Source organism: Lysinibacillus sphaericus (genome assembly GCF_001629735.1).
GTDB classification, from domain to species: domain Bacteria; phylum Bacillota; class Bacilli; order Bacillales_A; family Planococcaceae; genus Lysinibacillus; species Lysinibacillus pinottii.
This window is the reverse complement of sequence record NZ_CP015224.1, coordinates 4609903-4667573: the sequence shown is the minus strand read 5'-3', so window position 1 is coordinate 4667573 and position 57671 is coordinate 4609903. Positions and strand designations below refer to the sequence as shown.

The window sequence follows — 57671 nt, the reverse complement described above, 5'->3', positions numbered from 1 at the left end:
CGGTTCATTGCTAATAAATCTTGGAATTGAGGTCTTATCGTTGAAGGAGCTTGAGTTTCTTCCTCTTGATTTACAGGCTGATCTTCAATAGTGCTTAATGTAGCTTGATATATATCCTGCACTTCCTTCAGCGATTTTGATGTCTCATAGTACGTATATAGATACTTTGCAAGGGAAAATGCAGAAAATAAAAATATTGCTACATATAGAAATGTGACAAACTTTGACGCCTTCTTTTTCATCCCATCACCATTCATATCCCCATTGGCATCATATAATAGCCAAGTTGTTGATCTTCATTAAATACCGCGTTAACCCCATATACCTCTTTAATAACATCTTTCGTAATTACATCACGTGGGGTACCTTCTGCAAATATTTTACCATCCTTCATTAAAATAATATGGTTACTATAGCGAATAGCTTGATTAATATCGTGTAGCACCATGATAATCGTTAAGCCGTGCTGCTCGTTTAATGTTTTGACAAGCTCTAATAATTCTAGCTGATAATAAATATCCAAATATGTTGTCGGCTCGTCCAAGCATAGTATTTCTGATTGTTGTGCCAAAGCCATAGCAATCCAGACACGTTGCCGCTCCCCACCTGATAACGCCTCTAAATTTGTTGAACTCTTTTGTTGTAAATTTGTACAAGCCAGTGCCCATTCAATGGCTTTTTCATCTCCCTCATTGTCCTTTTTCAGCAATGTTTGGTGGGGAAGACGACCAAAACCGACTAATTTTTCAATTGTTAAATCTTTCGGTATATCGTTTTGCTGATATACTATGGCTAGTTTTTTAGCAAATTCCTTAGGCTTATAATCTAGTAAGTCTTTATTTTCTAACAGGACATTTCCTGATTTAGGTGAATGCAGACGAGAGATGACACTTAATAAAGTTGATTTCCCACAGCCGTTCGGACCAATTATTGTTGTAATTTTGCCTTTTGTAATTGATGTGGAAACACCCTTTAAATGATTACGTGTATTATCATGCGATACAATAATGTCTTGTATATTCATGCTTGTCACTCTTTTCGTAATAAGAATATTAGGAAGGGTCCACCGATAATGGCCATAATGGTGGACGCCGGGATTTCAAGTGGTGCAACAATTGTACGTCCAATTGTATCTGCTAATAAAATTAGTAATGCTCCTGCCAATGCTGTAAACGGAATAAGCACAGCATGATCATGGCCAACTAATCTGCGAGCAATATGAGGTACTAAAAGACCCACAAATGAAATAACTCCTGCAACAACAACTGAAACAGCTGCTAGTAAGACAGCCACTGCTGCAATTAATAACCGTGCTCGCACAACTTGAAATCCTAAGCTTTTAACAGTTTTGTCTTGTAATACGAGTAAATTACACCAACTATATAAAGCAAGAGAACCTATTAATCCGATTGAACCATATGTCACAATTGTTGAAACATCTTTCCATGTTCGCATGGTTAGATTAGAACCAATAACACTGGATGCGGACATATTTAAGGAGCCGCCTAAGCTAATCATAGCCTCGGTTAAGCCTGTAAACATAGCGTTAATCGCTATCCCTACTAAAATCAATTTGAGCGGGCTTAAGCCAGATTTCCAAGATAATGCAAAGACAAGCGTACAGGCTAAGGCTCCACCCATAAATGCTAACACGGGTGTCATAAAAAATAATGTGGGGAAAAAGGCAACAATAAACAATTGGACAAATGCTGCACCCGAAGATATTCCGATAATCCCTGCATCTGCCAATGGGTTACGCATCACCGATTGTAAAAGCACCCCAGAAACTGAAAGGGCGGCACCTGCAAATAATGCCACAATGATACGTGGGAAGCGTAAATCACGAATAGCCTCCATTTGACTATTCCCCTCATTAAATAATGCCCCTATAAACTCAAAAAAGCCCATTTTAATGCTACCTGTTGATGCTGAATAAATCACTGTCACCAGTAATAAAAAAATTACAAGTAAAAAACTGACGATTCTTTTTGTCATATCGGACTTCCTTTTTCTTTTTTTATTCCATATAGGATAAGAAAAACGCTCTATGACGAGTAAAAATACTGATCATACGAGCGACATTCGAGTTACTATTTACGATAGAAAATTTCCATCAGCTGTCCTAAAGCCTGTGGTACCTGCAAGGAGGATGTCGTCCCGAATAATTCTTCCTCTAAATCATAGACTTTACCGTTTTTCACTGCATCGAAATGTTTCCAAATATCATTAGTTTTAAATTCTTCATCAAACATTTCCACAACCTCATCGGGCATGCCATGTGATAAGCGCAAAATAATATCCGGATTGCTATTATGAAGATATTCCGTATTAGAAGATAGATATTCTGCATCTTGCCCTTCCATTACATTGATACCCCCTGCTCGTTTGACAAGATCCCCGGCATAGGAATTTTCTGTTGCTACTAGATAACTCCCTGGTATACCTAGTAAAATTAATACGCGAGGACCTTCTTTATTCGCAGCTACGCTTTGGACTGCCTCGATATTCTTCTGTAGATCTTTTACTAATGCATCGGCTTGAGCTTCACGATCATAGCGTTTTCCTAGAGATGTTATCTCCTTTAGCATGGCATCAACGCTTTGGAAATTAAGAAAATCAACAGGAATATTAAGTTGTTTAAATTTATCCTGTAAATCGTATTCTAAAGTGGAAACGGATAATACTTCTGTTGGATTTAATGACTTAACAATTTCCATATCTGGCTCCATCGCATTACCGATTGTTGGCAGACCATCAAAACGCTTTGCTAATTGCTTTTCTGTTTCAGGTACAGCGATTGCATCAAGCTCCAGCTTATCAAGGATATCCGCTACCACTACAGTCCCAGCAATAATACGTTGCTCACTATCTTCTGTTACCTGTTCTTTATCAGTAACTGTCTCTTTTTTTTCTGTTTGATCGCTGCTACTACATGCAGCAAGAATTAGTGATAGTAATGTCAGCAACAGTACCTTCATTTTCCAATCTTTTTTCATTGTGTCATCCCCCACTTATTTCTGCTCAGTCAGCTAAATTTTTGGTTTTCCTAATACGCTTAATCAGTAACCATCCTGATACCAGACAAATAACGATTAGCCCAATAATTTTTACGAAGTTTAACGGCTCCATTTGCTGATCTGCAGTCGATTTTTTTACTACTTTTGTTTCCGTAGTTTCCTCATTTGTTTTGCTGTCCTCTAATGCTTCTTCTAAAGCTTCATCAGTTGGTTCATCAAGTGTACGATCAAATGTTAATTTTTCTTCCTTTGGTCTAAGCAAGGGTGTTTGAATAGCTGGTAATGTCTGTGTGGCATTGCTAGAAACATTCTCTTTACTTATTTGTATTGGTGGCTTTTGTACCTGCTCCTGTTGCTCCGTTTCCACCGACTTGTCACGTACGACTTGCGTAGTAGGTTTTTCGTTCGTGGGTTTTTGTAAAAGCAATGAAACCTGCTTTTGATTGAATACTAGCTGAACATAATATTGATGATGATAAGAAATGTCAGGAATATCAATCTTTACCCACATTCTTAACGGCTGTGTTAAGTCCTCAACCTCAAATTCCACCATGCGTACATTATCTAAAAGAGAAACTTGCTTTGGTTCAATCTGATTTCCCTTATCATCTATCTGTAGACCTGTCACCCAAGCTGATTGTAAAATAGTCATTTGCGCATAGTATCTACCACCCTTTTCAATAACCTTTGCGATTGGCTTCACATAGTTATTCAAAATAGAAGGTTCATTTTTACCATCCGCTAATAATACATAGTCCACTGCCCATTCTTGGCCTTTTGTTTCTTCTACAACTAAGTTTTCAGCTTCATCCGTTTTGTTTTTTTCCTGAGGAACATTCGGAGTAAGTCCCGCTATCTCTATTCGCAGCTCTTGAGTGAACGAAAAATAAGATTCTTCAGCTGCAAGCTCCACATTGCCCTTTATAACAATCGGGTCTTGTAATGCCAAAACATCAAACTGAACTAAATTTTCTATATCTTGAGTCAAAGAAATTTCATTGCCAAGCTGTTCGATATGTATGTCGCGTACAGAATATGATTGTTCAAGTGCCAAAGTTAATTGATACTGACCATCCTTTACGGTGAGAGTTGCTTTATGTTTAAAAAGATTTCCTTCAAACCCTTCAATAGGAGAAAAACTTAGTTCAACTTGATAACTACCATCTATTATGCCAAGGTTCTCAGCTTTTGCTTGCATAAGAATGGATGGAGGGAAAACAAGCAATAAAACTGCCAAAACAGCCGAAATACAAATGTGCTTTTTTATGATTGTCATTGCATGGTCTCCTCCCATTTTAAACACATAGGAACTTCCTTCCCCATAAAATATGAGAAAGGAAGTTGCTGTAAAAATCCTTATTATTTATTCATGTATTGCAATGAGCCATTTAAAATTTTCGCCATATGTGAACGTTTTAATGGACTGTTGGCATCAATAACTGTTTTGCCATCAGCAGTTGGAGAACCAGTCATTACTTTACCTGCATATAGAAGTGCAAAGGCTTTTTTTGCTTCTTCGTCTTTCACTTTTGCTCCATCAGCATAGTAAGAAAGACCTGTGTCACCAAAGCTCATTTCTTTTCCTGCTACATGTGTTATTGTGCGATAGATCATGACAGCTGCTTGTTGACGAGTAAGTGTATCATTTGGATTGAAGTTTGTCGCTTTTTTAACAATGCCTGCTTCAGCTAATGCATTAATAGCTTGAACAGCTTCCGCACTAAGCTTACCTGTATCTTTAAATCCAGCATCTTTTGTAGAAGATACGTTCAATGAACGTGCCACCATTAAAGCAAATTGAGAACGTGTAATGTTGTCATTTGGTCTAAAATTGTCTTGTGCCTTCACAATTCCTAAGCTGTAAAGTGATAGGATGGCATCTTTATTCGCATCTTTACTAATGTCCTTAAATGGATTGATAACTGGTTTCACTGCACCTTCCACAGCAAAGCTAAATTGTACTGTATGATTCGAATCATACTTCACACCTTGGGCTGGTTCATTTACAACGATGTGTAATTGAGCACTTACCAGTTTCTTCAAATCTTTAACTTCAAATGAATATGTGCGTGAATTTGTTGCATCGTCTTGTTTCACTAAAGTTGCTTCTTTCCCCTCTACAGTGAAACCTTTTACATATTGACCTTGAGGGAATGTCATTGTCACAACATTTTTACCGTCTTTTACAGTAACTCCTACTTTTGGTGCGATATATTGTTTCATCATCGACTCTTCTGTTGTACCATCTTTGTAAACAGTGACAGCAACTTCATTCACTTTCACTTCTTCTTTTACTTCTTTCACTGCTTTTAGATCAAAATCATACCATTTATCCATATTTGCGGAAGGAACAACTACATGGATTTTTGCTGATTTAACTTCATCAACAACCACAGGGAAACTGTATGTAATAGTACCGTCGTTATTTTTTACTTCTTTAGCATCTAAAAATGTATCGCCTTGTTTTGTTTGTAGACCTGCAATCATTGGTGCAGATTTAGCAGTGATTGTTAATTGAGCTTCAAATTTACCGTCTTTTTCAACGATTGTTCCTTGTGGTACTAAATGAGAACTAATTGCAGGCTGTGCTTCTGTTGTACCTGTTTTAAAAATTTGGAAATTAATAACTGAATCCGTTTTAGCAGCTTTCGTTGTTTCTGCCTTCACTTCTGTATTTGTTGTTACTAATTCTGCCGCAGATGCAAAGGAAGGAACTGTAAGAGATGCTGCTAACAATGAAGCTAGTACTATTTTAGTTGCACGTGATTGACGTTTTTTAGCCATTTTATTGACCCTCCGTTTTTGTTTGTAGTTTTTTTCTATAAAGTAAAAATGCTGACCCCACTAACGCAACGATTAATAGATAAGGTGTTGCATCATCTGTTTGTGGATTGGGCACTTGACTTCCAGTTGTAGTTGCTGAAGAAGTAGGTTGAGATTTACTGGATTCTGTCTGTTGAGTAGAAGCAGTCGCTGTATTTGCAATTGATGTGGCATCAAATACAAGTGATACACTGTATTCATGATGATAATTGATATCATCAATATCAATTTTCATCGCTGTTACTACAGGTTTTGTTAGGTCTTTAACAGTGAATTGTACCGTTCGTGTATCTGTTGCTTGATCTTCACTCACTACAGTTGCTCCACCTGGTGGTTGAAATTTCGTAATCCATGCACTGTTTTTTAATGTAATTTGTACTACAGCAGTGCCATTCTTCACCGTCACTTTAGCCGGTTTTACAAAATAATCATTAGCAATGGATGCGGAATTACTTTCAGGTTTATTGACCTGATATTTTATCGAATGAGTGCCATCAGCCAGCTGAGCAGATGCTTGCGTTAACCCGAAGTTAACGAAAAAAATACTAACAAGCATGATCAACATGAGCATTTTCTTCATGTGTTGCACGCCTCCCTTAGTCATAATAAAACATCCTAATTGATAGATTCACTTCCATGTAAACGAAAATAATTCTCAATTACGATTCTACTCCCAAGAATAATCGTTACTGCCAGTCAATGTCAACTATTAATCCAAATTCGTCCTCAATATGTCAAATTTTCCTCCTAATAAAAAGAATATCACCAAAATTTGGTGATACTCTCGCTCATCATTTTATTTAGCAAACATCTCTAAAATACCAATCAATAATAATAACCATCCTGAAATAGCTGTTGAATGCCTGCCAATAAACGTTTTGGCGAGCAACGCCCCACATTGACTGCCTACCCCCACCGTAACAAAAGAAAAGACACCGATGGAAATTACTGTCCATATTGCAGAGATGCCATTTGCTCCAATGGCAATGCCCCCTGCCAAGCAATTAGCTGACAATACAAAACCGAGTGCCATTGCCTCTCGAGTTGAGATCACTAAATTTTTATCTTCATCAAAAAGCTCAGGGTTCCCTGCTATCCGCTGTTTAGAAAAGTTATTGGACATCAAGGTCCATATGCCTATAACGCATAATAGTAAACTTCCTAATAAATTGGCAGTATGCGGTGAAATGTATTCAACAACAGTGCTGCCAGCTGTTACAGCGACATATGTGACAATCATTGACATGCCAGCGATCACTGCATTCGATAAAATAGGGATTTTAACTTGCTTGACACCATAAGCAAGCCCAATCCCCAAATTGTCTAGATTTGCAGCAATCCCTATTAGAATAATAGTAATCCAGTGCATACTAAGCCTCCTCAAAACCCAGTCTCCATTTTCACCTATCATATGTAATCGAGTTAAAAATCTATGGGCTTCTTAGTCCCTTATTCAGCACCTTTTCCATGATTCATTCTTCATTTTATTGCATGAGTTACAGGAAACCTCTATTTGACAAAAGTAACAACTTGTATATAAAATTAAGTTGTTACTTATTGATATTTATTAATTTTCACTAAGAGGTAAGGAATTATTGAAAGGGGAATATGATGAGATATTCAAAAGTATGGAAGATAGGATTTGTTTTTTCATGCCTACTACTATTAGCTGCATGTGGTTCTGCAGATGCTGGTACGAAAGATAAAAAAGAAATTAACTTGGCGTATGTTGAATGGGATACAGAGGTTGCTTCTACTCATGTGGTAGGACAAGTATTAGAAAATTTAGGATATGATGTAACACTAACACCATTAGACAATGGCATCATGTGGGAGGCACTTGCGAACGGTGAGGTTGACGGTATGGTATCTGCCTGGTTACCGCAAACACATGCTCCTCAAGTAGAGAAATACAAAGATAAAATTGAGAATTTAGGCGAAAACCTTACTGGTGCTAAAATTGGCTTAGTCGTTCCAAGTTATATGGATGTTAATTCAATTGAAGACTTAACAACTCAAGCCAATAAAACAATTACAGGCATTGAACCAGGGGCTAATATGATGGCTACAACCGAAAATGCCTATAAGGAATATCCCAATTTAGAAGGTTGGAATGTTTTAACCTCTTCAGCCGGTGCCATGACCGCAGCCCTTAGTCAAGCCATTTCAAACCATGATGAAATCATTATTACAGGTTGGTCACCCCACTGGATCTTTAATGCCTACGATTTAAAATATTTAGAAGACCCTAAAGGTTTATATGGTACAGAAGAATATATTGGTACATTCGCTCGTAAAGGATTAAAAGAAGATGCATCTGAGGCGTATGATGTCCTAGATCGTTTCTATTGGACTGCCGAAGATATTGAAAGTGTGATGTTTGATATTATGGAAGGTATGAGTGCTACGGAAGCAGCCAAGAAATGGATTAACGACAATCAAGATAAAGTAGCTGACTGGACAAAAGACGGGAAGTCATCATAAATGAAAAAATCCATTTACTAATCACTAGTAAATGGATTTTCTAATTATAATGGACTACTTACAACTGTAATCCTCCTTTTAGAAGTGATCACCTTGAAACTAGTTTTAAATTGTGACCCCTGTGCTGTCGATCAAGTGCAAGTTCATTCCACCAATAACTAACACTCCTTTACAATCAATACTAAATGGGGAAAAGTTGATGGGAACGAAGGGGAACTTCTGCGGAAAACACAACTAAAACTTTTTAAAGTTTGTCTACGGTATTGAAACATTAGGCTATTCTACTATCTTTACTCTTTTTTGAACAGGGGGCCCTAATGAATAAGAATTAACCATTCTTATTCACCATCTTCATGGCTATGAATTTATTTACACTTCTTAACTTTTTTCACCCTAACATTTATTATTACTAGTAATGGTAGAAAATTTTAAAGCACGTTTGATTATATATTTTTACGAATTTTTCCCGTATGACTTTTCAGTTAAATGTTTTACTATATATCGAAAGAAAAGGAGTCTTTCATGAACTTAAATCTCAAAGCATTGTTTCCTTCCTATCGTTATTATCGTTCCAAGCCAACTCAACTATCAAATGACTGTCATATTTTTTACCATCACGAAACTAAGGAATGGTTCTCTATCTCAAAGCATGAGGTTTCACACCGGGACTACGAATGGCTGACGGTTTTTTATACTGAAGTTACTTCGTCACTATTTCAAGCCTCGGATATATGGTATGAATTTATTTACTCAAATGGTGACATGCCATCCAAATTAACCTTTAAGAAAGCACGTGTTATTCAAATAACTTTTATAAACGAAAACCCTCCTTTAGAAGCATTAAAAGAAGCGCTATACAATTTTTTTCAGGAAGATACGATATTCATTCAAGTTGCTACTAATCACTTTTTACTTATTGAACCTGAAAACTGTTCCATAAATGAGAGGGAAGATTTACTTGCCCTTATTCGTACGATTGAAGTAGATTTTTATGTCCGCATCCATTTATATGTAGGAGAATTTTATGTAATTGATCAAAATTTTCCAGTTAAATTCCAAAGAGAAGCACAATGGTTCAAAGAATGCTTACATTTAAGAACTGCTGAACCTTATTATTCATTTCAAACAATATTCCCTATTTTATTAACAGAACAATTGCCCACTTCTATTCTTAAATTTATTGAAGAGCAGATTATTCTACCTTTAAAGTCAGACAAGGAATTATTGGAAACAATTAAAACTTTTTGTGAATGTGGTTTCAATATTTCGTCGACATCCAAAAAATTACATATACATCGTAATACGCTTACCTATCGATTATTAAAGTTTCAAGAAATCACCAATATTACTATCAAAAATTTAGATGGTGTTATTCTTGTTTACTTTGCTAGTTATCTTTGGTCCTTTTTACAAAATGCACAAAATTAATTAACTGAAAATTATGCACATTAAACATTGGTTTTCTTCCTTACTTTATTTACACTGAATAAAAGAACAAAGGGGATTAAATATGGAGAAAATTGTACTTAATCATATTTATAAAATATACGATGGTGGTGTAACGGCTGTATCTGATTTTAATTTAACAGTTCAGGATCGAGAGTTTATTGTACTTGTTGGTCCTTCAGGTTGTGGAAAGTCAACAACATTACGTATGATAGCAGGGTTAGAGGAAATTTCGGAAGGCGATTTTTTAATTGATAACAGGAAAATGAATGATGTGCCATCTAAGGAACGTGATATAGCGATGGTGTTTCAAAACTATGCACTCTATCCACATATGACAGTATATGACAACATGGCATTTGGCTTAAAGCTTCGAAAATTTTCAAAACAAGAAATTAAAGAACGTGTTCACAACGCAGCAGCCATACTCGATTTAGAAAAGTATTTAGATCGTAAGCCTAAAGCTCTATCGGGTGGTCAGAGACAACGAGTTGCCCTTGGTCGAGCAATCGTCCGAGATGCAAATATTTTCTTAATGGACGAGCCATTGTCCAATTTAGATGCAAAGCTACGCGTGCAAATGCGTGCAGAAATTACTAAGCTTCATCGACGATTAAAAACAACGACAATTTACGTAACACATGACCAAACTGAAGCAATGACAATGGCAACACGCCTTGTTGTCATGAAGGATGGTATTGTTCAACAAATTGGTACGCCTGAAGAAGTATACAGATTACCTGAAAATAAATTTGTTGGTGGTTTTATAGGCTCACCATCAATGAACTTTTTTAAAGGGGTTTTCTATGAGGAAGGGATTCAATTAGGACCTATTACATTAACCATTCCAGCAGAAAAATCCAAATTATTATTAGAGCAAGGATACTTACAAAAAGAATTGATTCTTGGCATTCGTCCTGAACATATATATGAAAAATCTTCTGTCATTTCTGAGCCATTCTTCTCAGCTATTGAAGCAAATGTTGATGTATCCGAATTAACAGGTGCTGAGCTTATGCTACATGCACAGTTAAATGGACAGCCTTATATTGCACGTGTAAACTCTGATACCAAAATTACTCAGGGCCAATTAGCACACCTACTTTTTGATATGTCACGAGCTCATTTCTTTGACTTAGAAACAGAGCAACGCATTCGTTAGAATAATAGACAAGTATAAGCCTCATTGAAAAGGAAACAGACTACAACAAGTCTGTTTCTCTTTTTACAGTTTAATGTGCAATCAACCTCACTAATTTCAGATTAACCGTTCTATTTGACAGTTAGTTATTCTCCTCTACCATTCATGACATTTACGTACTAAAAACATACAAATGTAAAAGACCCAATTTCTCTATATAGGGGATAGAAAGAAGTTGGGTCTTTTTATGAAATTTTTATCGATGTAATTTCCCATTTTCCTAATCGCACCACTGTTTTTTATTACTTCATTGCTGCACCATACAGACCTGCCTCAGCTTTCCGAATACTACTCTCTATAATTTGCTCTTTCCCTTCAAAAGGCGTACGTAACAAACGTTGCTGAATGACCTCTTTAATCTGCTCGATGATTTTCGGCTGATGATTAAAAAAACCTCCGCCTAATACGATGCAGTGTGGATCAAGCATTAAAATCATTTGGTGTAACTGTTTTTCCATGCAATCAATAATTTGCTGCAACACCTTCTCCATGATAGGGTCACCCTTGTAATAGAGCTCCATCATATCTTTTAATCGAATAGCTGAATTTCCTAGTAATACTCTTCCCAGCTTTTCTATAGCTGGCCCAGCGACACTTTCCTCTAACGTTTCACCAGCATGACCGACAATATTAAACCCTATTTCACCAGCTAATCCTGTTCCTCGTAAAAATTCACCATTAACGATGGTACAACAAGATATCCCTGTACTTAATGTTACATATACCATCGTTTCCTTCTGAAATCCTCTAGCATTATACTCTCCCCAGGCTGCCATATGCACATCGTTATCCATCATAATCTGTGCATGGGGAAAAAATTCAACTAAGCGTTCACAAATCGGAAAGTTACGCCACGGTATATTATTTTGATAGATGGCTAGACCTTTTTGAACATCAACAATACCAGGTAAACCAATGCTTACCTTAGAGATATCTTTAAAAGAGAGCTTCTTCTCCATACAGAGCAACTCAAAGCTGTTGATTAAACAATGGAATAAAGCGTCTCTAGTTGAAATATCACTTGGTACCTCTCTTTTAATTAAGAGCTGCTGGTGTTGGTTGAATAAAGCTGTGGCTAACTTTGTCCCACCAACATCGGCTACTAAAATATGACTCATCTTTTCATCACCAGTTTTCCACACAGGATTCACTTAAATTCAAAATTATCAGAAAGTAAAAGATAGAAATATATCTATTACCTATGGAAGAGTCTACTATTATGAAAGTTTGACGACTTGTGTTAAATTACGTGGTTTATCGGGATTACGCCCTTTAAATATGGCATGCTGATAAGCTAAAAGTTGGAAGTAAGGAACCGCTTCAACAAGGCGATTTACATCATCTACTTCTGCAGATAGCTTAAAAATTAAATCTGCTTCTAATTCTTCAGAAGCTATACCGATAATAACAACGAAGCCTCCAAGCTTTTGAATATCCTTCACTAATGCCTGATCATATTCCTTCGTTTCATTTTGTGTAAATATAATAACAACCGTTTCCTGATCGACAATAGAAATTGGACCATGTCGGAATTCTAAATTTGAGTAACTTTCACATTCCGTTTGGGTCATTTCCTTCAGCTTTAATGTTGCTTCTTTAGCCAACCCATTAAAAACACCTGACCCTAAAAAAATAAAGCGCTTTATGGAAGCATCTTCAGTCACCTGCGTTAACTGCTGTCCATTGCCTAATGCTGAATGCACAAGAGCGGGGATTTTCTCTAATTGTTCCAGCATATCCGCTCTTCCACTAATTTTCGTAGCATATAATTGCAAGGCATATAGCATATTAGAAAATGATTGTGTCATGACCACGCTTTTTTCTGATATATGATTTAAAGCAATCAATTCATCTGTTAATTTTGCCATAGGTGTGTCACCATTACATGTTACTGCCATAGTACGTATATTTTTCGCATCCTTCAAATGCTCTAAGGACATAATGATTTCCGAAGTTGTCCCCGATCGTGAAATTCCAATAATAAGATACTTTTTATTCTTTAATATAAAAGTGTCTGTGTGTAAAAATAACTCAGATGCTGGTACCGCAATGGCAAATTCTCCCGTAACGGCTTGATAATATCGCGCTGCTGCAATGGCTAAATAATAGGATGTTCCACATCCAGTGAAAAGCACTACATCTACAGCTTTTTCATTGAAAGTAATTAATTGAACAGTGTCCTTTGTTCTTTCTAACTTTTGTCCTTGTGCCATAATCTCATTGTATGTGTACATAACCAAATCCCTACTTCTCTTATATTTTAGTTATTTGTATCTCATCGATAAGCTTTTCCACATTTTTTCTTTGGACTTTTGCAATTTCATTATGTGCTGCATTCGCTGAGCCACAGGCAACAGCCCATTTGTATGCCTCTGTATGGTCTGCACCATGTGAGAGCTTATAAATAAGTCCTCCTAAAAAGGCATCACCACTTCCTACTGTATTGACCACATTTATCGATGGTGCATTCACTTTGTAAACCCCTGACGGATGAACAAATAGAGCGCCTTGCTCGCCCAATGAAAAACATACATGCTCAATGCCCATTTTTTGTAATTTTACACCAGTATGAACTAAGTCTTCCTGAGTCAAAGCAGACCTACCGATTAATTGAGCAATTTCATCCTTATTAGGCTTAATGATGAAAGGTATTGCCGTAATACCCTTTTTCAAAGCATCGCCACTTGTATCAAGTGCGACTCTAATACCTTTTTCCTTTAATAATTTGATAATCGTTGCATATGCCGTTTTCTGTATACCTTGGGGTAGGCTTCCTGACAATACAAAATAGGTAGCATGTTCCGCTTGTGTTTCAATCCAGCTTAACATTTTTATCCACTCTTGTTCATGAATTGTAGGTCCTACCTCTAACAACTCGCTCATTTCCTTCGTTTGCTGATTAATAATCGTTAAACAAATCCGGCTTTCCTCCACTATTTGTACGAAATCAGTTTGGAGATTTTCCTCCTGTAAAAGCTCGGCTATTTTACTACCATTTAATCCACCAACGAAACCGCCAATACTCACTTCACCACCAAGTGATGCAATAACACGAGCTACGTTAACCCCTTTTCCACCACCTTGTTGTGACTTCTGTAACACACGATTTGTCTGACCAATCATTAAAGAGTCCAGCTCATATACTTGGTCAATGGCTGCGTTTAAGGTTAAAGTAGTAATCATTTTTGTAACATCACAATCTTTTGCTCTACTAATTTAATTAAAGATTCCCGTGCTGGAAGGAAATACTTTCTTGGATCATTTTCTGTTGGATAATCCTTAAAATAAGCTCTTAATTCTTCAGCAAATAAGTCTTTAAGCTCCGTAGAAAAATTTACTTTCGCAATTCCATATTTCAAAGATTTACGCACATCCTCTTCTGGCACCCCCGAGGCTCCATGCATAACTAATGGAATATTAGTAGAACAATGGATTTCCTGTAAAAGCTCAAATAACAATTTTGGCTTTTCCCGGTACTTACCATGTGCCGTACCGAAAGCGGGGGCAAACGAATGGATTCCCGTAACCTTCACAAAATGCTCAGCTTGCTTAGGGTCAGTAAAGAATGCATTCTCTTCCTTTACGCTTACACTATCCTCGACACCACCAATTGTTCCAAGCTCTGCCTCAACTGGCACATTTACCGCACTTGCAGCTTCAACTACTTTTTTTACTAATAAAATATTTTCCTCATAAGGTAAGGAAGATCCATCAATCATCACAGAGGTGTAGCCTGCCCGTAAACATTCCATCACAATATGATAAGATTCGCCATGATCCAAATGTAATGCCACCGGTACTTTTGCCTGTTCCGCTGCTGTTTTTGCTAGCGCAATTAGATAAGGCATCTCTACATATTTATAAGTACTTGAAGTTGTTTGCAAAATTACAGGTGCACCCACTTTTTCTGCCCCAGCTATTACAGCTTTAATCACTTCTAAATTATGTGCTCCAAAAGCACCGATTGCATAATTATTTTTATAAGCATCTTCCAACATATCTTTAGTTGTCACTAATGGCATAATAGAATTCCTCCCTCAATGGGTTGTTGGTATAATCTATAACAAAAATAAATGAAGCAAACTATTAAATTTTAATTTAATTCCGTATAAAAACGGCAACGATCTCCTCTAACAATCGAAATACAGAACTCCACTGGTTTCCCTGAAGTGTCAAACGCAGTCCGCTCCAGTAATAAAGCTGGTTTTCCAGCCTCTGTTTTCAATAAAGGTGCTTCATCTTTCTTAATAAGGACAGGTTCAAAGGCTTCTCTCGCCCTTACAACAATAATGTTAAAACGTTCGGCTAATAAACTGTATAAGGACGAAGACGTTACTTCTCGTAATATTTCAATATCCTTAATTAGGCTTAATGGTAAAAAAGATGATTCCAAAATAATCGGCTCATTATCTGCAAATCGTAAACGCTTCATTTCTACAACTTGTTCGTTTTCCTCTAATGCTAAATTAGTTCTAACCTTCATTGATGGATATACCTTCTGTATTTCTAATACTTCATCTTTTTGATTAAATCCCTTTTCTTGAATCATGCGACTAAAGCTATAAAACCCTCCAAGAGATTGTTCAAGTCTAGGCTTGCAAACAAAGGTCCCTTTCCCTTGAATCCGATATAATTTCTCTTCCTTTACTAATTCCTCTATTGCCTTTTTTACTGTATTTCGACTAACACGGAACATCTCCATCAATTGATTTTCCGAGTCAATTTTATCTCCTGGTTTCCATTCACCTGATTGAATTTTCCCAAATAAAATTTGTTTCAGTTGATGATATAATGGGATTACACTAGATTGATCTAATAAATGCATCTTTTTTCCTTCCTTCTCTAGGTTTTGTAATCAATATACCATCTATATAATAGGATGCCTATTGATATATCAATCCTTTTCAAAGGCAAGAATCCCTAAGCAAAAAGTTTTCTCTACTTCCCCTTCCTCATTCAACCAAACAATATCTGCGTCTTTTCCTAGTGCAATAGACCCTTTACGATTGTCCATGCCTAAATGCTCTGCTTGATTTAAGGAAACAACACGTAATTGCTCAGCAAGTGAAAGTGTAAGCCATTCTTCTATGTTCTTTCTTGCCGCATTCATATTCAATACACTTCCTGCTAAGGAACCTGTTTTACGTTGAATACATTGATTATTCATTACTTCTACTTCATTACCACCTAAATGATACATACCATCTGGCATCCCCTTTGCACGCATACCATCTGTAATGACGAGCAAACGATTCAAGCCTGTCAGTTTATAAACCATTGGTAGTAAATCTTTATGAACATGTATATTATCTGGAATTATTTCCACATACACATCTTCTGATAAAAGTACTGCTCCAACAACACCTGGATCACGATGATGCAGTCCACTCATGCCATTAAATAGGTGTGTTGCATGATTAATACCAGCTTTTAATGCATGTTGTGCTGTATCATAGTCAGCATTAGAGTGACCAATAGATGCAATAACCCCTTTACTAGTTAATTCGTGTAGTAATTCAAAACTGCTGTCTTCCTCTGGCGCAAATGTGACAATACGAATCGAATGATGAGACTTATTATACAGGTCATTAAATTGTTGCACATTTGGTTTTAAAATATATGCTTCGGATTGTGCCCCTTTTTTTAATTGACTAATAAATGGACCTTCTAAATGAATTCCTAACATCTCAGGTACTGCTGTCGGTTGGTTTTTATAATAATAGGCAAGTGCCTCAACAGCAGCTTCAATCTCCGTCATAGAGCCTGTCATCGTTGTGGCTAAAAAAGCAGTTATTCCCTCACTGGCTAAATACTTTGCAATTCTCGAATAACAAATATAGTCCGCATCCATAAAATCATGGCCTACAGCACCATGTATATGGATATCGATCATTCCAGGGATAATATAGCCTCTTTGCTGACAGTCAATTACATTCTCTATTAAAGCGAGGGTAGGGCAATTAGCCATATGATCAATTACTGTAATTTTCCCTTCCGACATTACTAGGAATCCGTTATTGATAATTTGATTTTCCATCACGATATTCGCATTAATAATCCATATTTTATTCATGAGGTTATCCCTCTCTCAACAGAGTAATGTGGTAGATTAGTATGTTTCTCTACTTCGCTCTCATTCTTAAATATATGGGATGACATCCACGTTAAAAATAATGCAGCTAAACTAACACCGAAAAACGGTATTAAGCCAGGCAACCAGCTATACACTTTATAAAGAATTACAAGCCCTACAATATTGCTAATCATTTGTAATGGATACGCAATACTAAATATGATTGAAGCAGCAAAGTAGCGTAGTGTTGGCAAATTATAATGGGAGAATAGTTGAAATATATTTACGACAATCATACCGAAAAGTATACAAATAGAAATAAACGCTGTTAGTAACAGTAGACCTTGTAAGCCATGAAACGTTAAAATGATTTGAAAATTAATCGTTAAAAAGTAGCCAACACACAGTAGAATCATACCTATTTTATTGGATGGAATAAATTCAGCTTTATATGTATTCCAATAGATTTTGACTAATCGTTTTAAATCATCTTCTCCTTGTAGCCTTTTACGTAAAGTAGTAAACATGGCAACAGTCGCTGGGGCTACTCCAAATAACAACAATCCTAATAAAGCTAAGCCTGTCCATAGTAACTGTAACACCGCTAACAATGTGATCCACTCTACAAACCAGTATAGTTTACCTTTCCACCCTTCCAATTCCATGTCCATTACCTCCCTACGATAACGCATTCCTAAATATTTTCTTTTTATACACTCCCTACATCCATCATTGAAGGTCGAACAAGAGAGTGTCACATAAGCCCAGTTATGCAAGATAAACTTATAGCCTATGTGACCTTTTCTTGTTAAGTTTGAGGGAGAATCTGAACCTCCTTATTTAGAACGGTCATATGCCCCTTGTGCCACTTCCATATAGTCCTGCAAGCCCATCTTCTCTATTGTTTTCTTATAGTCATTCCATTTATCGAAGCTTTCTTTTCCTGTAATAAAGCTTGCTGTCATTTCATTTACATAGGTTTGTATGTCTGTTAAAACAGCGGACACTCGATCATTTTCTTCCACAGTGTAATTTAACCCTGGAATAATTTCATCATCTTTCAAAGCATATGGCATAACTTGCTTAGCATTGTTAAGAGAATTTTCCTTAGCCTCTGCACCTTGGAAATACTTTTGCGTAACAATCCCAGGGTAATAACCACCTGGCCATGTTAGATAATCACTTATTGCTTGGTCTAAGTTTTTGCCATCTGGATTATTCGTAATACTGTCGATATATTGAATAGTTCCATCCTCATTTTCTTCGTAAGTGACACCTTCAAAGCCCATAAAGAACATTTTAGCCCCTTCATCACCATATAAATGATCAATCCAACGAACCATTGCTTCAGGATTTTTCGCTTTATCTGTTACGACAAACATTCCTAGATTCCCAAGACCATTAGTCATTGCAGTATATTGTCGATCCCCATTAGGTCCTTCTAAAACTTGGGCACCCGTATAACCATCTAGTTTAAATAACTCTTTAGGGTCTACTTCACTAAGCATACCAAACGTTCCTTTTGCTGCTTCTGCCGCAAATTTCTGTGGCTCAGTCGTAAACACATCCTTATTAATTAAACCTTCTTTATAAAGCTTATTTAAATATTCAAGTAATTGTTTATATTCGTCAGTCGTTGGCACGAATCGGAATTCCTCAGTTCCTTCTTTAAAATCTAAATTCAGATTCATCGTTCCTTGCTTATTCAAGCCAAACGATCCTCTTAAGTAAGAAATAATTTGTTCAATACCATAACCAGTTCCCCAGCCTTGTTCATCTTGTAAACCATTACCATTTGGATCATTCTCTTTAAAAGCTTTTAATACTTTGTATAAATCTTTTGTTGTTTCTGGTGATTGTAAGCCTAGGTTATCAAGCCATGTTTGGTTAATCCATGGCGCTCCAACACGAAGTGATGAAAATTTTGGATCGTAAATTGTTGGAAAGCCATAGATATTTCCATCTGCCATTGTCACACCTTGCTTGACAGATGGGTATTCTTCTAATAGCTTTTTAAAATTTGGTGCATATTGATCGATGTATTCATTCAACGGTAAGAATACACCTTGTTGACCGTACTTGATTAAATCTGTTTTGGAAAATGCTGATGCAAAAAATATTTCCTGATAGTTTCCTGAAGCTAAAAGTAAGTTCTTTTTGTCTGCTAATACTTCTGTCTGAACCGTTGTCCAATTCATATGGATGTTAGACATTTTCTCGTATTCTTCCCATAACATTAGATGATTCCAATCCTGTGATGCAAAAAACTTTGCTGCAAAACCATCGACTTCAATTTTCTCCTTTGCAATCGGCATACCCGTCACATTCAAATTATCGATATTATCACTTTTTACTCCACCAGCTTCTTTATTATCCGAACATGCTCCTAATAAACTTGCAGCTAACATCAGGCTTGTTACAAAACCATAAACATGCTTTTTTTTCATTTTCACTTAAAATCGCCCCTGTTCTTTAACCTTTTAATGAACCAATCATGACACCTTTTACAAAATATCTTTGTAAGAATGGATAAAGCATTAACATTGGTAGGTTAGCAACGATTAAAACTGCGTATTTTAACCCTTCAACGCTAAGTTTTTGAGCTAAAAAGCTTTCTGACGTCGCTTTAATCATATCGTCAGCTTGTCCTTGAATTAATATTTGCCTCAGAATAAGTTGTAATGGAAACTTATCTTGGTCTTGCAAGTAAATCAATGCCTGGAAATAAGAGTTCCAATGTCCTACAGCGTAAAATAAAACCATGACTGCCATAACAGGTAATGATAATGGAAGTACGATACTCCATAAAATACGGAAGTTCCCTGCACCATCAATCATGGCCGATTCCTCTAATTCATATGGAATGGATTGAAAAAATGTCCGCATAATAATGATGTTCCATACAGCTACTGCATTCGGAATAATCATGACCCAAAATGTATTTATCATGCCCAAATCACGGATTAATAGATAGGTAGGAATTAATCCCCCACTGAAAAACATGGTGAATACCATAAATGCCATAATAAAGCCCTTTCCTTTCAAATGTCTACGAGAGAGAGGGTAGGCTGCACAAATGGTCATCACGATATTAAGTAACGTTCCAAAGAATGTGTATTTCAACGTGTTAATAAATCCATTAATAATATCTGGATTTTGGAATACTTTTTCGTAAGCCTCCACTGTAAATTCCTTTGGCCATAGCCATAGATCCCCTGAAATGACATACTCAGGATTACTAAGAGAAGCACTCAAAACAAAAATAAGTGGATACAAAACAACAACTGCTACAATGGCTAAAAAAATATAATTAAAGATAGTAAACGCACGATCGCCCTTTGATTCTTTCATGTCAATCTCTCCTTTACCATAAACTTGTATCACTCACTTTTTTAGCTATTCTATTAACCATAATAAGGAGGATAAAATTAATGATAGAGTTGAATAAACCAACTGCTGCCGAAAAGCTATATTGTGCCTCTAAAATTCCGCTACGATAAACAAAAGTGGATATAACATCTGATGCCGACATATTTAAATCATTTTGCATTAAAAATACTTTTTCAAATCCAATGGCCATGACAGATCCTACATTTAAGATAAATAAAATGATAATCGTCGGCAAAATCGCAGGAATATTGATATGAATAATCCTTTGAAATTTTGATGCTCCGTCTATCATTGCTGCCTCATGCTGTGCTGGATCTACGGCAGCCAAAGCTGCAATATAGATGATGGAACTCCATCCCATCGTTTGCCAAACATCAGACAGTACATATATGGATTTAAACCATGTAGGTTCTGAAATAAAATCTACGGGTGTACCCCCAAACAACATAATCATTTGGTTAATCATCCCATCCGATTTTAAGAATAGTAATAGCATCCCAACAACTACTACTGTGGATAAAAAATGTGGGGCATAAATGACTGTCTGTACAAATTTTTTAAAACGAAGACTCTTCACTTCATTTAGTAGCAAGGCGATAATGATGGGTATTGGAAAAGAAATAAGTAGCGTAAATACGCCAATCCCAATTGTGTTTCTGATTAAACGCCAAAAATAGTAGCTATCAAAAAAGCGTTCAAAATGCTTTAATCCTACCCACGGACTCCCCATAATTCCCTTAGTAGCAATAAAATCTTTAAAGGCAATTTGCAAACCATATAGTGGGTAATAATGGAAAACTAGAAAGTAAAGGATAACAGGGGCTAGTAATAAATAGAGCTCCCAATTTTTTTTGATAGATTTTTTCCACTCAACCAGGTGATTTTTCTTTACCTTTGATTGCTTTTTGAAAAAACGTTTTGTTTTAAATGGCTTTTCCTCAACAGTTGTTTTATCTAAAAGCGTCATGACTACACCCCCTATTTATCAATGTTGCAGAATGGTAGATTCCTTCTGAATCTCAATAACCTTACCTCCGCTACGAATGGATTCTGTAGCCGCGCAACCCACTGCTACACTCATTCGTCCGGCAAATGGCGTTGTTAAAGGTTTCTTATCGTAGAGGATGAGTTCTACAAAATCTTGGGCAATTTTTGGATCAGCACCACCATGGCTTCCTTCCTCAGGCTTCATTTCGTAAACAACATTACTTAGTTCCTCCCAAGAATTTGATTTTCGTGTTTTTAAATAAATTTTATTATTGATATCATCATTTTCAATACGCCCCTTCGTACCAATAAATGTATAATTCCGCGAATAATCTGGTGTGAAGTGACATTGTAAATAAGAAGCCTTTATGCCACCTTCTAATTCCATCATGACCATATTATTATCCTCCACATCAATTTCTTCACGGAACGCACATTCTGTAAATGTATGGGCAACATATTCTGGACAAGTTTTTTTCTGATCGCAGGTAGGACATGTTAATGTATTTGGCTGATTTCCACCATAATAATCTAAGCTACCAAACGCAGATACTTTCTGCGTATATTTCCCTGAAATCCAATGAATGACATCTAAATCATGTGAGCCTTTTTGAAGTAGTAAAGAGGTTGTATTTTTTGAATTACCATGCCAATCGTGGTAGTAGAAATAACCACCGAATCCAACAAAATGTCGCACCCATATTGCCTTTAGTTCTCCAATGGCACCTGAATCAATTAGGCCTTTCATCGTTTGATACATACTCATATAGCGCATATTAAAGCCCACCATGAGATGCTTTCCTGATTTTTCCCATGCATCTAATATTCGATCGCAACCTTCTACCGTTATGGCTAATGGTTTTTCCGCATACACATGCTTACCCGCTTTTAAACAAGTAATAATATGTTCCTCATGTAAATAATCTGGCGATAAAACCGCAATTGCATCGATGTCATCTCTTGTTAATAACTCTTTATAGTCCTTTGTTAAAAATAAAGGTGTATCAAATTTCTCCTGAAATTTTTCTAAACGTTCTTGAGAAATATCGGCTAACGCTACTATTTCTGATTCCCCGGTAGGCTTATGCCAGTATTGTGCCAAGCCCCCTCTTAAACCAGCTCCAATAACACCTATTCTTATTTTTTTCATTTTTTTCCCCCTCGTTTCATCCTTATGGCCCTGTATTCATAAACGTAAATAACCTCAATTATCCATAACAACACAACTACACGTCAACACGTTGTAGGTACAAGTTAATATATAATGAATATTCAAAAAATTTAACTGGGATAAATATATAATTCCTATACTTAGTATGTCAATACTTAAATGATGGTTGCTTGTATGCATCAAATGCTATTCACATGAGTTGACTCATCCTAAAATTTAGAAAATATAACGCTTCCTTAAAAGCTCAATCTACTACTCTTTTCATTTAAATTTTTTTCGGATATACCAAGTTCTTCAACAGTACGCTAGCTATTTTAGACTCAATCACCCATGTTGATCAAAAAAAATATCTGAGCACAGGGGTTACCTGACTCAGATATTTTATAGGAGCAGAAATACTTGATTTTATTGCTTAGCTGGAATAAACCCAGCGGCTTCTGCTTCTTCTTCAGTGCAGAACATCTCCTCAGCTACTGTATTATCATAGTCCCGTTGCCCTGGCATATGATAAATTTTGTTACCTTTGGAATTAATATTTCCTTTGATTTCGCACCTGTCCTTCTTGTTATTGGTATTCGATTTATCCTCAGCTATGTTAGACTGGTTTCCTTCTTTTATGGCAGCATCGTATACATCTTTATCGTATCCACGATTTGTTACATAGTCTTCAACTGACCATATCCCAATAGCTGATTGTTGTGCAATTTTTTGAATCGATTTAAACCAATCTACATGCTTAGTATTTGGATTATATATATATGCTACACGTGCTAATCCATTTTTTAACAACTGCTCCTGAACACTTATACCTTCTTTGGTATAAATATAGGCAAGTAGTCTTTTATATTTATCACGATAAGAAACGTCAAACTCTAAATAGACTGTATCTTGACCAGCTAATAGTTGTTTAGTAAATTCTTTAGCTTCTGGTCCGTATGGTTGCTCTCCTAGTGTCTCATGATTAGTTTCCGGGGTATCAACAAGTAAAAAACGAACTTTTTCAGAGCTTCCATTATATTTTATTCGTATTGTGTCGCCGTCAATGACACTTTCTAGTTCATATTCTTCAAACTGACTTACATCGTGTTTCTCTGCATTTTCTATCGTTGAAGATATTAGATCTTCTATATCGTCAGTCTTAATGATATTCGTACTAGTTTCTTCTGTGCATGCATTCAAAACCAATGTAGAAATGAATAAAGCAAAAATAATTTTCTTCAAATTTACACGCTACTTTCTAATTAATATCCCCTATTAAAATTAAAAAATCTCCTCCGTTAACTAATTTTCCTATAAATAGCTTCCTTCCTACCTTTTATAATACTCCTGTATTGAAATTAAAAGCCTTCAGTCATTGTAACAACTGAAGACTTTTATACATATATTTATTTAAATATTAAATATAAAACAACAGCCAAAATAATTGTTCCACTAGTTATTAGCGTTTTAATATCTGATTGTTTCACTTTTATCTCCCTCAGCTATTTATTTACACTAATAATAACATGTCCTAGCCCTTTTTATATAGATTCAAAATTATTCTAAATCAAAAAGATTATGTACAGTCACTACATAATCCCCTTGTAACAAATATATATTTTTCTATAATTCTTTGAATGTATTAAAGAATTTCCATTATATGCAACTACATTTTATTTATGCAAATAAATATGTACATGTAATGTAGATATTCCATCCTATGCTTTAATATAGTTTAATTAAAGGTTGTTCATTTCAGTAGAAACCTGCTACCTGTCTCTATTGTCCTATAATATGACAGCCATCATGTTGAAACGGCTACCCAATGATTTGGAGAAACCTCTACCAGCTGGCTATTTTCTACCTCGTAGTGAACTTTCACGTCGTCTGTATTTTCAGCATCACTATATTTCTGCTTTTCAATCGCTGGATCGGGAATTGGAATGGATTGTAATAGTGCACGTGTATAGGGATGCTGTGGGTTTGCATATAGCTCTTCACTTTCAGCCAATTCTACAATTTTCCCCGCATACATAACTGCTACCCGATCACTAATATGCTTCACCATCGATAAATCATGTGCAATAAATAAATACGTCAACCCAAGCTTTTGTTGTAATTCCTTTAGTAAATCCACAATTTGTTTTTGAATGGATACGTCTAGGGCCGATAATGGTTCATCACAAACTATAAAATTGGGCTCGACCGCTAATGCTCTCGCAATCCCAATCCGTTGTCGTTGACCTCCAGAAAATTCATGTGGATAGCGCATAGCATGTTCTTTCTTCAAACCAACAAGCTCAAGCAGTTCCTCCACTCGTCCTAGTCTTTCATCATGTGACTTCACTAGGCCATGAATATCAAGAGCTTCCCCAATAATATCTAAGATTTTTTTTCGAGGATTTAACGATGAATAGGGGTCTTGAAAAATAATTTGCATATGGCGACGCATCGCCTTCAATTGCTTTTTCGTTAGTCTCGTGACAGGAATCCCCTGGTATAAAACTTCTCCATTAGTAGGTTGATGAAGCTGTAGAATAGTTCGGCCTGTGGTAGATTTACCTGATCCTGATTCGCCTACTAAGCCTAAAGTTTCCCCTGGAAGTATATGAAACGATAAATCATTGACAGCTCTTAATGTTTGGCCTTTGCCTAATGAAAATTCCTTTGACAGATGTGTGACTTCTATCAAAGGTTTATTTGGGTCAATACCTGGTTGGATATTGGAAATTTCTTTTGGCTGCTTTTTTTCATGTAGTTTTGGTAGCGCATTCAATAATTTTTGGGTATATGGATGTTGCGCATTCGCAAAAATCTCTTCCGTCGTCCCTTGTTCAACAATTTCTCCTTCTTTCATGACAATGAGACGATCACACATACCAGCAACGACGCCTAAATCATGTGTAATTAAAATAATAGATGTGCCCATTTTCTTTTGCATATCTCGCATCAATTTCAAAATTTGGGCTTGAATGGTTACATCCAATGCAGTCGTTGGCTCATCCGCAATCAGCAGTGATGGATTACATGCAAGTGCCATAGCTATCATTACACGTTGTCGCATACCACCTGAAAATTCATGTGGATATTGTCGATAACGCTCTTCTGCATCACGAATGCCAACAAGTTTTAATAATTCAATGGTTTTTGTGTAGGCTTCGGTCTTTGACATAGATTGATGCTTGATTAAACTTTCAGCCACTTGATCTCCTATTCTTATAGTAGGGTTTGTAGATGTCATAGGATCCTGAAAAATCATGCTAATATCTTTTCCACGAATTGTTTCCATTTGTTTTTCCGCTAATTCCGTTAACTCCTGACCTTTAAATATAATATTACCCGATTTTAAAAATGAAGGTGGAGATGGTAATAAGCGCATAATGGAACGTGCTGTTACACTTTTTCCGCTCCCAGATTCACCTACAATTCCGAGTGTTTCACCTTTATTTAGATGGAAGTTTACATCTTTTACAGCTTCAAACTCTGTCTCCCCAGTGATAAAGGAAACGCGAAGATTATTGATTTCTAAAAGCTTTTCGCTCATTCGACCCATCCTTTTTGAAATTTGTGATTGACTTACTTTCAACTATAATCCATACTTTACAATACTGATAGGAATTATACAATATAGTGTTGAATATTTTATTAACGCTTGGAGGAAATGCATGGTTACTTCAAAAAATCATTTAAAACCTAAGGAATTTATGTTCTTTTCTATGGTTTATCAAAAACTAATGCACCAAAAGCCTTACAATATACTACTTTTCCTTTTAAGTATTTTGGTTCATCCATTTACATACTTTATCTATCGGAATAAGAAACATTCAAATACTTATGATCAGGCTTTTGAATTGCGTAGTCAATATTACTTAGAAAATGGTTTATTTGCACATTGGCAGCAATCATTTGAACAGCAAGAAATAGCAAAAGCTTCATTTTTTCAAGAGGCTGCGTCATCATCGCAAATACAGCAAACTGCTAATGAATTAGCCAAACAAAGGCTTCAACAGCTAGTGGACCAAGATTTACAAAATGAAGGTATACAACCATTAACTTATGATCAATTTTTTAATCAGCAACTGAAAAACAAATATTTTGTAGCTCTTACCTTTCTACCAGCTGTTTTATTTTATGTCGTGCTAATCTTATGTGCGAACCCGTTTTTGCAATTTATCATTGAAAGAATTTTACAAAGCTTCATTGTCATTGTTGGAGTGGCAACGTTAGTGTTTACAATTTTGTATCTATCACCTTTCGATCCAGCCAGAAACTTGCTCGGTGTTGAAGCGACAGCAGAGCAAATCGCCAACTTTAATCGCATTCATGGTTTGGATCAACCTTATTTATCTCAATTATGGCATTCACTATCTGGCCTATTTACTTTTGACTTAGGCACATCCTTTGCAGGTAAAGAAGATATTACGCACAGCATTACAAATAAATTTCCTGTCACACTTGAAATAGCCGTATTATCACTGTTAATGGCGATTGCTATCGCCATTCCAGTAGGTATTATTTCAGCGGTTCGTCCAAATTCGTATTTGGATTATACCTTTATGTTTATTGCTTTAATTGGTTTATCCATTCCAAGCTTTTGGCAAGGTTTAATCTTTATTTTAACGTTCGCGTTAAAGCTACAATGGTTTCCAGCGACCTATAACCCCCAAAATTGGTTATCCCTTATTATGCCAGTTATTGTCTTGGGGACATCCATTACGGCATCCATAGCCAGGATGACAAGGTCTAGTATGCTTGAGGTGATTCACGAGGATTACATTATTACAGCTAAAGCAAAAGGCTTGAATGAATTTAAAGTAATTTCAAAACATGCCATTCGTAATGCCATGATTCCTATTATTACGGTGATTGGACTTCTTTTTGGAGGTATGTTGGGAGGCGCATCTGTTACAGAAAAGGTGTTCAATATTAGTGGGATTGGTAGCTATATTGTTGATAAACAATTTATTCCTGATATTCCCGCAATCCTTGGAGGCGTTGTTTATATCGCTATAACGATTTCCATTGTCAATTTATTGATTGATATCATGTATGCCTTTTTTGATCCACGCATTCGCTCGAAAATGAAGAAGTCTTAAAGGAGGATCACCTGTGAAAAACATCTTACATGTCAAACTACTCTTGAAGATTACACAGGAATATGTCAATTCTCATTTTACCTTTGTCTTTTCCTTACTGTTTTCTTTATTGTTTCTAGCCTATAGCTATAATTTTTCTACCCATAGCTGGCGACCCATTGTACTACTATTCTTTGTTATTTATGCCATTACTACGATCTATGTGGCTTTTGTAAATTTACGAATAAAAAGGGATTTAGCAAAGTTTGGTGAGATCCAAAGAAGCACTCGTATTTTCGGCTATCCGCTATTATTAACAGTTCTTTCTGGCAATATTTTTTCTACATCATTTGCGTTTATGCTTGTGTCCACAAGAAAGACTGCCGAATATACGTTTGCTGCTTATGCCTTTATTACACAATTATTCATCATTGGTATTGCAGCATTGAACTTATTTAAACCATATGTAACTGATACCTTTTTACTGGCGATGGGTGTTTTCTTCATACTTGCGCTTATTTATATCGTGATGACCATTTTATGCGTTAAGTTTGTCACACCTACAGCGGCCCCAAGATGGATGCTTATTCCAGGTGTTTTATTACTATTGGCTACTTTCACTGGTAATCTATTTGCTACATTACTAGGTTATAGTCTTATTCAAAAGGCTAGAAGGGCAAACCCTTCTTCTATTGAAAAGTGGCAAAAAATATGGGAAAAGATTTTACGTAATACGATGGCTGTATTCGGGTTATTTTTCATTATCTTTATGTTTTCATTGTCTGTCACAAGCACTTGGACCTTTGACTATGACTTTGCTACAGAAAATAACTACGGTGCTCTGCTGCAAACACCTTCATTAGAATATCCTCTAGGCACAGATAATTATGGGCGAGATTTATTCTCCCGTATTGTATTTGGGGCACGTATTTCATTAATCGTCGGATTTTTCTCAACGATTATTCCTGCGTTAGTCGGAGGTGCGTTAGGGGCATTTTCCGGCTATTACGGAAAAACAACTGACAATGTCATCATGCGAAGCCTAGATATTTTATATGCTATTCCGGGCATTTTGTTGGCCATTGCTATTATTGCTGCATTTGGTGCTAACACGATCAATCTCATTATTGCACTTAGTGTGGGGGCAATCCCAACCTATGCACGTACCATGCGAGCAAATGTCATGCAATTAGCAAATTATGAATTTGTTGAATCTGCCAGAGCTTTGGGAGCATCTGATGCGGCTATTATTTTCAAGCACATTGTTCCTAATTCATTAGCACCTATGATTGTCAAAGCAACACTAACAATTGGTGGAGCAGTTATTTCAACAAGTAGTTTAAGTTTTTTAGGGCTTGGTATTGAACCTCACATCCCGGAATGGGGCAATATTTTAAAAGTTGGTAGTACGTACCTGGAAACTCATTCTTATGTTGCGATTTTCCCAGGTCTTGGTATTATGCTTCTTGTCCTCTCCTTTAACTTCTTAGGAGATGGCTTACGAGATGCTTTAGATCCAAAAACAAATTAACTGGAGGTACCTATGAAGAAATTACTTGTATTTTTATTCGTCGCAGTATTAGCTTTAGCTGGCTGTGTACAGACGAAAACTGACGTAGAAGGAAATAAAGATTCAAAAGATAGTGACAAGAGCAAGGGCAAAGTAGCCATTGAAGTATTAGGCATGGCAGCTTCTGAAGAAGATATGAATATTGTTCGAGACCAATTAGTAAAAAACGGTTTTGATGTAAAGCTTAATATTCAACCAGATTACGGTTCATTCTCTGCCCAAAAAGAAGCAGGCAACTATGATCTTGCTCTTTCAAGCTGGACGACAGTAACCGGTAACCCGGACTATGCTGTTCGTGGATTATTTAAAACTGGTGGAGATTACAGTGTTGTTGCAGATTCAAAATTAGATGCCCTAATCGATGAGGCTAGTACATTAACTGGAGAAGAAGCAGCGGCTAAATATAAAGATTTAGAGCAATTATTAGTATTTGATCAAGCTTATATTGCACCTTTATATATTTCCAATAAGTATCAGGGAATCTACTCAGAGCTAGTAAACCCTAAAACAGTTCATTTACCAAAATCTCGTGCGCAAGTATGGGAACAAATCGAATTTAATGATTCAGCTAAAAATGCTACTGAACCATTAATTTTACACCAAACAATTAACTCTCTAACTTCTCTAGATCCGATTAAAGGGAATGATGGTTCCATCAATACATTAAATACAAATATGTATGTTCGTCTTGTTAATTTAACAGACACTGATGACGTTGTTTCAGATGGTTCATTATCTTATAACCATGTTATGGCAGAAGGCAATCAAGACTATTACTTTATTTTACGCGACGATATTCATTTCGCAGCAGTGAAAGATGGCGCAGCTGTTGATACAGGTGATTTAGTGTCTGCTGAAGATGTGGTATTCTCATTAAACCGTGCTAAAGACGCTAATTCAGTACCAGATCACCGTACTTATAGTATCCATGAAAATATTGAAACTGTAGAGATTGTTTCAGATTTAGCTGAATTACAAAATAAAAAAGTATCTGGCTCTGATCAAACAGTTCTCGAAGCATTATCACAAAATCTCCCTGCCTCTGTAGCGCAATTAGCAAAGGACAAAGGGGCTGTTAACAATGCTTCTGGTTCATATCAAGTCGTTAAAATTACAACACCAACACCATTTCCACAAGTGTTAAATTATTTAGCACACCAATCTGGTGGTATTGTATCTGAAAAGCAAGTAACAAGTATAAATACGTATGATGTAGCTAACTATAACCCTGACAAAGATATTGCCTATGGTGATCAAGCTACGGTAACTGAAGGTTCTGCAACTTTTAACAACCAGCTTTATGCAAGTGGTCCTTATATTTTAGTAAAGAAAAATGATTATGAAGCACAATTTGTGAAAAACCCTGCATACCGTGCTGGTAGTGAGTATGAACCAAAAATTTCAAAAATCAATGTTCGTTTCATCTCTGATGTTGATAGTGCTTTATCAGCATTACGGAATGGAGAAATTCATGTTCTTCAAACAGTTCCAGAAACAAAGCTAGATATTGTGAATTCAGACGATAAATTAACTTTAAATACAGCCGATAGCAATGCTGTTTCTTATTTACAAATGAATACATCTGGTCGTGCAGTTTCCGATTCAGCTGATTTACGTAAAGCGATTTTGTACTCCATCAACCAAGACGAGTTCATTAGCTATTACCAAGGCAATAAAAAACCTGCCGTATCAACTGTATCTCCTTTAATTGACACTGGGTTAAAACTCGAAGCAAATAGCGAAAAAGTAAAAGAATTTTTAAAAGCTTATAACGATAAAAAGTAATATCAAGTGATGTTATATGAGTCTTCTTTATAGTTAGGATAAAAATGAGAAAAGCCATTGAGAATAAAACTCAATGGCTTTTGTCTACCCTTCTCCATATTGTAAAAGGCTCTTTTTTTATAGTAGAAACTCATTTTATATTTCATTATGTGATTTTGGTTTTGGTCCTAGCTCTTCTGGCTCGATATCTGCAAATGTTTCGCCCTCTTCCTCTAAATCACGCATACGATGAGCAATGCGAGATGCTGCAGAAGCCGCGATACTGCCAACTAAATCATCTAAAAACGTATTAACGTGATGCCCAGGCTCTGTATCTAATTTTTTAATAATCCCAATTTTTTGCTTGTCTAAATGACCAAAAGTAGTTACTGCAATGCTGCCATATGTAAATACAGATCCTAGTGCGATCGTTTCATCCACACCAAATAAGCCTTCATCAGATTCAATAATTTGCTGTAATGGTGATGATAATAATTTTTTCTCAGCTAGCTCATCTAATTCAATTCCTACTAAAAGTGCATGTTGCACTTCTCGTTTACGCAGTACACGCTCAACCGAATGAACACAATGATCCAGTGTTAAACCTTCATTATAGGTTTTTTGCATTTCGTAAACAATTTTTGCGATATCCTCAATCGCTACACCTCTACGAATTAACGCAGCATGTGCTGCCTTGGCTACTTCATCAGAGTGCACACGGATACTTTTATTATGCATAGCTACCCCTCATTTCGATTTTATTGCTAGTATAGTGCTAGCCCAACCTATTATACCTTTACTTTTGTAATATGGTACAATTTTGTTACAAACACAAGAAGGAGTGTCATCATTGGATAAGGGAACAGTACAGGATTTAACATTCTATAGTGAAGCATTACAGGAAGAATTACAGCTCTATATTTATGTTCCTGCAAATTATTCTCCACTATATAAATACAACATTCTAATCGCATCGGATGGTAAAGATTATTTCCAGCTTGGCGGTATTACAAAACTAGCTGATGAACTGATTGATGACTATGAAATCGAAAATTTAATTATTGCATTTGTTCCATACAAAGATATTAACGATCGACGTCATAAATATATTCCTAGCGGTGAGCAGCATGAAGCTTACCTTCGCTTTTTAGCACATGAGCTAGTACCTTATTTAGATAACGAATTTTCCACGTATCAAATGGGTATGAGTCGCGGAGTGATTGGAGATTCGATGGCTGCTACAGCTTCCTTAATGGCCGCATTAAAGTATCCAAGTATTTTCGGTAAGGTTATTCTACAATCACCATACGTGGATGAGGAAGTTTTGAAGGCTGTCGAAAACTTCAAAGATCCAGCAGCCATTTCTATTTACCATATAGTTGGCAAGGGTGAAGATCAAGTAGTCACTATGGATAAATCTGTGAAGGATTTTTTAACACCTAATCGTCAGCTCCATGATCTTATGATTCATAAAGGGTTTTCTATATTTTATGACGAGTTTGATGGCAATCATACATGGAAATATTGGAAACCCGACCTTCGACGTGCATTAATTGAAAATTTTAATTAATGTGAGTGATTAAATTACGAAAAGTGGATTTTCTGATATACTTAAATAGAAAAATTGTTTATTTACGGGAGGTAATGGACTATGAAGTACGGTATTGTGGCATTTCCATCAAAAAAATTGCAAGATTTAGCGAACACGTATCGCAAACGATATGATCCCCATTTCGCGAAGATTACACCGCATATGACGTTAAAAGACAGCTTTGATGCGTCTGAAGAAGAAATTCAAACCATCGTTAAGCAATTAGATGAAATTGCTGCTAAATATGCGCCTTTAAACATTCATGCATCACGCATCAGTTCGTTTTTCCCTACAACCAATGCTATTTATTTCCGCATTGAGCCAACTGAACAATTAGCTGCTTTCCAACATGAAATCCAAGAAAATATTTCTTATGGGGAAACGAAACATGTATTTGTACCTCATATTACAATCGCTCAAAAAATGTCAGATTCCGAGCATGACGACATTTTTGGTCAATTACGTATGACTGGTGTAGATGAAAAGGATACAATTGATCGCATTCATCTTTTATATCAATTAGAAGATGGTTCATGGACAACATACGAAACATTCCGTTTGTCTGGAGCTGAGTGATGATTGTATAACGTTAAGATTGTTGAAACAAAGGAAGAACATGATGATGCGTTTGCTGTACGAAAAAAAGTATTTGTTGAAGAGCAAGGCGTTCCACTCCACTTGGAATGTGATGCTGAAGATGCAGCTGCAACGCATTTTATTATGTATGATGATGATGAGCCTGTAGGAGCAGCTCGTTTACGTAGTATTGAAAAGAATACAGCAAAAATTGAACGGGTTTGTATTTTACAATCTCAACGCGGTAAAAAACTAGGGGCTTTAATAATGAGAGAAATGGAGAAATATGCCATTTCCATCTCTAAAGAAACATTGAAGCTTCACGCGCAAAGCCATGCGATTCCCTTTTATGAAAAGCTTGGCTATGCGGTAACTTCTCCAGAATTTTTGGATGCTGGTATCCCACATCGAGCAATGGAGAAAAAAATTTAATGAAAGGGTGTTACGATATTGTTCAATGTCGTAACACCCTTTTTTAAACTAAAATTCGCTTGCCACCATTTATCTACTCTATCGTAACAAGCTGCTTTGCCAAGTAGATATGCCATGCGCTACTTCATCATTCTAGTGATTTTATCGAAATCTAGTGATGCTCCATCTTGAATAATAGATTGTACTAATTTATCCTCTAACTCTTGTGTAATCGTTCTGTTAGATATTTTAGCAACACGTCGTACGATTTTTCTTACTTGTTTTTCACTTGTAAAATCCGCATGTTGAATGGCATTGGCTAATGCGAAGATTTCATCCATCGAAACACCTGTTTTTTGCTCAATTGAATTAAATAACGAGCGATGCATGTTTTCCCTCCTATCATTAAAACTCAAATTGACCTTGCGACTTGCCCGAAGCATTCACAAATGGTGGAGGCCTTAACTTTATTTAGGTGTGAACCCTCTAAATAAGAGTTAAAGCCTTTACAATATGTTCATCAAATTAGATGTAAGTAGCGCCAACAATAATTAAAAGAATAAATAGAACAACGATTAGAACAAATGTTGAACCATAGCCAGAGTTGTTGCCTCCACAATAACTATAGTTATTGCCTCCGCAATAGCTATTGTTCCACCCACCAACATTATTTCCATACGGTTGTGAGGACCAGCCTTGATATCCCATAAAAGCACCCCTCCCTTCTACAACCTATAATATGTTTTGGTTGTAGAAATGGGAGGGGTATTCGTCTAGTCGATATTTCCTTTAGGCTTAAAAATTAATGCACCGATAAAGGCAAAAACAATAGCAGCACTGATACCTGAGCTTGTTACTTTAAACATTCCTGTTAAGACGCCAACCAGTCCATGCTTTTCTGCCTCAGCCATTGCTCCGTGTGTTAGTGAATTACCAAAAGAGGTAATGGGTACGGTAGCTCCTGCGCCAGCAAAATTAATTAATGGCTCATATAACCCCATGCCATCCAATATAGCACCGAGGACAACGAGTGTACTTAATGTATGAGCCGGTGTTAAATTACCGACATCCATTAATAATTGGCCGATGACGCAAATAATGCCTCCAACAATAAATGCAAATACAAATGTCATTACCATAATTTAGGCCTCATTTCATTGTAATTTCGATCGCATGCGCCGTACATGGAATCGTCTCACCCTGTTGAAACGATAGTGGAGACAATAATGCCCCAGTTGCTACTAGTAATACACGCTTATAGCTACCCGCTCGCATCTGTTGGAGAACGTAACTAAAAAAAACAGCTGCTGAACAGCCTGCACCACTTGCCCCTGATTGAAAGGATTCATCTTGTCCATAAAACTCAGCGCCTGCATCACGCAGCAGGGTTAGCTCCTCATTTTTCACACCATTTTCAACTAGCATACCCTTCAAAAGCTTTAAGCCCAGCTGACCTAAATCGCCCGTTAAAATTAAATCGTAATGATAAATTTTTTGATTGCGTTGTTGTAAATGAGATTGAATCGTTTGAAAGGCAGCTGGTGCCATTGCAGCACCCATATGGAAAGGATCATCCATACCGTAATCAACAGACTTTCCAATTGTGGCGGCTTCGATAGAGGGATAATCTTCACGGTGTTTACCGATTAGCGCATAGCCAGCTGCTGTTACAGTCCATTGAGCAGTTTGTGGCTTTTGTGCACCGTAATTGATAGGATAACGAAATTGACGTTCTATCGCATTATGCTGACTTGATGCACCCGCTAATGAAAAATTAGCAGCACCTAACTCTGTTAACAGACAGGCAATAATGACAGAAGAAATGGAGGTGGCACATGCAGAAAACAATCCAATAAACGGGATTTCCAAATCTCTTGCAGCAAAATTGGTCGGTGTCATTTGATTGACCAAATCCCCACCCATTAAATAATCAATATCTCCACTTTGTACCTTCATTTTCTTCATAGCCGCATCACAGGCTTCTTCAATCATTTTACGATGCCCCTGTTCATTGGTTTTCATTTGCCAACGCTCATCATCATAAACAGCATCAAAATACTGACTAAAAATACTCCGGTTCTCTAAAGGTCCTGCTACAACACCCCCTGCTAATAGGGATGGTTTCGATTGAAAAATGATTACCATGAAACCACTCCTATCACCACGAAGATATATTTAATAAGTGCTACGAAAAATGCTGCGACTACCCCAAATAAAACCACTGATCCTGCTAGTTTAAATAAATTACCGCCAACTCCTAATACTAAGCCTTCTGATCTATGCTCAATAGCTGCGGAAATTACAGCATTACCAAATCCGGTTACTGGTACTGATGAGCCTGCCCCAGCAAATTGGCCAATTCTTTTATATAGACCAAGCCCTGTGAGCAACATGGCAAAGAATACCATTGTTGCTACGGTTGGATTACCAGCTGTGGCTTCTGTAAAATTGAAGAAAATAATATAAAAAAGGGACACAGCTTGGCCAATTGTACAAATAAGACCACCGACAAAAAACGCCTTTGCTACATTCTTTATATATGGAGGCTTTGGTGTTACATTTTGCTCCAATTGCTGATATTGCTCTTTTTCCATTTATGTCTTCTCCTTTGCAAGCTCTTTAAGTTCTTTAATTTTATCGCTCAATTTATTATCTTCAATCTTATCCTTTTTTATTTTATTGGCTTCATAAAAAATTTTATAATCAGCTGAGACAAACACATCTTTATTTGGATATTTCTCATCAAATTTTTTTTGCAACTTTTTCTCTAACTTAGTCTTTTTCCACTTTTCCCATGGTTTAATTTGTACTGCAACAAGCATACTATCGTCATAATGGATAACGGTTGAACGTTCCACATAGTCCTCTTCTTTTATAAGGGCTTCGACTTCACTTCCATTCTGAGATGGACCGTAGACGATAAATTTTTCTTTTTCAGCACAACCATTTAACAGCAATAAAACGACTAAGAGAGGTAACGTCATTCCAAGTAGCCTCAAGTTTTACCCTCCTTTTCTTTAAAGTTTCTCCACACATAAAAAAACTATTCATATATACAATAGCCCGAGTCCAAATTTGAAAAGTACATATTGTAGAAGTAGTAACGAGGAAAGGAGGTGACAATATGGGTTGTGGTAAGCCAACAAATCCTATTGGACCAATCCATTCAGCAGGCTGCGTTTGTGACGTAGTTCGCGCTATTTTAGATATTCAAAATCAAGCGGTGCGAGATGAGTGTTCTCCATGTACAGCTAACTGTTTCTTAGAACCACTAGGCGGGATTGTTAGTCCTGCACGCTCTCAAGCAGATACACGTGTATTTATGTTAATTACAAAAGACGGTACTCCTTTCAAAGCATTCTTTAATTCCCCAACTGCAGATCCTTGTATTTGTACATCCGTATTCTTCCGCGTTGAAGATATGTTTGATGAGTGTTGTGCGACTTTACGTGTTTTAGAGCCTCTATGTACATTCGATTCTAGCGAAAGTACAGTAGATTTATTAAGTCGTGACGGCTGTTGCGTAAATATGAAAAAAATCTGTAAAGTGGATGATTGGAACTCAACAGATAGCTGTATTACTGTAGACTTATCTTGCTTCTGTGCTGTACAATGTATCGCTGATGTTGACTTAGGGATTTGTGACTAATTTCTTTCACCTTTGACACACACACATAAAAAAAGTGTACAGCATCCTCTGCTGTACACTTTTTTTATAATGTTGGTAATTGTCTGCCACGCCATAGTACTTGTTTTATATCTTCAAAATAAATGATTTCCTGTGTTTTTAATTCGAGTGAGGTAAGCATTAAAGAATCATTTTGTACATCTGAAGCAGAGCCCGTTAATTTTCTACCATCTTTTAAACAAACTAAAAGTGGCTGATAGGCGCGCTGACGAAATGGTTTCTCTAAAAATTGAAGTTGTTTTAGTAAATACGGATCTACCTGCACATCCTTTACAACGTCTTCCTCTTCAACTGTTTCCTCTACATAAGTATGGTCCTTTACGTATACAGATGTACTTTCATCCAAATCAAGTTCATGCAACACCTTAGAAATATTTAAAAAATATGATGGTGATTTTATAAACAAGCGTGGTTCTTGATCCACAATACTCACTTCCCCTTTTTCCATACAATATGCGAAGGAAAGTAATTTGGTTCTTAGCCTATTTGACTTAAGAAAACCGTTGCTAAACCTAAATAAATTAAAATACTGGTAATATCATTTAAAGTTGTAATAAACGGGCCAGAAGCAACAGCTGGGTCTATTTTCAATCGATGCATTAACAATGGAATAAAAGAGCCTGCTAATGTCGCAACTAAAATCGAGCCACAAAGTGCGGCACCTACTAACATCCCAAGTACTAGTTCTTGCTTCCAAAAATAAACGATACCAATGACAATTAAGCCGCAAACAATTCCTGACATTAAGCCTGTGCCCGCTTCTCGTAGTAGTAATTTGAATTTACTATGTTCTTCTACATCTCCTGTAGCAATACCACGAATGGCTACGGCCAAAGCTTGTGTTCCACTATTTCCGGATGTTCCTGAAATCAACGGAATAAAGACAGCCAATAAGGCAACCTTATCTAAAGTATCTTCAAATTGGCCCATTAAATTTGCTGTTAGCATTCCTAAAAACAGTAGTACCACTAACCATGGCAAACGTTTTCTAGCAGCTTGGAATGGTGTGACATCAAATTTATCCATATCGGAAATACCGGCTAACTTAGAGTAATCCTCAGACGCTTCTTCATCCATAACATCAATAATATCATCGACTGTGATAATCCCAAGTAATTCACCTTTGTCATCAATAACAGGTGTCGCTAAGAAATTATAATCCTTCATAATATGTGCGACTTCCTCTTGATCATCTCCTACATGTACCATAACGACACGTTCATTCATAATAGAACGAATAAGTGTATCCTCTTCAGCAATAATTAAATCTCTTAATGAAATAACACCTGTCAAGCGGTGCTCTTCATCTACTACGAATATATAATAAATGGTCTCTGCATCTGGTGCCTCTTTACGTAAAATTGCCATGGCTGAACGCACTGTAGAGTTTTCTGGAATAGCGACATATTCAGTTGTCATAATGGAACCAGCCGTGTATTCATCATAGCTTAATAGCTCATTAATTTCTTCAGCCGTTTCCTCATCCATCATTTCCAGATAACTTTCACGTTGCTCCATATCCAGTTCATTTAAAACATCTGCTGCATCATCTGCATACATATGAGAAAGCATTTCCGCCCCATAAGATGGATCCATTTCAGCTAGATACGCTTTATACTCATCATCTTCAATATCGATTGCCTCAAAAATATCAGCCATTTCTGTCGGAGACAAGAACGAATAGATGATTTTCCTTATGTCAGGTTCCACCTTTTCGTAAAACGTTGCCTGATCATATGGATGAAGTTCTAAAAACTCATCACGGAATGCGTCAATATTATGTGCTTCGAGCATTTCTCGTAAATGTGCTTCGTCAAATTGCACATCATCCTTTTCATTTCTATCCTCTATCATGCTTGTCCCCTCCTTCCGAACTATCCATCTTTGTTACGGACAATACCGTAAATCTACCTTCTATATAATAGAGCGTATTATTCCCTTCTGCAAACCCTTTTTTGTTTATTTTCAATAGGATTTGTATGGCTTCAATATAATGGAATTCCATTCTTAAAAATCGTGATGTTTTCTATTTGACTATACCTTATATTTGTACTTAGAAGATGAAAAACGCGTAAAGAACCCTTTATTTACTATCAAAAATGATAAGGAGATGCCCGTTGTGCGAACATCTCCTTATCATGATTTTAAGTGGAAGATTCTTTAAGCAAATTTTGCATATCTTCATTAAGCATACTTGTGAACTGCAAATGTTCACTTGTTAAGGGATGTGTCATATTTAAGGACACACAATGTAGTGCCTGACGGTCCATATGAAGTCGACTTCCTCCATAAAGCTCATCGCCAACAAGTGGATGACCTAACGACGACATATGTACACGAATTTGATGTGTACGTCCTGTATGCAATGTAAGCCCTATATGTGTCATCGGTTCAGCCCCTAAGTAAAAACGTTGTATTACAGTTACATCTGTATGAGCATATTGCCCATCTTCACGAACCTCTCGCTCAATAATGCTCGTTTCTTTACGCCCAATTGGTGCTACGATTGATTGGCTATCCTGATGAACATGTCCGTGGACAATTGCCTCATATTTCCTTGAAATCTCACCATTACGCTGAGCCAAGCCTGTTAAATGATGAATGTGTGCATGCTTGGCAATACAGAGTAAACCTGATGTATCTCGGTCAAGTCTCGTTATAATATGAGCAGTGGATGCTAATCCTTGCTGCTCAAAGTAGCCACAAACAAGATTGGCAATACTATTGGTTGGGTGTTCACGTGAGGGGATGGTGCTTTGGTTAGCCGGTTTATTTAACACCAAGATTGTATCATCTTCATATACTATAGCCAAATCTCCATGTTCGCTCGTGAGCCCCTCACTCTTTTCCTCAGGAGGAAATGTCACTTCTACACAATCATCAACTTGAAGGGCATATCTTACATTTCGTTCAATCCCATTGACCGTCAATAACCCTCCATTGAACTTTATAGCAGTTAGTGCTCGCTTAGATATACGCCATTCTTGTAGGGCTTCTCGTAATAATTGACCCTCTTTCTTAGCCACAAAGCGCAATGTAAATCTAGTATCCGTCTTACTCATTTGCAACGAATGATTCATGCACACGTTCCCAAAATGGGAATGGACGGAAACGTGCGAAACGTACCCTTTCATTAGCCACGTTAAATACAATTGCCTTTACATCACCCTGTGTAATTTGTAAATGGTCCACTGTCATATTAAAGTTTTGTTCATTTACTGGACGTAATACACAATGATGGTGAGCGGGTAAAATTAATGGAGAACCAACTGTCCTGAATACACGATTATTAATGGATGCGATTTCTGTAATTTGAAGTGCTGCTAAAGTTGGATGAATGATTGCCCCACCAAGCGCTTTATTGTAGGCTGTACTTCCAGAAGGAGTTGACACACAAAGACCATCTCCTCTGAAACGTTCAAATTGATTGCCATTTAGCTCAACGTCCATGACAAGTGTTACATCTGGCGATTTAACTGTTGCCTCGTTTAAAGCTAGATACGTATTCGATGCTGCATTATGATGCTCCACCTTCACTTCTAACAGTGGATATTCCACCACATTAAAATCCTTTTTAGCAATGGACAAAACTAACTTTTCTAATTCAGATGGCTTCCAGTCTGCATAAAAACCTAGATGTCCTGTATGGATGCCCACAAATGCCACTTGATCTAATAAATGAGAATATCGATGAAAGGCATGTAAAAGTGTCCCATCTCCACCAATAGAGACAACGATTTCTGGTGCTTCCTCATCATAAGTTAAGCCAAAATCCTGTAAGTAGGTTTTAGCTAGCTCCATTAGTTCATTGGATTGTGCATCTCGACGTGATTGAATCGCAAATTTCATTGTTAGTCACGCTCCTTCTCCGATAATAAATTAGGATTCGATGCTTCCTTATATTCGCTGAAATACGCCTGCGCTTCTTGAATTTCACTACGAATAGATGACATTTCCTCATCCAAGCGAAATGCTGCCTCAGCAGCACTTTGCAAGCGATTTTTTATTTCCTCTGGGAACATGCCCTTATATTTATAATTTAAAGAGTGCTCAATAGATGCCCAAAAATTCATAGCGAGTGTTCGTATTTGGATTTCGGCTAACACTACCTTTTTGCCCTGAATCGTTTCAACAGGGTATTCAACAATCATATGGTAAGAGCGATAACCACTTGGTTTATTATGTGTAATATAATCGCGTTCTTCCACTACACGCATATCTTTTCGTTGACGGATAAGCTCAGTTACTGTAGCAATATCATCCACAAATTGACACATAATTCGAAGACCGGCAATATCACCGAGTTCATCACCAAGTTGTTTAGATGGCTCAAAGGCTAACCCTTTTTCCAATGTTTTATCATATATACTTGCTAAGGGCTTCACACGTCCTGTTACAAATTCGATAGGTGAATTGGCATTAACAATACCAAATTGTGAACGCATGCCCTTTAATTTTACTTTTAGTTCATCTACTGCTTGTTTATAAGGACTTAAAAATATTTCCCATTGTCCCATCACAAAAACCTCCCGACATTCGGTATCGAACACCGTCTGTTCGTTTTGTCTTTCTATTCAGCGAGAATTGCCTTGAAGTGTTGTTCCACTGTTTGGACAAATTCTGCCCCGTAATTGTAATTTCCTTCAATATTATACACGAGCATTTCCAATTCATCGTAGAAATTAATAAGCTCGATTGCTTCATCATTTATTCGTAGTATTGGATCTTTCTTTTTTTGTAAAATATGTACAAGATTCTCCCAACTACTCGGTGGAAAACGCAAGTAATGATAGTCTTCACCTGCATCCAGTAAATAAATAAATGCAAAATCATCTGAATCTGCAATAAGTTGTCCAGCAGGTTTTAACTGTAAATTTACTTCATTGTCGTTTAAACTAAAATGAAGTTGATCTTGTTCAAAATTCGATGTTTCTATTGTGTAAATTTTACGCACGTGCGGTTCCCCTTTTCGTTGTACTCTTCCTCTTATTTTAGCACAGAGGGTAAATAGTTGCAGTGTGTAAATGTTAAATCAAGCGAAACAGCGAATGAAAAATAAAAAAATAAATAGGTGAATAAATATGACACAAGAAATTGAAATCGAGTTTAAAAATCTCCTAACTAAACATCAATACGAGCAACTGTTACAAGATTTCCACATTCATAAAAATGCTATTCATCGTCAAACAAATCATTATTTCGACACAGCTACTCAGGCTATTCGCAAGCTACAAAGTGGATTGCGTATTAGACAAATTGGTGAATATTATGAATGTACACTTAAAGAAAAAAATACTGAGCATGCCCACCTTGAAACTACAGATCAATTAACAGCGGCTCAAGCTCAGAAAATGCTGAAGGGCGAAGGCTTTTTCGCTCAAGAGGTCGCCAAAAAACTTGCCATTCATAGCATTCCTTTAGACCAATTACGTGTGTTTGGTTCGCTTACTACAGATCGTGTCGAAATTCCGTATAAAGAGGGGCTTCTTGTTTTTGACCATTCTTACTATTTGCAGTGCGACGATTATGAGGTAGAATATGAAGCAAAAGATGCCATAAAAGGGAAAGCAATCTTCGACGAATTTTTACAACAACATGGTATTCAAAAGCAAGAAACTGATAAGAAAATCGCCCGCTTCATGAAGGCTTTACAGCAGCAAAATTCATAATAGTTTAAAAAGAAAGGTGACTAACCTCTTGGATATTCAATCACTAAGATCTTTAATGGAGATTCAAGCATTACAAACACTTGGTTCGACAGATGGTTCATCTACAAACGCTTTAACAGACAATCAATCTATTTTTTCTGACATGATGAATGAATTATTGGGAGATGCTTCAACTGCTAGCAATGCCACATTATCGAGCCTACTAGGTGGAGGCACAGCAAACGCTGATATCTTCAATCAGTTGGCTAATACATCAGAAGCTACACTTGAATCATTGTTATACAAAGGTTCTAATGCTGTGTACATTCCTGATTCTGTTAAGCAGGCATTAGCAACCTCTTATGGGAATACAAAACTCGACTCCTATGTTTCTGATCATGTAATTGGCTCAACTGCCTATGCAAACTCTTTGGCAGGAGCAGATCAATATGCTGCTATTATCGAAAAAGCATCAGCTACATATGGTGTGCCTGAAAAACTTATTGCAGCCGTCATTAAGCAGGAATCCAATTTTAATCCATCCGTTGTTAGTCATGCAGGCGCGCAAGGCTTGATGCAATTAATGCCTCGCACAGCACAGTATCTAGGGGTTACGAATGCTTTTGATCCAGAACAAAATATTATGGCTGGGGCAAAGTATTTGCGTCAAATGCTAGATAAGTTTGATAATGATCCTACACTAGCATTAGCTGCCTATAATGCAGGCGCTTCTCGTGTCACAAAATATGGAGGCATTCCTCCTTTCAAAGAAACACAGAATTATGTCAAAAAAGTGATGAATTACTTCACAGTGTAATCGCATTATTCCTACTATCTATCTTTTTTCCAACAAATTTCACCCGCTGTGGTGAAATTTGTGCTTTTATAGCGAACAACAATTCGAAAGAGCTCTTTATTTGTGAAAACGAAAAGACGTTGATAGAATGAAGGTAGTCACAAGAAATTCACATTTTACTGATGACGGAGTATATAAATGGTACTTTACGATATAAAGAATTAAAGGAGCATATAACCTATGAGTCGAAAATACACTGTTCCTTATGAGGAGCTGGGGGCTGAAAAACTGGAAGAGCTTATTCATGCGTTCTATAAAAGAGTTGCTCAGCATCCTGATCTTATTCCAATCTTTCCAAAGGATTTGACAGAGACAGCCCGTAAGCAAATTCAATTTCAAACACAGTATTTAGGTGGACCTAATCTCTTTACTGAAGAACATGGACATCCAATGATGCGTGCACGTCATATGAATTTTCCAATTACACCAGACCGCGCACAGGCTTGGCTGGAATGTATGTCAGAAGCTATGGATGAAGTAGGTTTGGAAGGAAAGTTCCGTGAAACTTATTATCAACGTTTAGTATTAACAGCTCATCACATGGTTAATACGCCTAATGACGATGAGGGGGAATTGTTACGTGAATAATATTCAAATGCTACAAGAACCAACGCCAACGATTTCTACTGCCAATAAGCCTATTGAATTGTATATTTTCGTAGATCCACTTTGTCCTGAAGCTTTTAGCATGCAAGCTGTGCTCCGTAAATTACAGCTTGAATACAACCATTACTTCACTTGGCGTTTTGTTTTAAGCACTGAGCTTACTTCTTTAAACTGCTTAAGTAAGCGTGTAAAGGGCTGTATCTCAGGCATAGAGCTAGATATTAATCATCCTGTATTACCTTCTATCGCTATTAAAGCGGCCGAATTACAGGGAAAACGCGCCGGAGCACGATATTTATCGAAATTACAAGAATATGTATTACTAAGCCATCAAGATGTAAACTCCTATGCTACTCTTTTAAAAATCGCAGAGGATATTCAATTAGATATGACTGAATTCACCGTTGACTTCGGTTCAAAGGAAGCAGCACGCGCTTTCCAATGTGATTTATACATTAAACGTGAAATGGAAGTTGACGAAGTCCCTAGTATTGTATTTTTCAATGAATGTATTGAAGATGAGGGACTAAAAGTTAGTGGTAGCTATGCCTATGAAGTTTATGAACATATTTTACAAGAAATGCTCAATGAACAGCTGGTACGTCAGCCTTTACCATCAATAGAGGACTTATTTTCAAAATTCCATACACTTTCTACAAATGAAATAGCATTTATCTATTCATTAACAGAACAAGCAGCTGAACGTGAACTAAAGAAACGTATGCTGCAACAAAAGATTGAACGAATCCAGACAACTCACGCTACTTTATGGCGTCTTAAATAATAAACGTTAAGGACTTAACTAATCATTAGTTGAGTCCTTATTTTATACTATAAAAAAACAAAGAAACGCCTCTATCCTCGACCGATAGAGACGCTTCTTTTTCACAAAGGGGATGGGAGAAATGTTCACGTTCAAACAAAGGGGTGTATGTTTGTTTTGTGATTTATTTCACAAGAATTACTCTATCACGGAATAATATATTTAGCAATGAATCCAATACTAGATTCACAAATTTGTCAAATAGAAAGCGATTTCAAACAGTATTTTTCCTAGATGCACTCTTTTAAAGTATTTAGAAATCAAAAAAAATCATTATTCTTTCCTTTCAAATAAAGCTACCTATAAAAAAAATGAGGCTATAGGAATATTCCTATAGCCTCATTAATTAGTTATTCAACAATAATTTTTCTAATTCATTTAAACGATCTTCAAATACTTTACAAGCATCCTCTATTGGCTTCGCAACGTTCATATCAACACCTGCTGCCTTTAATACTTCAATTGGGAAATCCGAGCAACCTGCTTTTAAGAAGTTATTAATATAACGTTCTACAGCCGGTTTACCCTCCTCTAAAATCTGTTTACTCAATGCTGTAGCTGCTGATTTACCTGTCGCATATTGATAAACATAGTAATTATAGTAGAAGTGCGGAATGCGAGCCCACTCTAAACCAATTTCCTCATCCACAGCCATATCATCACCGAAGTACTTTTTATTAAGTTCATAATACACTTCAGTCAATCGATCAGCTGTCAAAGATTCACCGTTTTTATCCATTTGATGAATTAGATGTTCGAACTCAGCAAACATTGTTTGTCTGAAAACTGTACTTCTGAAACCGTCTAACCAATGATTTAATAAATAGATTTTTTGTTGAGGGTCATCAATGGTTTTGAGTAAATAGTCATTTAATAATTCTTCATTACATGTCGAAGCAACCTCAGCCACAAAAATAGAATAATCCCCGTAAACAAATGGCTGATTATTTCTTGAATAATAACTATGAACACTATGACCAAATTCATGTGCCAACGTAAATAGATTATTCACATTATCTTGCCAATTCATTAGGATATAAGGATTTGTTCCATAGGCACCGGACGAGTATGCACCACTTCGTTTCCCTTTATTCTCTAAAACATCTACCCAACGGTTATCTAGTCCGTTTTGTACGATATTTTGATATTCCTCTCCTAATGGTGCTAAAGCCTTCACTAAAATATCCTTAGCTTCGTCGTAAGTAACCTTCATTTCTACTTCTTTTACAAGTGGTGCAAATAAATCCCACATATGCAATTCATCCACACCTAAAAGCTTCTTACGTAACGAAATATAACGCTGCATTGCAGGTAAATGCTTATGGATGGTTTCTACTAATTGATCGTAAACATTTTCAGGAATGAAATTATTAGACATCGCTGCCTCACGTGCTGAGTCATAATGGCGAATACGAGCGCTCACATTATGTTTCTTCACATTCCCTGTTAGTGTTGAAGAAAACGTGTTTTTAAACTTGCCATATGTTTCGTACATGGCTTTAAACGCCCCTTCACGAACTGAGCGATCTTTGCTCTCTAAAAACTTAATATAGTTACCATGTGTAAGTTGTACTTCTTCCCCTTCTTCATTTTTTACAAAAGGGAACTCCAAATCCGCATTATTTAACATGCTAAATGTATTAGATGCAGTGCCAGTGACCTCAGACATTTGAGCCAGTAATGCTTCCTGTTCCGCTGGTAAGACATGTGGACGTGCCATTGTAATCTCTTTTAAAGATTGCTTATATAATTGTAGGTCTTGACTTTCAGCTAAATAGCTTTCAATTGTTTCCTCATTTAATGCCAAAATTTCTGGCGTTAAAAATGATAGCCCCGCAGAAATACTAGTTGCTAATGTTTGTATACGGCTATTCATATCTTGATAAAAACTATTTGTCGTATCCTGATCGTAACGCATATGAGCATATGTGTAGAGCTTCATTGCACGTTCATAAATATGGTCGTGATACTGTAAAGCCGCTAATAATGCCTGTGCCCCATTATTTAAAGTTCCTGCAAAACTAGATGCTTTTTTAGCAAGTTCTGCAACTTCCTTAAACTCCTCTTCCCAAAGTGCGTCAGATGCAAAAATGTCCTCTAATCGCCATGTTAATTCTTTCGGTACTTCATTTCTTACCAAAATTTGATTACTGTTACTAGCCATGTGCATGCCAGCCCCCTTTATATGTGCTTTTTTCCCTATACTCTCATATTTTCTCAGTATATTGCGGCAATTGCAAATAATTGTGCGTACACTTGCTCACAAATATCCTGTAGTTTGTGATCTTGTTTTATTCCTTTCAATATTCGGCTATATTGTTGAACAGCCTTTACTGCCTGTCCTGTATACTTTAAGTGATATTGAATTAGAAAATCTTGTATATGGTGTTTTTTTAGATCATAAGGCTCTAAACCTAACTGTTGACTAAAAAACCACAGCATAGTTTGCCATTCACTCGCAAATAACGAGATGGCTGTCCCTTCTTTTACGGGAATACCGATATAAGAGGGCATTGCCGAAATAGAAAAATTCATCTCATAACAACTTCGTAAAAATGAATCATGTACGCCCTGCTTACTATGTAGGAGGCGCCTATTTGTAAATTGCTGGCAAGCACGTTTATATAGCTGCCAATACTGTTGAAATTCTTCTAAGGAAATACAAGTTGGTATATAAAATGGAAAGCGTTGTTGTTTTATTGAGATTTTTTGTACTTTACCTATAAAAGTATGCCCATGGACATGGAGGAGATTCGTCCAATATACAAATTGTGCAGTTTTGGCATTAAAGGTCATTAAATAAGGAAGGCCTGTTGAAGTGGTCATAAATGACTTTTGTAGTAATGGGGAAATGCTTATTTTTCTAATACCAGTGATTGCTTCGTTCCTTTGAGGAGTTAGAAAGAGCCAAATTGGTTGTATGTTATTTGTTTCATAGCCTATTGTCCGTTTTTGCCATTTATCATGAGTAATGGGGCTACATTGAAATTCCAGTGCGAAGTTGTTATTGTCAAAAGCAACAAGTAAATCTGGACGCTGAGAAAGCTCTGTTAAATAGGGCTCCAGCTCCACTTTAAGCCTAAGCTTTTGTAGCCATTCAAACAATTGAATTTTACCTTGTAAATGAAGTTTTGATTCACCTTCTGCAAAGTACTTTGAACATTGATTTTGCGTATGATGTGCAAAATGTGGGATAGTATAGGAACCAATTTTTAAATGAACTGGTTCTAGACATTGAGGACAAAAAAATGTCATCTGGCGCCTATATTTCTGCAATGCTTCTCTCGTATATTGATATGGGTGAAAAAGCTGCTGAAGATGGTTATAGGCAATCAACATATAATCAGCTCCTTTTAGCCCAACTATAGTAAACATTATTAGCTATCACAAAATAAAAGCTGCTTTTTCTTGAAATTTATAAAATGCTACTATTGAACATTTCGTATAAAAAAACTGTAGTGAATCTCGATAAATTTACCGAGTCTCACTACAGTCTAAAAAATCAAGTAAACAAATGCTTAAGCAAAGTATTTTCGAACTGTCTCAAAGCAATTAAATTCCATAATTTTTTCGCCGTACTCCTCTAAACGATGAATCGTAAAATTAGATGGCGTTAAAAATTCTTTGATGACTGCATTTCGATCGTGACGGTTTAACTCTTCATCTGCATTACCAAAATCAACCACTAAATAGTACCAATTTTCATATTTAAATAATGAGGAATCCACTAATTCGTCTGTCATTCGCTTTGCAACAGGGATTAACTCATCAATATCTTTAAATTTATATACATAAATGTCTGTATCCATAAATAATTCTGATTCATCCATGTCACCAAATTGAGTTAGTTGGCTAAGAAGATCATCCCCAACTTCATCGAATGGTGCAAACATCTCTTTGTGTTCATCAAAATTCGAATGACCATCTAATGTTTCACCGTCTTTTAAGATATGTGCACGTGTGACAATGATTTCTAAGCCTACTTCAGATGCATTGATATGAATCCAAATCGGACCTTCTACATCAAAATAATCCTCCGTATTTACTTCATCAATCATATCCCAAAAAAGCTGTTCACCCTTTGCTCGATTGTACCAGATTTCTTCACGACTATAGCCGCGATCCTCTATATCATTGTACGTAATAAAGAGCTTAAGTGTATTTTCATTTACACGTTCGATGTCCACTAGACCTCATCTCCCTTCACTGTCATATGTCGAAAAACAGTTTTGTTTCATTAGTATGCTTTTATTCTTTTTTTTTAACCTTCATACTGCATTTGTTTTTCAACCTTTGACCACACCAGTAAAACCACACGAGGAACTGCAAACGTTAAAATTTTTTATTCACAGTTGTCTCTAACACTATTGTATGCTGTTCTGTCATAAAATGAAAAGGATATACACCGTTTCACAGAAGATATTTGAATTATTGAAATTGTAGTAAACTATTTAACTTAAATCAAGTTTAACATACTTTAACGGAAATATATGACTTTCCACTATTAATTATTATACTTTATATAGAAGGTATTACATAAGTAAAACATAAAAAAATAGATGTCACAATATGCATCTCACAGCTGTAACATCTACTACTTATTTTATTCAGAATAGATAAAATTAATTCACCATTCTTTGTGCTTCTTGCAACTGATATGCTCGAACTTTTCGAGGTAAAAAACGGCGAATTTCATCTTCGTTATAGCCAACTTGTAGACGTTTTTCATCTAGAATAATTGGTCGGCGCAATAAACCAGGATATTCCTGAATTAATTCATATAAACGTTGTAAAGGTAAACTTTCCACATCTACATTTAATTTTTGGAATATTTTCGAACGCGTAGAAATAATTTCATCTGTGCCGTCTTCCGTCATACGTAAGATTTTTTTAATTTCACTAATACTTAGTGGTTCAGAAAATATATTACGTTCTGTATAGGGAATTTCGTGCTCCTCAAGCCATGCTTTCGCTTTACGGCAAGAGGTACAACTTGGTGATGTAAATAGAGTTACGATCATTCCTTCTGACACATCCTTTCATTTTGTAATCATATCTATAAACCAGTGTGTTAAATTAGAATTAATGTAATGTAAAATACACAGTACCATTATACAGTACTCTGCTGTTTTTGAATATAGTTCCAATAAAAAAAAGAATGGGTGTCTCGCTAAATTTTCTGTCTTTTTATATACCTTTTAAATGTATATACTTTTTTCACAACATTCCGAACTACTACTACTATTCCCACTTTACATGCATTTTAAACATCTTTTTATGACTCTCAGCTGTTCTCATTTAACTAAAGTAAACGAGAAAATTGTCAATTTGACGTGTACACCACAAGTTAATTTTAATAAAAAAGTTTAATTTTATAACAAAATTACACAACAAAAAAAGCATATAATTTTTTCTCAAAAAAAAACACCGCCAAAAGTCTGACTTTACACAATGAAATCTTTATACTATAATTCAATGCAATAAAATCAATTTGAACTTAAATTGAGAAAAACGCTGACGAAGAGTAGTACATATGCTACGTACACGTTTAGAGAGTCTGTGGCTGGTGAAAACAGACCGTGGGGCATATGGAATGGACTTCCGAGTTAGCTTTGTGAACGTTTTAGGTATGTAAACTACTAGCAAAGCTCGTCCCTTCACGTTACGAAGCTGAGTGGCCGTTAAGGCAAGCTGGGTGGTACCGCGGATTCAAACATCATTCGTCCCTTCATTAGAAAAAGTCTAATGAGGACGCGTGATGTTTTTTATTTGAATTCGAGGAGGAAATTTTCATGACAACAATCTTTTCAGGTGTTCAGCCTACAGGAATTGTAACTTTAGGTAACTATTTAGGAGCCTTCAAGCAATTCCCTGCCCTTCAAGATGAAGGGGATGCTATTTATTGCATCGTCGATCAACATGCTATTACAGTCGCTCAAGATCCAAAAGAATTACGAGAAAGCATTCGTAAACTAGCTGCTACTTATATTGCGACTGGCATCGATCCTAAAAAATCTACATTATTTATTCAATCAGAGGTGCCTGCACATGCTCAGGCAGGATGGATGTTACAATGTGTTGCATCTATCGGAGAGCTTGAACGTATGACACAATTTAAAGATAAATCTCATGGTAAAGAAAGCGTCTCTGCTGCCCTTTTAACATATCCACCATTGATGGCTGCAGACATTCTACTTTACAACACAAATATTGTCCCAGTTGGTGATGATCAGAAACAACATATCGAGTTAACACGTGATCTGGCAGAACGCTTTAATAAACGTTATGGCAACGTTTTAACAATTCCAGAGATTCAATTACCAAAAGCTGGTGCTCGTATAAAATCCCTACAAGAACCAACAAAGAAAATGAGCAAATCTGATCCAAATACAAAGGCGACAATTAGGTTGCTAGATACGGCTAAGGATATTGAGAAAAAAATAAAATCAGCTGTTACTGATTCTGACGGTATCGTAGCATTTGATGTTGAAAATAAACCAGGCGTTTCAAACTTATTAACAATTGAATCGGCTATTTCAGGTATATCTATTGCTGACTTAGTAAAAAAATATGAAGGCATTGGTTATGGCGGCTTCAAGCAAGGCGTAGCTACTGCAGTAATCGACCACCTGACGCCAATTCAAGAAAAGTTCTATCATTTAGTAGAATCCTCTGAATTAGACGTCATCCTTGATGAAGGTGCTGAAAAAGCAAATGCAATTGCCAGTGCCACATTAAAACGTATGGAAGAGGCAATGGGTCTCGGTCGTGCACGTCGCTAATCATTTATAGTCTATCTGACGTTCGATCAAAGCCTATATCAAGAACGACAGCGCATATGATGATACATGCTCCAACCGCCATATAAAATTCTGTTGTTTGAAAAATAAATTTAAATACAACTTTCCAAGAATAGCCTAGCGTACGGTAATTTAAATACAATATGAGATTCCCTACAGAGAGGATCATGAGACCATAGCTTACTAAAAATAAAAAGAGACGGAACAAAGTAACGGCATCCTTTCTATTTCTTCTTACTTATCATTTATTCACAAAACTATAAAAAAAGACGTCAGCCAATTAAATTTGGCTGACGTTTTTTGAGTTTAGTTGTACTATTTATGCTTCATATTTTTTAAATAGAAGACTTGCATTGTGACCACCAAAACCAAGAGAATTACTCATTGCATATTGAATATTTGCTTCTCTCGCTTCATTTGGAACATAATCTAAATCACAATCTGGATCTGGATCTGTTAAATTAATTGTTGGTGGTAATATACCTTCTTTAAGTGCAAGAGCAGTAAAAATAGCTTCTACGCCCCCTGCTGCCCCTAATAAGTGTCCTGTCATAGACTTTGTAGAACTCATAGCTAGGTTATAAGCATGGTCACCGAAAGCAGTTTTAACCGCTTGCGTTTCGAATAAGTCATTATATGGTGTACTCGTGCCGTGTGCATTAATATAATCAACTTGTGATGGCTCTACACCAGCATCTGTCAATGCTTGCATCATTGCACGTGCCGCACCTTCACCCTCTGGAGCTGGAGCAGTAATATGATGAGCATCTCCCGTTGCACCATAGCCTAGAATTTCGGCATAAATTTTAGCGCCACGAGCTTTTGCATGTTCGTATTCTTCTAAAATGACAATACCAGCGCCTTCTCCAATAATAAATCCATCACGGTTTTTATCAAATGGACGGCATGCTTCTTGCGGATTTTGATTTAAAGATAGTGCAGTATTGGCACAGAAACCTGCCACAGCCATCGTTACGATTGGTGATTCCGCACCACCTGAAATCATGACATCTGCATCTCCACGTTCAATGACTTTAAAAGCATCTCCAATTGAATTTGTTCCAGAAGCACATGCTGTTACAGAACAAGAGTTAATACCTTTTGCGCCAAAATGAATCGACACTTGACCTGAAGCCATATCTGGAATCATCATTGGAATGAAGAATGGGCTAACTCGTCTTGCCCCGCGCTCTTGGAATGTTAAAAACTGTTGCTCATAAGTTTCCATTCCACCAATGCCTGAACCAATCCAAACACCAGCACGTGGAGCTAGCTCCTCATCAATTGTTAGCTGTGCATCTTCCATAGCCATGATTGAAGCAGCTAATGCATAATGTGTAAAGCGGTCCATCTTTCGAGCTTCTTTACGATCAATATATTTTTCAATATCAAATTCTTTCACTTCTGCTGCAATTTTCGCTGCAAAAAGATCTTTATTTAAACGTGTTAGCTCACCAATGCCAGATTTACCAGCTTTAATGTTCGCCCATGTTTCTTCGATGCTATTTCCTAGTGGTGTAACTGCGCCAATTCCTGTAATTACTACTCGTCTTTTACTCATTGTCTTACTCCCCTCAAGCATTTTTCCTACTTATTTTCCCCATCTCATGGCAACGGCACCCCATGTTAAGCCGCCTCCAAAACCAACAAGGACTAATAAATCATCCTCTTTAATTTTACCTGCTTCAAGCTCATCTACCAAGGAAATACCAATCGAAGCTGCAGAAGTATTTCCGTATTTATGAATCGTTTTTGACATTTTTTCTGGTGGTAGCTCTAATCGCTCACGAGCTGATTCCATAATCCGTATATTTGCTTGGTGTGGCACTAAAAAATCTACGTCTTCTTTTGTTAATCCTGCTTTATCTATTACATTGACAGCTGATTCACCCATTTGACGCACAGCAAATTTAAACACTTCACGACCATTCATGGCAATTGTGTCTTGTTTTGTTAAATAAAGATTTTTACCGCCCGTGCCATCTGCACCAAGCTCGAATGATAAAATACCTCTGCCATTAGAAACTGGACCTACAACGGCTGCGCTCGCGCCATCACCGAATAATACAGCTGTATTTCGATCGTTCCAATCAATAACCTTTGACAGCTTTTCAACACCTACTACTAAGACATATTTATAAGTGTTTGCCTCTACAAAATGTTTAGCTGTCACTAAACTATATATAAATCCTGCACATGCTGCTGCTTGATCCATCGCCGCAGCATTTACTGCTCCGAGTTGTTCCTGAACCATACATGCTACACTTGGAAAAGTTTGATCTTGTGTGACAGTTGCTACAAGTATTAATCCAATTTCTTCAGGCGTAATACCCGCTTTTTTAATAGCTTCTTTAGCAGCGGCTACTGCTAAATCTGAAGTTTCCTGATCATCTGCCGCAAAATGACGTTCTTCAATGCCTGTTCGCGTACGAATCCACTCATCCGAAGTATCCATTATTTTTTCTAAATCAAAATTTGTCACGACTTTCTCAGGAACGTATTTGCCTATTCCTAAAATACCAGCGTTCATATAGCAACCCCTCAGCTTTCTTACTATCAATTATTAGTAACTGGTCATAATTATAACGCATAGTAAAGGACAGACGCAAGTTCATTTAAAATTAATGTGTTGAGAGCACGGCATTTCTTTATTATCGAAAGGGAGCTTTCAGCTTTTGAAGGTATTCTTATTACTTCTCTCATTTGGTATGAAGTCTATAGCGGTTCTATTTTTTTTGTAAACAACCTTTAACAAAATAAATACCCTCACAAAACCAAGATAATTATTAAATGCAAAACCTTGTATTTGTTGTGACAAATTCGCCATGTTTCACATAAAAGATTCATTTTTTTTCGATTTATGTTATGATATGATAATGAATATGAGTAAAAACTTATGATGAAAAAAGTTCGGTTGAGGTGAAATTAATGCAATATATCGTAACGTTCGTATGGTCATTCCTACTAGTTTCTATGTTAAACTATGTAGTCAGCTCTGTACTTGGTGCACCATTTGATTTTAAGACAGGGGCAATCGTTTCAGTTGTATTCTCCATCTTAATTTTTATTATTGGAGCAATTATTCCAAACGATCCTACACCAGAAGCTGCAGACCATCATTAATTCAGCTAGAAAAAACCTGTTCCGCATTATGCGAAACAGGTTTTTTCTGTTATTTTTCCACTATACAATGGCCATCATGCATTTTTACATGCAATGTTTCTCCAGGCAATACCTCACCCCGTAGTAGTTCCTTAGCCACAGCTGTTTCGATATGTCTTTGTACGAAGCGCTTTAGTGGTCTTGCACCAAATTGGGCATCTGCTCCTTGTTGGACAACCCAATCGATAACTTCTTGGTCAATAGCTAATGTAATTTCTTGTTCTGCCACTCGTTTCCTTAACTGCTCCACATACTTCCAAGCAATAGCTGTAAAATGTTTATTTGATAACGCATGGAACAAGATAATGTCATCCATACGGTTTAATAACTCTGGTTTAAAATGCTGTCTGAGAGCAGCCATAACCAAGTCTTCAACAGTTGGATCGTCATCTTTTGCCTCCATTAAATAACTAGAGCCGATATTCGATGTTAGAATCACTACTGTATTTGTAAAATTGACCATACGTCCTTGACTATCTGTAATTCGGCCGTCATCTAAAATTTGCAATAAAATATTAGCCACATCGGGATGTGCTTTTTCAATTTCATCTAGTAAAACAACAGAATAAGGGTTACGACGCACAGCCTCTGTGAGTTGACCTCCTTCTTCATAACCAATATAACCCGGAGGAGCTCCAACTAATCGAGACACGCTATGCTTCTCCATATATTCGCTCATATCAATTCGAATGAAATGATCTTCTGAATCAAATAATTGAGCAGCTAGGGCCTTAGCAAGCTCTGTTTTACCAACACCTGTTGGGCCTAAGAATAAAAAGCTACCAATTGGACGATGCGGATCTTTAATGCCTGCACGAGCACGCCATACAGCCTCTGTTACTAATTGAACAGCTGTATCTTGACCAACTACACGTTCATGTAAGGTTTCCTTTAAACGCAATAGTTTTTCTCGCTCGCCCTCCACTAGTTTTGTCACAGGAATACCCGTCCAGCGAGAAACAATTGCGGCGATTTCGTCAGCTGTCACTTCTTCACGTAAAATACGAGACTCTGCACCGCTTTCTAATTCTTTTTCGAGTTCCTGAATGTCTTTTTCAAGTGTTGGTATTTTACCATGACGTAATTCAGCAGCTTTATTTAAATCATATTTACTTTCTGCCTCCTCTAAATCACGACGGTATTTATCTAATGTCTCCCGTTTTTTCTGAATTTCATGTAGTTTTTCCTTTTCTGCTTCCCATTGCTGCCTCATCCCCTCAGAAGACTCTTTCAACTTTGTCAATTCTTCTCGTAATTGCTCAAGACGTTTTTTACTTGCTTCGTCCTTTTCCTTCCGTAACGCTTGTTCTTCAATCTCTAGTTGCATAATACGACGAGTCACTGCATCTAGTTCCTGTGGCATTGAATCAATTTCAGTACGAATCATTGCACATGCCTCATCAATTAAATCAATCGCTTTATCTGGTAAAAATCGCTCTGTAATATAACGATTGGAGAGCTCTGCTGCAGCCACAATCGCGCGGTCATGAATACGTACTGCATGATGTAATTCAAAGCGTTCTTTTAAGCCTCGTAAAATAGACACAGTATCCTCAATAGAAGGCTCACGTACAAGAACTTGTTGGAACCGGCGTTCTAAGGCAGGGTCTTTTTCAATATACAGACGATATTCATCTAATGTAGTCGCACCGATACAGTGTAATTCGCCTCGAGCAAGCATGGGCTTTAACATATTTCCTGCATCCATAGCACCATCCGTTTTGCCTGCGCCTACAATTGTATGAATTTCATCAATAAATAAAATGATTTGCCCTTCTGAATCTTTAACTTCTTTTAATACGCCTTTTAAACGCTCTTCGAATTGGCCACGGTAGCTTGCTCCTGCTATTAAAGCACTCATATCCAGCTCGTATAGCACGCACTCTTTCAAGCCCTCTGGTACATCACCCTTCACAATACGTTGAGCCAAACCTTCTGCAATCGCTGTTTTACCAACTCCTGGCTCACCAATTAATACAGGATTATTTTTTGTTTTACGCGTTAATATACGAATGACATTTCGAATTTCCTCATCGCGCCCAATAACGGGGTCCATTTTGCCATTTTTAACTTCTTCTATTAAGTTACGTCCAAATTGCTCTAATGGCTTTTGATTATCAGTTTGTTGAAATTGCATAATTAGCACTCCTTTACTTTACTATTTCGCATAATCTTTATACCCATTCTTGTTCTTTTTAAAAGTTTGACCTTATTTGACTAACTTTATTTTACATCACTCGACAATTCTTATGCAAAGAAATAGCACTAAATTTTTACACTTATAAATAAACATTTACGTTATAATAATGGTATGTTTCTATGTTTAAGTATCGAAAAATCCACTGTCCTTTTGTAATAATCGCCATTTATTACAAAAAGAAAGCGATGTGTTGGAGATATGGTTTCAAAGGATAATATGTTAGAAAAAATTATGGACCTTTTTCAAAAGCATGGTGTTTTTATCAAAGTAAATAAAGGGAATAAAATTTTTCTAGAAGGTGAACGGTCAAAGGAAATTTACTATATTAAG

Annotated in this window: 58 protein-coding genes and 1 other annotated feature (2 of these 59 only partly in view); of the genes, 17 read left to right on the top strand and 41 right to left on the bottom strand. The window is 36.6% G+C overall.

The annotated features are described in order from the left end of the window. The 8 genes from srtB to A2J09_RS22575 all read right to left on the bottom strand — a co-directional run. On the bottom strand, positions 1–257 hold the start of the coding sequence (gene srtB, locus A2J09_RS22610) for a class B sortase (protein ID WP_012293003.1). Its footprint begins 532 nt before the window's first position; only the first 257 of its 789 coding nucleotides appear in the window; it begins with the start codon at positions 255–257; its stop codon lies beyond the left edge, outside the window. Beyond that, positions 254–1024 (bottom strand): ABC transporter ATP-binding protein, encoded by a 771-nt coding sequence (locus A2J09_RS22605; protein ID WP_012293002.1) that lies wholly within the window; start codon positions 1022–1024, stop codon positions 254–256. Before A2J09_RS22605 ends, srtB begins: the two co-directional genes overlap by 4 nt. 5 nt (positions 1025–1029) lie before the next feature. Then, positions 1030–1995: a FecCD family ABC transporter permease gene (locus A2J09_RS22600; protein ID WP_012293001.1), complete on the bottom strand. Its 966-nt coding sequence runs from the start codon at positions 1993–1995 to the stop codon at positions 1030–1032. 95 nt (positions 1996–2090) lie between these two features. Then, positions 2091–2996, bottom strand: a complete 906-nt coding sequence (gene isdE / locus A2J09_RS22595) for a heme ABC transporter substrate-binding protein IsdE (protein ID WP_036160863.1) — start codon at positions 2994–2996, stop codon at positions 2091–2093. Positions 2997–3021: 25 nt separating this feature from the next. Further along, entirely contained in the window at positions 3022–4293 is a 1272-nt protein-coding gene (locus A2J09_RS22590) for an NEAT domain-containing protein (protein WP_227256907.1), read from the bottom strand. A gap of 83 nt (positions 4294–4376) precedes the next feature. Beyond that, entirely contained in the window at positions 4377–5801 is a 1425-nt protein-coding gene (locus A2J09_RS22585) for an NEAT domain-containing protein (protein WP_012292998.1), read from the bottom strand. 1 nt (position 5802) lies between these two features. Then, positions 5803–6420, bottom strand: a complete 618-nt coding sequence (gene isdC, locus A2J09_RS22580) for a heme uptake protein IsdC (protein ID WP_227256906.1) — start codon at positions 6418–6420, stop codon at positions 5803–5805. A 216-nt stretch (positions 6421–6636) separates the two neighbouring features. Then, complete coding sequence (locus A2J09_RS22575; RefSeq protein WP_012292996.1) at positions 6637–7209, bottom strand: manganese efflux pump; 573 nt, start codon at positions 7207–7209, stop codon at positions 6637–6639. Positions 7210–7451: 242 nt separating this feature from the next. On the opposite strand from A2J09_RS22575, the gene A2J09_RS22570 reads away from it, so the two are divergent. The 3 genes from A2J09_RS22570 to A2J09_RS22560 all read left to right on the top strand — a co-directional run bounded on the left by A2J09_RS22570 (position 7452) and on the right by A2J09_RS22560 (position 10932). After that, positions 7452–8324: a glycine betaine ABC transporter substrate-binding protein gene (locus tag A2J09_RS22570; protein WP_031418785.1), complete on the top strand. Its 873-nt coding sequence runs from the start codon at positions 7452–7454 to the stop codon at positions 8322–8324. Positions 8325–8846: 522 nt separating this feature from the next. Next, the gene (locus A2J09_RS22565; protein WP_036160860.1) at positions 8847–9752 is read left to right on the top strand and encodes a PucR family transcriptional regulator; all 906 of its coding nucleotides are present in this window, start codon (positions 8847–8849) and stop codon (positions 9750–9752) included. Between the two features lie 82 nt (positions 9753–9834). Further along, a complete protein-coding gene (locus A2J09_RS22560; RefSeq protein WP_012292993.1) occupies positions 9835–10932 on the top strand; it encodes an ABC transporter ATP-binding protein in 1098 nt (365 codons plus the stop codon). 281 nt (positions 10933–11213) lie between these two features. Here the strand turns inward: A2J09_RS22560 and A2J09_RS22555 are convergent, their stop codons facing one another. From A2J09_RS22555 to A2J09_RS22495, 13 genes are all read right to left on the bottom strand, one after another. Beyond that, positions 11214–12089: an ROK family protein gene (locus A2J09_RS22555; protein ID WP_036160858.1), complete on the bottom strand. Its 876-nt coding sequence runs from the start codon at positions 12087–12089 to the stop codon at positions 11214–11216. A 99-nt stretch (positions 12090–12188) separates the two neighbouring features. Next, positions 12189–13205, bottom strand: coding sequence for an SIS domain-containing protein (locus tag A2J09_RS22550; protein WP_227256905.1), 1017 nt, complete (start codon positions 13203–13205; stop codon positions 12189–12191). Positions 13206–13224: 19 nt separating this feature from the next. Beyond that, positions 13225–14154 carry a 1-phosphofructokinase gene (gene pfkB, locus A2J09_RS22545; protein ID WP_012292990.1) on the bottom strand — a complete coding sequence of 310 codons (930 nt, stop codon included), beginning with the start codon at positions 14152–14154 and terminating at the stop codon, positions 13225–13227. Next, the gene (locus A2J09_RS22540) at positions 14151–14993 is read right to left on the bottom strand and encodes a class II fructose-bisphosphate aldolase (RefSeq protein WP_012292989.1); all 843 of its coding nucleotides are present in this window, start codon (positions 14991–14993) and stop codon (positions 14151–14153) included. Before A2J09_RS22540 ends, pfkB begins: the two co-directional genes overlap by 4 nt. A 71-nt stretch (positions 14994–15064) precedes the next feature. Continuing rightward, entirely contained in the window at positions 15065–15796 is a 732-nt protein-coding gene (locus A2J09_RS22535; protein ID WP_012292988.1) for a GntR family transcriptional regulator, read from the bottom strand. 69 nt (positions 15797–15865) lie between these two features. Then, positions 15866–17044 (bottom strand): N-acetylglucosamine-6-phosphate deacetylase, encoded by a 1179-nt coding sequence (nagA, locus tag A2J09_RS22530; RefSeq protein ID WP_012292987.1) that lies wholly within the window; start codon positions 17042–17044, stop codon positions 15866–15868. Further along, entirely contained in the window at positions 17041–17709 is a 669-nt protein-coding gene (locus A2J09_RS22525; RefSeq protein ID WP_012292986.1) for a YesL family protein, read from the bottom strand. Before A2J09_RS22525 ends, nagA begins: the two co-directional genes overlap by 4 nt. Before the next feature lie 171 nt (positions 17710–17880). Further along, positions 17881–19491 carry a type 2 periplasmic-binding domain-containing protein gene (locus A2J09_RS22520; protein WP_036162586.1) on the bottom strand — a complete coding sequence of 537 codons (1611 nt, stop codon included), beginning with the start codon at positions 19489–19491 and terminating at the stop codon, positions 17881–17883. Positions 19492–19516: 25 nt separating this feature from the next. After that, positions 19517–20395 (bottom strand): carbohydrate ABC transporter permease, encoded by an 879-nt coding sequence (locus tag A2J09_RS22515; RefSeq protein WP_031418776.1) that lies wholly within the window; start codon positions 20393–20395, stop codon positions 19517–19519. A gap of 13 nt (positions 20396–20408) precedes the next feature. Further along, the gene (locus A2J09_RS22510) at positions 20409–21401 is read right to left on the bottom strand and encodes an ABC transporter permease (RefSeq protein WP_012292983.1); all 993 of its coding nucleotides are present in this window, start codon (positions 21399–21401) and stop codon (positions 20409–20411) included. 18 nt (positions 21402–21419) lie between these two features. Next, positions 21420–22571, bottom strand: coding sequence for a Gfo/Idh/MocA family protein (locus tag A2J09_RS22505; RefSeq protein ID WP_012292982.1), 1152 nt, complete (start codon positions 22569–22571; stop codon positions 21420–21422). A 426-nt stretch (positions 22572–22997) separates the two neighbouring features. Beyond that, positions 22998–23813, bottom strand: a complete 816-nt coding sequence (locus tag A2J09_RS22500; RefSeq protein WP_012292981.1) for a thermonuclease family protein — start codon at positions 23811–23813, stop codon at positions 22998–23000. 562 nt (positions 23814–24375) lie between these two features. Then, complete coding sequence (locus tag A2J09_RS22495) at positions 24376–26115, bottom strand: ABC transporter ATP-binding protein (RefSeq protein ID WP_031418773.1); 1740 nt, start codon at positions 26113–26115, stop codon at positions 24376–24378. Between the two features lie 121 nt (positions 26116–26236). Between A2J09_RS22495 and A2J09_RS22490 the strand changes: the two genes are divergently transcribed. The 3 genes from A2J09_RS22490 to A2J09_RS22480 are packed head-to-tail and all read left to right on the top strand — an operon-like array spanning position 26237 to position 31001. Beyond that, the gene (locus tag A2J09_RS22490; protein ID WP_012292979.1) at positions 26237–27667 is read left to right on the top strand and encodes an ABC transporter permease; all 1431 of its coding nucleotides are present in this window, start codon (positions 26237–26239) and stop codon (positions 27665–27667) included. 13 nt (positions 27668–27680) lie between these two features. Beyond that, the gene (locus A2J09_RS22485; protein WP_012292978.1) at positions 27681–29177 is read left to right on the top strand and encodes an ABC transporter permease; all 1497 of its coding nucleotides are present in this window, start codon (positions 27681–27683) and stop codon (positions 29175–29177) included. A 12-nt stretch (positions 29178–29189) separates the two neighbouring features. Then, positions 29190–31001: an ABC transporter substrate-binding protein gene (locus A2J09_RS22480; protein ID WP_012292977.1), complete on the top strand. Its 1812-nt coding sequence runs from the start codon at positions 29190–29192 to the stop codon at positions 30999–31001. A 135-nt stretch (positions 31002–31136) separates the two neighbouring features. Here A2J09_RS22480 and A2J09_RS22475 read toward each other — a convergent pair whose 3' ends face one another. Next, entirely contained in the window at positions 31137–31718 is a 582-nt protein-coding gene (locus A2J09_RS22475; RefSeq protein WP_008174245.1) for a phosphatidylglycerophosphatase A family protein, read from the bottom strand. A gap of 112 nt (positions 31719–31830) precedes the next feature. Between A2J09_RS22475 and A2J09_RS22470 the strand changes: the two genes are divergently transcribed. The 3 genes from A2J09_RS22470 (at position 31831) to A2J09_RS22460 (ending at position 33579) form a co-directional block, all read left to right on the top strand. Next, positions 31831–32550, top strand: a complete 720-nt coding sequence (locus A2J09_RS22470; RefSeq protein WP_036160853.1) for an alpha/beta hydrolase — start codon at positions 31831–31833, stop codon at positions 32548–32550. Between the two features lie 81 nt (positions 32551–32631). Next, complete coding sequence (locus A2J09_RS22465) at positions 32632–33147, top strand: YjcG family protein (protein WP_012292975.1); 516 nt, start codon at positions 32632–32634, stop codon at positions 33145–33147. 3 nt (positions 33148–33150) lie between these two features. Then, positions 33151–33579 (top strand): GNAT family N-acetyltransferase, encoded by a 429-nt coding sequence (locus A2J09_RS22460; protein WP_012292974.1) that lies wholly within the window; start codon positions 33151–33153, stop codon positions 33577–33579. A 119-nt stretch (positions 33580–33698) separates the two neighbouring features. On the opposite strand, the gene A2J09_RS22455 is transcribed toward A2J09_RS22460, so the two are convergent. From A2J09_RS22455 to A2J09_RS22430, 6 genes are all read right to left on the bottom strand, one after another. Next, complete coding sequence (locus A2J09_RS22455; protein WP_008174251.1) at positions 33699–33947, bottom strand: stage VI sporulation protein F; 249 nt, start codon at positions 33945–33947, stop codon at positions 33699–33701. Positions 33948–34083: 136 nt separating this feature from the next. Then, positions 34084–34266: a YjcZ family sporulation protein gene (locus A2J09_RS24560; protein ID WP_012292972.1), complete on the bottom strand. Its 183-nt coding sequence runs from the start codon at positions 34264–34266 to the stop codon at positions 34084–34086. Between the two features lie 65 nt (positions 34267–34331). Beyond that, positions 34332–34691, bottom strand: coding sequence for a stage V sporulation protein AE (gene spoVAE / locus A2J09_RS22445; protein ID WP_008174255.1), 360 nt, complete (start codon positions 34689–34691; stop codon positions 34332–34334). 16 nt (positions 34692–34707) lie between these two features. Further along, positions 34708–35703: a stage V sporulation protein AD gene (locus A2J09_RS22440; RefSeq protein WP_012292971.1), complete on the bottom strand. Its 996-nt coding sequence runs from the start codon at positions 35701–35703 to the stop codon at positions 34708–34710. Continuing rightward, complete coding sequence (gene spoVAC / locus A2J09_RS22435) at positions 35697–36152, bottom strand: stage V sporulation protein AC (RefSeq protein ID WP_012292970.1); 456 nt, start codon at positions 36150–36152, stop codon at positions 35697–35699. The genes A2J09_RS22440 and spoVAC overlap by 7 nt, the downstream gene beginning before the upstream one ends. Further along, complete coding sequence (locus A2J09_RS22430; RefSeq protein ID WP_227256903.1) at positions 36153–36557, bottom strand: YhcN/YlaJ family sporulation lipoprotein; 405 nt, start codon at positions 36555–36557, stop codon at positions 36153–36155. Between the two features lie 125 nt (positions 36558–36682). Here A2J09_RS22430 and A2J09_RS22425 point away from each other — a divergent pair, with 125 nt between their 5' ends. Next, a complete protein-coding gene (locus A2J09_RS22425) occupies positions 36683–37207 on the top strand; it encodes a CotY/CotZ family spore coat protein (RefSeq protein ID WP_008174263.1) in 525 nt (174 codons plus the stop codon). Positions 37208–37271: 64 nt separating this feature from the next. Here A2J09_RS22425 and A2J09_RS22420 read toward each other — a convergent pair whose 3' ends face one another. The 6 genes from A2J09_RS22420 to A2J09_RS22395 form a co-directional block, all read right to left on the bottom strand. Continuing rightward, positions 37272–37670 carry a hypothetical protein gene (locus A2J09_RS22420; RefSeq protein WP_230584342.1) on the bottom strand — a complete coding sequence of 133 codons (399 nt, stop codon included), beginning with the start codon at positions 37668–37670 and terminating at the stop codon, positions 37272–37274. Positions 37671–37723: 53 nt separating this feature from the next. Further along, the gene (mgtE, locus tag A2J09_RS22415; RefSeq protein ID WP_012292967.1) at positions 37724–39100 is read right to left on the bottom strand and encodes a magnesium transporter; all 1377 of its coding nucleotides are present in this window, start codon (positions 39098–39100) and stop codon (positions 37724–37726) included. A gap of 290 nt (positions 39101–39390) precedes the next feature. Beyond that, positions 39391–40326 carry an RluA family pseudouridine synthase gene (locus tag A2J09_RS22410; RefSeq protein WP_031418765.1) on the bottom strand — a complete coding sequence of 312 codons (936 nt, stop codon included), beginning with the start codon at positions 40324–40326 and terminating at the stop codon, positions 39391–39393. Continuing rightward, positions 40301–41095 carry an NAD kinase gene (locus A2J09_RS22405; protein ID WP_031418763.1) on the bottom strand — a complete coding sequence of 265 codons (795 nt, stop codon included), beginning with the start codon at positions 41093–41095 and terminating at the stop codon, positions 40301–40303. The genes A2J09_RS22410 and A2J09_RS22405 overlap by 26 nt, the downstream gene beginning before the upstream one ends. A gap of 2 nt (positions 41096–41097) precedes the next feature. After that, positions 41098–41763: a GTP diphosphokinase gene (locus A2J09_RS22400; RefSeq protein ID WP_012292963.1), complete on the bottom strand. Its 666-nt coding sequence runs from the start codon at positions 41761–41763 to the stop codon at positions 41098–41100. Between the two features lie 53 nt (positions 41764–41816). After that, positions 41817–42200: a UPF0738 family protein gene (locus tag A2J09_RS22395; RefSeq protein ID WP_012292962.1), complete on the bottom strand. Its 384-nt coding sequence runs from the start codon at positions 42198–42200 to the stop codon at positions 41817–41819. A 127-nt stretch (positions 42201–42327) separates the two neighbouring features. Here A2J09_RS22395 and A2J09_RS22390 point away from each other — a divergent pair, with 127 nt between their 5' ends. The 4 genes from A2J09_RS22390 to A2J09_RS22375 all read left to right on the top strand — a co-directional run bounded on the left by A2J09_RS22390 (position 42328) and on the right by A2J09_RS22375 (position 45140). Next, entirely contained in the window at positions 42328–42915 is a 588-nt protein-coding gene (locus A2J09_RS22390) for a CYTH domain-containing protein (RefSeq protein WP_012292961.1), read from the top strand. Positions 42916–42943: 28 nt separating this feature from the next. Further along, positions 42944–43711, top strand: a complete 768-nt coding sequence (locus A2J09_RS22385; protein ID WP_031418761.1) for a lytic transglycosylase domain-containing protein — start codon at positions 42944–42946, stop codon at positions 43709–43711. 219 nt (positions 43712–43930) lie between these two features. Next, the gene (locus A2J09_RS22380; protein WP_012292959.1) at positions 43931–44338 is read left to right on the top strand and encodes a globin domain-containing protein; all 408 of its coding nucleotides are present in this window, start codon (positions 43931–43933) and stop codon (positions 44336–44338) included. Continuing rightward, the gene (locus A2J09_RS22375; protein ID WP_012292958.1) at positions 44331–45140 is read left to right on the top strand and encodes a DsbA family protein; all 810 of its coding nucleotides are present in this window, start codon (positions 44331–44333) and stop codon (positions 45138–45140) included. The genes A2J09_RS22380 and A2J09_RS22375 overlap by 8 nt, the downstream gene beginning before the upstream one ends. Before the next feature lie 385 nt (positions 45141–45525). Here the strand turns inward: A2J09_RS22375 and pepF are convergent, their stop codons facing one another. From pepF to spxA, 4 genes are all read right to left on the bottom strand, one after another. Then, positions 45526–47343: an oligoendopeptidase F gene (pepF, locus tag A2J09_RS22370; protein ID WP_012292957.1), complete on the bottom strand. Its 1818-nt coding sequence runs from the start codon at positions 47341–47343 to the stop codon at positions 45526–45528. Between the two features lie 53 nt (positions 47344–47396). Next, entirely contained in the window at positions 47397–48518 is a 1122-nt protein-coding gene (locus A2J09_RS22365) for a competence protein CoiA (RefSeq protein ID WP_036160849.1), read from the bottom strand. Between the two features lie 179 nt (positions 48519–48697). After that, positions 48698–49366: an adaptor protein MecA gene (gene mecA, locus A2J09_RS22360; RefSeq protein WP_008181512.1), complete on the bottom strand. Its 669-nt coding sequence runs from the start codon at positions 49364–49366 to the stop codon at positions 48698–48700. A gap of 435 nt (positions 49367–49801) precedes the next feature. Further along, positions 49802–50197: a transcriptional regulator SpxA gene (spxA, locus tag A2J09_RS22355; protein ID WP_025116803.1), complete on the bottom strand. Its 396-nt coding sequence runs from the start codon at positions 50195–50197 to the stop codon at positions 49802–49804. A 487-nt stretch (positions 50198–50684) separates the two neighbouring features. Next, positions 50685–50910, top strand: a binding site (T-box leader). 61 nt (positions 50911–50971) lie between these two features. On the opposite strand from spxA, the gene trpS reads away from it, so the two are divergent. Continuing rightward, complete coding sequence (gene trpS / locus A2J09_RS22350) at positions 50972–51961, top strand: tryptophan--tRNA ligase (RefSeq protein WP_012292953.1); 990 nt, start codon at positions 50972–50974, stop codon at positions 51959–51961. Positions 51962–52298: 337 nt separating this feature from the next. Here trpS and fabF read toward each other — a convergent pair whose 3' ends face one another. After that, positions 52299–53540, bottom strand: coding sequence for a beta-ketoacyl-ACP synthase II (fabF, locus tag A2J09_RS22340; protein WP_031418753.1), 1242 nt, complete (start codon positions 53538–53540; stop codon positions 52299–52301). A gap of 30 nt (positions 53541–53570) precedes the next feature. Next, a complete protein-coding gene (locus A2J09_RS22335) occupies positions 53571–54509 on the bottom strand; it encodes a beta-ketoacyl-ACP synthase III (RefSeq protein ID WP_012292951.1) in 939 nt (312 codons plus the stop codon). A gap of 398 nt (positions 54510–54907) precedes the next feature. Between A2J09_RS22335 and A2J09_RS22330 the strand changes: the two genes are divergently transcribed. Then, entirely contained in the window at positions 54908–55102 is a 195-nt protein-coding gene (locus tag A2J09_RS22330; RefSeq protein WP_025116798.1) for a YjzD family protein, read from the top strand. Positions 55103–55151: 49 nt separating this feature from the next. On the opposite strand, the gene A2J09_RS22325 is transcribed toward A2J09_RS22330, so the two are convergent. Beyond that, a complete protein-coding gene (locus tag A2J09_RS22325; protein ID WP_012292950.1) occupies positions 55152–57278 on the bottom strand; it encodes an ATP-dependent Clp protease ATP-binding subunit in 2127 nt (708 codons plus the stop codon). Positions 57279–57539: 261 nt separating this feature from the next. Here A2J09_RS22325 and A2J09_RS22320 point away from each other — a divergent pair, with 261 nt between their 5' ends. Next, positions 57540–57671 carry the start of a Crp/Fnr family transcriptional regulator gene (locus A2J09_RS22320; protein WP_012292949.1) on the top strand. It continues 564 nt past the right edge of the window, so the window shows 132 of its 696 coding nt (coding positions 1–132); the start codon lies at positions 57540–57542; the stop codon falls past the right edge of the window.

Bases quoted from the DNA above. Each gene is read 5' to 3' on its own strand.
- A2J09_RS22515 (WP_031418776.1), bottom strand. From the start codon at position 20,395: ATGAAAGAATCAAAGGGCGATCGTGCGTTTACTATCTTTAATTATATT.
- A2J09_RS22495 (WP_031418773.1), bottom strand. From the start codon at position 26,115: ATGAGCGAAAAGCTTTTAGAAATCAATAATCTTCGCGTTTCCTTTATC.
- A2J09_RS22525 (WP_012292986.1), bottom strand. From the start codon at position 17,709: ATGGAATTGGAAGGGTGGAAAGGTAAACTATACTGGTTTGTAGAGTGG.
- pfkB (WP_012292990.1), bottom strand. From the start codon at position 14,154: ATGATTACTACTTTAACCTTAAACGCAGCCATTGACCAAGTATATGAG.
- spoVAE (WP_008174255.1), bottom strand. From the start codon at position 34,691: ATGACATTTGTATTTGCATTTATTGTTGGAGGCATTATTTGCGTCATC.
- A2J09_RS22565 (WP_036160860.1), top strand. From the start codon at position 8,847: ATGAACTTAAATCTCAAAGCATTGTTTCCTTCCTATCGTTATTATCGT.
- A2J09_RS22605 (WP_012293002.1), bottom strand. From the start codon at position 1,024: ATGAATATACAAGACATTATTGTATCGCATGATAATACACGTAATCAT.
- A2J09_RS22590 (WP_227256907.1), bottom strand. From the start codon at position 4,293: ATGACAATCATAAAAAAGCACATTTGTATTTCGGCTGTTTTGGCAGTT.
- A2J09_RS22510 (WP_012292983.1), bottom strand. From the start codon at position 21,401: ATGACGCTTTTAGATAAAACAACTGTTGAGGAAAAGCCATTTAAAACA.
- spoVAC (WP_012292970.1), bottom strand. From the start codon at position 36,152: ATGGAAAAAGAGCAATATCAGCAATTGGAGCAAAATGTAACACCAAAG.
- A2J09_RS22335 (WP_012292951.1), bottom strand. From the start codon at position 54,509: ATGAACGCTGGTATTTTAGGAATAGGCAAATACGTTCCTGAGAAAGTC.
- isdC (WP_227256906.1), bottom strand. From the start codon at position 6,420: ATGAAGAAAATGCTCATGTTGATCATGCTTGTTAGTATTTTTTTCGTT.
- A2J09_RS22570 (WP_031418785.1), top strand. From the start codon at position 7,452: ATGAGATATTCAAAAGTATGGAAGATAGGATTTGTTTTTTCATGCCTA.
- A2J09_RS22555 (WP_036160858.1), bottom strand. From the start codon at position 12,089: ATGAGTCATATTTTAGTAGCCGATGTTGGTGGGACAAAGTTAGCCACA.
- A2J09_RS22330 (WP_025116798.1), top strand. From the start codon at position 54,908: ATGCAATATATCGTAACGTTCGTATGGTCATTCCTACTAGTTTCTATG.
- A2J09_RS22455 (WP_008174251.1), bottom strand. From the start codon at position 33,947: ATGCATCGCTCGTTATTTAATTCAATTGAGCAAAAAACAGGTGTTTCG.
- A2J09_RS22560 (WP_012292993.1), top strand. From the start codon at position 9,835: ATGGAGAAAATTGTACTTAATCATATTTATAAAATATACGATGGTGGT.
- A2J09_RS22490 (WP_012292979.1), top strand. From the start codon at position 26,237: ATGGTTACTTCAAAAAATCATTTAAAACCTAAGGAATTTATGTTCTTT.
- pepF (WP_012292957.1), bottom strand. From the start codon at position 47,343: ATGGCTAGTAACAGTAATCAAATTTTGGTAAGAAATGAAGTACCGAAA.
- A2J09_RS22505 (WP_012292982.1), bottom strand. From the start codon at position 22,571: ATGAAAAAAATAAGAATAGGTGTTATTGGAGCTGGTTTAAGAGGGGGC.
- fabF (WP_031418753.1), bottom strand. From the start codon at position 53,540: ATGAGTAAAAGACGAGTAGTAATTACAGGAATTGGCGCAGTTACACCA.
- A2J09_RS24560 (WP_012292972.1), bottom strand. From the start codon at position 34,266: ATGGGATATCAAGGCTGGTCCTCACAACCGTATGGAAATAATGTTGGT.
- A2J09_RS22585 (WP_012292998.1), bottom strand. From the start codon at position 5,801: ATGGCTAAAAAACGTCAATCACGTGCAACTAAAATAGTACTAGCTTCA.
- A2J09_RS22440 (WP_012292971.1), bottom strand. From the start codon at position 35,703: ATGGTAATCATTTTTCAATCGAAACCATCCCTATTAGCAGGGGGTGTT.
- isdE (WP_036160863.1), bottom strand. From the start codon at position 2,996: ATGAAAAAAGATTGGAAAATGAAGGTACTGTTGCTGACATTACTATCA.
- A2J09_RS22600 (WP_012293001.1), bottom strand. From the start codon at position 1,995: ATGACAAAAAGAATCGTCAGTTTTTTACTTGTAATTTTTTTATTACTG.
- A2J09_RS22380 (WP_012292959.1), top strand. From the start codon at position 43,931: ATGAGTCGAAAATACACTGTTCCTTATGAGGAGCTGGGGGCTGAAAAA.
- A2J09_RS22390 (WP_012292961.1), top strand. From the start codon at position 42,328: ATGACACAAGAAATTGAAATCGAGTTTAAAAATCTCCTAACTAAACAT.
- A2J09_RS22425 (WP_008174263.1), top strand. From the start codon at position 36,683: ATGGGTTGTGGTAAGCCAACAAATCCTATTGGACCAATCCATTCAGCA.
- A2J09_RS22405 (WP_031418763.1), bottom strand. From the start codon at position 41,095: ATGAAATTTGCGATTCAATCACGTCGAGATGCACAATCCAATGAACTA.
- A2J09_RS22575 (WP_012292996.1), bottom strand. From the start codon at position 7,209: ATGCACTGGATTACTATTATTCTAATAGGGATTGCTGCAAATCTAGAC.
- A2J09_RS22550 (WP_227256905.1), bottom strand. From the start codon at position 13,205: ATGTACACATACAATGAGATTATGGCACAAGGACAAAAGTTAGAAAGA.
- A2J09_RS22540 (WP_012292989.1), bottom strand. From the start codon at position 14,993: ATGCCATTAGTGACAACTAAAGATATGTTGGAAGATGCTTATAAAAAT.
- A2J09_RS22400 (WP_012292963.1), bottom strand. From the start codon at position 41,763: ATGGGACAATGGGAAATATTTTTAAGTCCTTATAAACAAGCAGTAGAT.
- A2J09_RS22520 (WP_036162586.1), bottom strand. From the start codon at position 19,491: ATGAAAAAAAAGCATGTTTATGGTTTTGTAACAAGCCTGATGTTAGCT.
- nagA (WP_012292987.1), bottom strand. From the start codon at position 17,044: ATGAATAAAATATGGATTATTAATGCGAATATCGTGATGGAAAATCAA.
- trpS (WP_012292953.1), top strand. From the start codon at position 50,972: ATGACAACAATCTTTTCAGGTGTTCAGCCTACAGGAATTGTAACTTTA.
- A2J09_RS22535 (WP_012292988.1), bottom strand. From the start codon at position 15,796: ATGCATTTATTAGATCAATCTAGTGTAATCCCATTATATCATCAACTG.
- A2J09_RS22365 (WP_036160849.1), bottom strand. From the start codon at position 48,518: ATGTTGATTGCCTATAACCATCTTCAGCAGCTTTTTCACCCATATCAA.
- mgtE (WP_012292967.1), bottom strand. From the start codon at position 39,100: ATGATAGAGGATAGAAATGAAAAGGATGATGTGCAATTTGACGAAGCA.
- A2J09_RS22480 (WP_012292977.1), top strand. From the start codon at position 29,190: ATGAAGAAATTACTTGTATTTTTATTCGTCGCAGTATTAGCTTTAGCT.
- A2J09_RS22410 (WP_031418765.1), bottom strand. From the start codon at position 40,326: ATGAATCATTCGTTGCAAATGAGTAAGACGGATACTAGATTTACATTG.
- A2J09_RS22465 (WP_012292975.1), top strand. From the start codon at position 32,632: ATGAAGTACGGTATTGTGGCATTTCCATCAAAAAAATTGCAAGATTTA.
- A2J09_RS22325 (WP_012292950.1), bottom strand. From the start codon at position 57,278: ATGCAATTTCAACAAACTGATAATCAAAAGCCATTAGAGCAATTTGGA.
- A2J09_RS22475 (WP_008174245.1), bottom strand. From the start codon at position 31,718: ATGCATAATAAAAGTATCCGTGTGCACTCTGATGAAGTAGCCAAGGCA.